A 57,671-nucleotide genomic window follows, 5' to 3' on the forward strand; every position below is an offset into this window, starting at 1 on the left:
GTACCTAAATCATAACCCGTTACGATAACTTCATCACCTGGGTTGAATGCAGGCGTGTCGGATTTTTCAACAACACCAGCTAAATCAATACCTGGAATCATAGGATATGATTGTACAATTTTAGAATTAGCGACTGTAGCTAAAGCATCTTTATAATTGATACCTGAGTATTTAACTTTAATCAATACTTCTCCTTCAGGTAAATCATCTATAGTTAAATTTTTAATTTGATTCGTTACTTTGCCGTCTTGTTCATCGACTACAAAGGCTTTAAATGTTTCAGTCATTGCCTTATGGCACTCCCTTTTATATGTAATTTTTATATGAACAATTAAAAAACACTAACCACTTTATCATGTAATTGAATATTACACAATATGGCTAAATATCAATGTTTTTAGGTAAGCGCTTTTATTTTAAAATTAATTTCTAAACAATATTATTTCAAACTATAACAAATATTTTGTTCCATTAATAGTAAAATAACATGGAAATATTATGATATTTCTTTATTGAAATGTACATTTTGATTTAATATATATAAAGAAAATAAAAAAGGGGATAGCACAATGGCATTTCAAATAGAAGCAGTTAAAGAATCAGAGTTAGATATATTAAGAGATATTAGTATCAAAACATTTAAAACAACGTTCGAGAATGGTGGATATTCTGAAGATGACTTTAATCAATATTTTGAGGAAGCATATAATATTGAGACATTAACACAAGAATTGAAAAATGAACACTCCTATACTTATTTTTATAAGGAAGATGGGGAAGTTACAGGTTACTTTAAATTAAATATTCTTGAAGCACAAACTGAAGATATGGGTGAAGAATATCTAGAAATACAACGTATTTACTTTTTACCTCATGCTCAAGGTGGCGGAAGAGGTAAAGATATTATTGAATTTGCTGAAAATAAAGCAAAAGAATTAAATAAAACAAAAATTTGGTTAGGTGTGTGGGAATATAATGAACCTGCATTAAAATTTTATACAAAGCATGGTTTAAAAGTGGTTGGAAGACATGAGTTTCAAACAGGTAGTGTAGTTGATTCAGATTTGGTAATGGAGAAAAAGTTGTAAAGCGTTTTCAAAATATAGTATAGTAAAAATACACTAATAATTTGATTTTACTAAGAACAATCTGGAAAGTTAATTTAATGTAATAGTTAGTTAAACTTTATTTAGTTTATATCATTTTTTTATAAAAATCGGAGAAATTTCCAATAAAAGCGTTTATTTATCTTTTTGTAAGTGAATAACGTTACTATACTCATCGAGATATGCATATTGAATGATGATTATTTACATATCTAGTATGAGTATGAAAACTATTAGGAGGTTTTTCAAAAAAATGAAGAAATTTTTAGCTGGTTTTCTTACTTTATCTTTAGCACTTGCAGCATGTTCAAATGGTAGTGACGAAGGTAGCAAAAAGGACGAAGGTTCTGAAAAGGCAAAAACTGAAGAGAAAGCAAAAGACAAAGCTAAAGACAAAACTGAAGAATCAAAAGATAGTTCAGATAGTAAATCAAGCGATGATAGTTCAAGTAGTTCAGATAGCTCGAATAGTAAATCAAGTGACAGTAGCTCAAGCAAATCGGATGATACATCAAGTAGCCAATCAAGTGATAGTGGTTCAAGCAATTCAAGTGATGATACTTCAAGTAGCCAATCAAATGACAGTGGTTCAAGTAATTCAAGTGATGGCTCATCAAGTAGTCAATCAAGTGACAACGGTTCAAGCAATTCAGGTGACAGTTCAACAAGTAGTCAATCAAGTGATAGTGGCTCAGGTGGTACTGAATCATAATTATAGAATTGTTTAATGAAGTAGTTGGGGCTTATTGGCTCTAACTACTTTATCTTCATCAAAGTGTAAAACAATAAAGTAAAGGTGGTCTTCAATCATGAAAAAACTATTAGCAGGTTTCTTAACTTTATCTCTAGCATTAGCTGCTTGTTCAAATGGCAGTGACGATGGCAGTAAAAAGGATGACAGCTCAAAGGATAAGCAATCAACAGACGATAAGTCAAAAGATTCTAAGAGTGATGACAAGAAGAGCAATGATAGCTCTGACAAAGACTCAAGTAAAGATTCTGACAAAGATTCTAGTAAAGATGGAAATAGTGACAGTGACAAAAATGGAGGCGCTTCTGATTCAGATAGTGCAAGTAATGATTCTGATAGTCAATCAGGGGACAATGCTTCAAACAATGATGATAATGCAAGTGAAAACAGCAATAGTAACAGTGCTGATACAAGTTCAAATGCGAATGGTGCTTCTTCAGCATCAACAGATCAAAATGGTGCTTCTTCAAATGGAGCAGCAAATAGTAATGCAAATGATTCAGCTGCATCAACAGCTAATTCTAATAATAGTGGATCACAATCACAGTATGTGGCGCCATATCAAGGACAGAATGCAGTACCAGTATCACAAAATATTGCTTCTGGAAATGTAGATTCACAGACAGCTTTACAAAGTTTACCGAATTTCCAAAATTCATTAGAGCAAGCAACTGCTGAAATTAATGCACAAAATGGACAAAACAATCCGTACAACGATTATAGTATTGAGGGTAGCGATGGTAATTACAGCTATATCTTTAGTTTCCAAAACCAAGCACAACCGGGAACGTACTCAATTGTAACAGTTGATCAACAAGGTGTAGTGAGAATTGTGGATCCTGCATACCAACAATAATTTGGAAGTAATAAAGTGTGAAACTTTATGTTCCCAATCATTAAAAAGATGGTTTCCTTTAATTAAAGGAAACCATCTTTTTGTATGACATAATATTTAATTATGATTTTTTAATCGCTTTCTGAATCAGGTGTGATAATGTTTCGAAAGCATGATTATCTTTGTTTACAAAGGCATTATTATGAATTTCGGTCATTTGATAACTAATTAAATCATTTAATAATGCCTTTGAATCGCTATAACGTACTGTTGCAAGTGAATGCATTACATCATCATACACACCACGTTCGTCAACATATTTTGCATGATTTGGCGTATATTGACAAACCACCTTATCAATTGTTAAAGCATCAAAGATGATGGATGAATAGTCCGTTAATACGATATCAGAAACAAGTAATAAATCCTGAATTTCAATATGACTAGGCGCTATGATTGCATTTTCTGGAACATAGTCAGATGTATCTTCAATATGTCCTTTGAAGACAACATTATATTTATTTAACAGACCATCACTAATCGGTAGTAAATCTGCATGATCTCCAATTGCTTTCCAAGTAGGAGCATAGAGTAACATAGGCTTTTCTGGATCTAATTTTAATTCTTTCTTAATAAATGATAAGTAAGGTTGATCACTTTGTTTATCAAGTAAATAGCGAACACGAGGGTAACCGCAATTTAATAAATTTGTTTGTTGCTGTGGGAAAGCTGTTTTAAAGTAGTCGATAATTTCCTCGCAATCACATACAAAGTAATCTTGTTGCAACCATTTGTTGTATTTTCGCGCACGATAATTATAAATATTTAAATTTTGATAGGGTTCTGGACTATCTAAAAATAACCTTTTGATTGGTGTACCGTGCCATAATTGTATGATTGTGCCGTTTGGTTTGAGGTCATCTGGAATATAACTCTCTAATATAACAACTTGGGCCGTTTCGATTAATGATTTTGTATTAGGATCATTTGGCTTAATAAAGTTAGGACCATTTACATCTTCTGTTACAAAATAAATCGGTAATTTATTAAAGTGCTTTGCAAAATGATTAAATAGATAGCGCGAATTACCTCTAAAGCCATAGTCAAAACCTAAAAAGACGATGTGATTTTGTAACTTTGAACGATCTTTTGTATAGATATAACTTTGGGCATGGTGCTTATTAATGGAATGTTGCTGAATTGGATTGAATATCCAATGTGGTAATTTAAAATTAAAAGAATTTAATAATTTATCGGTAAATCTCATATCCTCTGGTGCTAACGTAGCGTTCCCTTTGAAAGGTGCTTTATGCTCATGCAGATATGCTAATTTATTTAAATTGAAAGCTGTGGTGTTTAATGGTTCAAAATGATGCACAATTTCCCACACAGAATCACTTGTCTTAAATCCTTTTTTAAAATCAAATACGACATGACTATCAGTAGCCACATCTTCTTGTAGCAATGATAATAAGGCCAAATCAAATATTTTGGTAATAGTATACTGCTGCAATAGTTTTAAGCTCGTTTCAATATGAAATATTACATTTGGATAATGATTAATATTTTCTATCCAATCATTAAAATTTATCATTGATTTACCAAAATAATGGCAGTCATTTATATATTGTTGATTCACTGTATAGTCAGCAACAATTGTACAAGGCTTGAGTTCAACAGCTTTAAACATATTCTTATATAATTTAATATTTTTGTTTACGACTACAAAATGAGTGTAGCCTTCTTGTAATGACTTATTTAATTGTTGTTCTGATAAGTCCCACGTTTCAAGTTCAAATTGTTTTATCATGTTAAATCCCTCTGCATAAATGTTATTGAGCTTATTTTACCATGTAGCACAAATTAGATAAAATCATCCCCTTAAAAACAAGTAGAAAATAAGTGTTATGGAACAAAATATAAGATTATATGTTGATTTTTAAAGATGCTTTTGCATTGTCTAAAATAGTTGGTAAAAAACTATTTAAAAATTTAAAAAAACAGTTGTATTCATTGAAAGTCATGTTATAATAAACTTGTGAAAAAAATCACAAACAAAACTAAAACAACTGCTAGCTAAGTTTTAAACTATAGAGAAAGAAGAAGTGAGTCAAAATGTTTGTAGAAAGTTTTAACCCGTTTAATAACGTTATATTATCAAGTATTATAGCAGCAATTCCTATTGTCTTATTTTTATTATGTTTAACTGTTTTTAAAATGAAAGGTATTTACGCAGCGATTACTACAGTCATAGTGACATTAGTTATTGCAATTGGCTTATTTAAATTACCGATACCTATAGCATCAGGTGCAATGATTGAAGGTGTTTATCAAGGTATTATTCCGATCGGTTATATTGTTATCATGGCAGTATTACTTTATAAAATCACAAATGAGAGTGGGCAATTTAAGACAATTCAAGATAGTATTGCCAATATCTCTCAAGATCAACGTATACAAATCTTACTAATTGCCTTTGCATTTAATGGATTTTTAGAAGGCGCAGCTGGATTTGGTGTTCCAATTGCAATTTGTGCATTACTCTTAACACAACTCGGTTTCCAACCATTAAAAGCAGCAATGTTATGTTTAATTGCGAATGCTTCAGCAGGTGCATTCGGTGCGATTGGTATACCAGTACAAATCATTGATACATTGAATTTATCTGGAAACGTAACAAGTATGCAAGTTTCACAGATTTCTGTATTAACATTGGCTATTGTAAATATGTTTATTCCATTTTTATTAATCTGGATAGTAGATGGTTTTAAAGGTGTCAAAGAAACGTTACCAGCAATTTTAGTTGTTGGCATTAGCTATACAATTACGCAAGCAGCAATTACTGTGTTTATTGGACCAGAATTAGCAGACATTATTCCACCATTAGTTGCGATGGTTTCATTAGCGCTATTTTCTAAAAAATTCCAACCTAAACACATCTTTAGAATTCAAAGTGATGTGGCACCAACTATGCCAACGAAACATAGTGTTAAAGCGATTGCTTATGCATGGAGTCCATTCTATATTTTAACAATTATCGTTATGATTTGGAGTTCACCGCAATTTAAAGCATTATTCCTTCCTGGAGGTGCATTATCTTCACTTGTTGCCAATATTACAATTCCAGGCACATATAGTGATATAGCAAAGAAAAGTATTATTTTGCCATTTAACTTTATTGGCCAAACAGGTACTGCAATTTTACTAGTTATTATCATTACGGTTTTAATGTCTAAAAACGTGCACTTCAAAGATGCAATTCGCCTATTTAAAGTAACATTTTTAGAGTTGTGGTTATCTATTCTTACAATTTGTTTTATTTTAATAATATCTAAATTAATGACATATGCTGGATTAAGTATGGCTTTAGGAGAAAGTATTGCGAAGACAGGTGCGATGTTCCCATTATTATCACCAATACTTGGCTGGTTAGGTGTATTTATGACTGGTTCAGTTGTTAACAACAACTCACTCTTTGCACCAATTCAAGCTTCAGTAGCACAGAATATAGGAACAAACGGTGCGTTGTTAGTATCTGCAAATACAGTTGGTGGTGTTGCAGCTAAATTAATTTCACCACAATCCATTGCAATTGCGACAGCTTCTGTTAAAGAGGTAGGTAAAGAATCAGAATTATTGAAAATGACATTGAAATACAGTGTTGCGATGTTAATCTTTATCTGCGTATGGACATATATATTAAATTTATTCTTATAATGAAATGTAATACCACAAGTGATTGCTAACGTTTAATAAAACAAAAGCATTTATAAATGCAGATTAAGAAAATAAAATAAGACCAACGGAATGTTGTATTTTTGAAAATATACAAGACACTTCGCAAATTCAGTCGTATGGATGAGAATTTAACGAAGTGTCTTGTTTTGTTTTCAAGATTGAATTGATTGGATTAATGATTATGTCTTAAGAGATAAAACCTCATTCACTATAACATTCAAGGTATTAGCATGCTGTTAAAATATAGCATTGGTCACATGACTTACATTAAAGAACATAGTTGAATAAACGAATAGTGAAACAAGTATGATTCACTATTTTATTATAGTTTATAGCAAAAACGAACCTATGAAAATAACATTAATGGGAGTTGAGCATTTTTAAGAAATCGTTGTAGATAGCTTGTGGTGTATATTGTTCAACTGTCTTATGAGCATTTTTTAAAATAACGTGCTCTTTAAACTCTTGATTAATTAAACGACGTAATTTATTAGAAAGTGCTTCGATATTACCATGTTCGATTAAATAACCATTGATATTATTTTCAATAATTGAATCTGGACCAGTATTGCCATCAAAACTAACCACAATATTACTTTGATTCATTGCTTCTAAAATCACCATACCGAAACCTTCATTTCTAGAAGGGATAACAGTAATTTCACTCATAGCCAATTTATTATTTAGTTCTTGTGTTGACCCTTGTAACTTAATAATATCAGTCATAGCATATGTGTTTATTTGTTTCTGTAAACTACTGCGTTCTTGACCTTCTCCATATATAAAGACTTGATAGCCGAACTGTCGAATTGTATGTTGAATTGGATTGATACTATCGATAAGTAAATCAAATCCCTTTTCATATTCTAGACGACCTGCTGCAGTGATGATTTTTGATTTTGAAGTGTATAGCCTTGGTTCATCAATAATATTAGGAACAACGAATACTGGTGTTTGTAATCTTGATTGGTATTTTTCACGATCAATGGTTGTCAAAGTCGTAACTTTATCTAGGTTTTTGTAAGCAGATATAATTTCAAGTTGATATGGCTCAGGATGAGCATCAAAATTCATGTGTTCCATACCAATAGTCTCTATGTGTGTAGGAACATGTTGGGCTATTAAGATATTAAAACTAGCACGTGTACCTATGATGACGTCTGTATCAACATGCTTTAATGCGTGAATCATTTTTTTCTCAATATAATGTGAAAACTGATTTAGACCAGGTTCAAACTTTGATAATTCCTTCGGTTTAGTAAATGAGGTATATTTATTTATTCGATTGAAAATAATATCCCATAAATTTGATAGTCTAAGTTGATAATTAATTAAGGGTTTAATCTTAATCGACTCATGAAGTTGAAAATAAGGATAATCGTTCGATTTAAATACAGAAATGATTGTCACTTGGTGTCCTTTTTCAGCTAAAGTATTGGCCAATTGTGAAATAGACTTTACTGTACCACCCATTGCATAAACATTATGCATAAAAAAAGTGATTGATTTCATCAGAAAAACCCCCAAAAGTTACTTGTCATAAATTAAAATTAATTATAGCATGAATTACATTTTAAAATGAATTAAGTCGTAGTTGGAAATGAGATTTGTTTATTAGAGAAGGGATATATGTTGCATTTTTACACTTGGATAGGGTTAATGTTAAAAATTGAGATTATAATCAGTTTGAATTTCAACAAAAATTTCTGTGAATTTAAGTGGATTTAAATAGTGAAAAAGTGCATGATGACAGTGTTTAATGTATTTTTATTCATATTCTTTAGTTTACACTTATCAACAAAAATTGTGTAGAATTTCCGAAATCTCTTTTTTCATTCGACAATTACGTATATAATTAGAAGAGTATGGAAGAGAATATCGTATAGCGATGTTCTTTTTATTATATATAATAACGAAATGTGCTTTTTTATTTTTTATCTATAGAAAACGCTTTATTCAGCTAGTGGAAGTGTTTGTTTTCTAAGTTTTAGAAATAGATAACGTTCTATAATCATATATAAAAGGGGGACTGTGTTTGTTATGAGTACAATACATAGCAAAACAGATGTCATCTTAATTGGTGGCGGAATTATGAGTGCAACATTAGGAACTTTATTAAAAGAACTAGCACCTGAAAAAGAAATTAAGATGTTTGAAAGATTGTCTACACCAGCAGAAGAAAGCACAAATGCATGGAATAATGCGGGCACGGGTCATTCTGCGTTATGCGAATTGAACTATACAAAAGAAAACAAAGATGGATCTATAGATATTGAAAAAGCGATAAAAATAAATGAGCAATTCCAAATTTCAAAACAATTTTGGAGCCATCTCGTTAAAAAGGGTCAACTTGATCATCCAGAATCATTTATCAAACCGGTACCACATATGAGTTTTGTACAAGGTGTTAAGAATGTTGATTTCTTAAAAAGACGTGTTAAACAATTAAATAAAAATGTGTTGTTTAGCAATATGGAAATTACAGATAATAAAGAAAAAATTGCTGAATGGACACCACTTATCATGGAAGGTCGTACGTCACATGTTCCTATGGCAATTACATATGATAAAACAGGTACAGATGTAAACTTCAGTGCGTTGACTAAAAAATTATTCGATAATTTAGCTGATAAACAAGTTGAATTAAATTATAAACATCAAGTTGAAGATTTAAAGCAACGTAAAGATGGTGTATGGGAAGTTAAAGTGAAAGACTTAACTTCAAATGAAGTTAAAATATATGAAAGTGACTTTGTCTTTATAGGTGCAGGTGGAGCAAGTCTACCATTATTACAAAAAACAGGTATAAAAGAATCTAAACATGTCGGCGGCTTCCCTGTAAGTGGCTTATTCTTAGTTTGTAGAGATGAAGCGATTACTAAGAAACACTTAGCGAAGGTTTATGGTAAAGCTTCTGTTGGTGCGCCACCGATGTCAGTGCCACATTTAGATACACGTTATATTGATGGCAAGAGAACACTATTATTTGGCCCGTTTGCTGGTTTCTCACCTAAATTCTTAAAGACGGGTTCTAATATGGATTTAATTAAGTCTGTTAAACCAAATAATATTATTACAATGTTATCTGCGGGTGTGAAAGAAATTAATTTAACGAAATATTTAATTTCGCAATTAACGTTATCAAATGAAGAACGTATGGAAGATTTAAGAACGTTTGTACCAAATGCCAAAAGTGAAGATTGGGAAGTAGTTGTTGCTGGACAACGTGTTCAAGTGATTAAGGATACAGAATCTGGTAAGGGTACTTTACAATTTGGTACTGAAGTAATCACATCAGAAGATGGATCACTATCAGCATTATTAGGTGCATCGCCAGGTGCGTCTACTGCTGTAGATATAATGTTAGATTTATTGAAACGCTGTTATAAGGATGAATTTTCAAATTGGGAAGGTAAAATTAAAGAAATTATACCTTCATTTGGACAAAGATTATCAGAAAATGAAGCCTTATATCGACAAGTTAATGAAGAAATTAAGCAGAATTTAAAAATTGATTAATAACTATGAGTTTGTCACAGTGTTAATAACAACTGATGGCACTTGTATAGCTGATAAGTATATGAGTTTGGGAGATAAATCCTAGAAAAAACCAGTAAATGAGATATTCATTTACTGGTTTTTTTCGTTTACAATATTATGTTTTACTAACTCGCTATCTTTAGGTAAGGTGGCAACATATCAGATTTAATCTACAACAATTAAGGCTTGTTAAGTAGTTTCTTCTATAAATATTTGACCTAACTTAAATATTTATAGGAATACGCTCAAAATAAGAAAATTTGTAAGTTTGTATAACATAATTAATTTAATCTGTATGCCTTGTGTTATTACGAGGTAATGAGATGGTAAAACTAGTGCCAATTTGTGGCTTGCTGTCTACCTTAATTGTGCCATCATGCAATTCAATAATCGCTTTAGTTATTGCCATGCCTAGCCCATTACTATTATCATTACTACGTACTTTAAAGAAACGTTCGAATAGCCTTTCTTGTGTTTCTAGTGACATGCCTTCGCCTTCATCTGTAATAGAACAAATAATCTCATCTTGAGTTGATGTTAAATTAATTTCTATTACGCCATGTTGATGGGAATATTTAATCGCGTTAGTAATGATATTTTGAAATGCTTGATGTAACAAACGTTCATTTCCAATCAATGCAACTGTTGCTAATTCTGTCATAATCATTAATTCCTTTTGATTTGCGGAAAATTGCTCATGACGAATAATATTTTGTAATAAATCCTTTAACTGAATGGTGTCTGTAAAGGTTAAGTGCTCAGCATTATCCAACTCTGATAATAATAGTAGTGCTTTTGTTAGGTCGCTTAAACGTGTTGTAATTTGATGAATTTCATCAATATAGTGATTAGCAGTTTCATGGTCTTTACTATACTTTAATTGATCCAATAAATGATGGATATGTGTGAGGGGGGTCTTAATCTCATGGGAGACATTTTGCACAAAGTACTGTCTCATATCGTCGAGTTGCTTAAGTGACTGACGCATAGTTTCAAAACGATATTGTAGTGTTCCTAATTCATCATGCCTAGTAATTCGAATCGGTTTACTGAAATCGCCATTCATCAAATATTCAGTTGCTCTTTTGAGTTGTTGTACAGGTTTTATAATGGAATAAGTAGATGTGATGGTGAGAATAATTGATATAAATAGTAACAAACTAATTAATATAGCTAAAAATATTCTGAATTCACCAAACGTTTTACCAATATCAGGTCTCATAAAGACCGCTAAATGTTGTTTATGCGATTTGAATTGTACTCCGACAGTATTTTTAGTCGTGTTATCAAAAAATCCTGTCACAATTGGATTATATGGAAGATGTTTAATTCCATGATATGCCTTACCGTCTAAAACATCCTTAATTGCTTGTGTAGAAACATTATCTGTACGAAATCTTTCTCCATAAAAATGCTTCTCACCTGAAGACGAAACGGTCATAATTTGATAATTCATTTCTCCTAGGTGCTTAAAGTAAGGTTTCAAGTTACTCATATTGGCATCTTGTTGAAAACTTTTTGCATCTTTAAGTGTGCGCATAATTTTAGCATCGTTATTCGCTTTAAGCGTATTATGATAAATAATATTTGTTATGAAAAAACTGATAATAGCACTTAATAGCATGACGACAATCGTATAAATTGCAATTCTAATGTACAGTGATCTAAACATAATCTGTCACCTTATAACCTAAACCGCGAACAGTTTGAATTTTTACGGATGTTTGAAGTTTCTCTAAACGTTTTCTGAGTCTTTTAATATGGACATCCACCGTTCTTTCATCACCCGCATAGTCAAAACCCCATATTCGTTCAATTAAGTCATCCCTATGAAATACCTGTTTAGGGTGAGAAACCAACAGGAATAATAATTGAAATTCTTTATTAGGCAAATACATGGTTTTTGAATTTGCTGTAATTTCTAAATATGCTTGATTTAAAGTTAAATTGCCAAAAGTTAATTCATTTTGAGCATTGATATTATAACGCTTAAGTACCGCTTTAATTCTAAAGATTAATTCCTTAACTTCAAAGGGTTTCGTAACATAATCGTCAGTTCCGGTTAAATAAGCTTGTTCTTTATCACTCAAGGCATCACGTGCAGTGAGCATGATTACCGGTAATTGATAATCTTCCTTTAAATGCTGGCATAATTCAAATCCATTCATGCCATCCATCATAATATCAACAATAGCAATATCGACTTGATTATGCTCTAAATATTTTAGGGCAGATTCAGCATTTACATGGATTGCTGTATCTATACTTTCATTCTTAACATGTTTAGCTACATAATCTAAGATTTGTGTATCATCATCAACGATTAAACAAGTGGGCATCTTTTACGTCTCCTCCATTAGTTTATTGTAATTATAAACATAACTATAACTACTAAACAAATTTCCAAATATGCACATCAGTTCATATTGAGTTCATATAAGCGTTGTAACTTTATTAATATAACAACGAATAGGGAGTGAATTTTCAATATGAAACTTGCATGGAAAGAAATGAAATATTATAGATTTCGTTATATTTTAATTATGTTTATCATTTTGTTACTTGCAACAATGGTGTTATTTATCAGCGGACTTGCTCAAGGTTTAGCTAGAGAGAATGTGTCACTATTGGATAATATGAAAGCACAAAAATTTGTGATGGAGGACAATAAAAAACCACAATTAGAACAATCCAATATTCAACACCACAAACAACAAGAGATTGAACAAATCATTAATCAACAACCATTACAACTTGCCTCACAAACATTGAAATTAAATGATAATGAAGAGACAGTTACGATGATTAATTTGTTAGAACAAGACAAACCTCAATTAATTAAAGGTAGTTATCCAACGAAAAATAATGAGATAGCAATTAATGAAAAACTAAAGGCACAAGGTCTGACTATTGGTGATCAAGTGCAATTGAAATCAGGCACAAAGTTAAAAGTTACCGGTGAGATAAACGATACGATGTACGCACACAGCTCAGTTGTAGTGATTTCAAATCAAGGGTTCAACAAATTAAATACAAAGGCGAGTACGGTTTATCCATTAATAAATATATCTAAAAAAGATCAACAAGCATTGAAAAAAATATCTGGTATAGCTATTAATGATAAGGCAGATGTTAAAAATGCGATACCTAGTTATCAGGCAGAACAGTCACCATTAAATATGATGGTAATCAGTTTATTTGTTATTTCAGCAATTGTACTTACAGCTTTCTTCTATGTAATGACAATACAAAAGACCGCTGAGATAGGTATATTAAAAGCGATTGGTATAAGCACACGTCACCTCATCAATGCATTATTAGTACAGATTATTGGAACGACAATGGTTAGCACTATTGTTGCGATTGGGATTATTTTACTATTATCTACCATAATGCCAGTGACGATGCCATTTCATATTACATTATTAAATTTATTATTAGTATTTTCGGTATTTATTGTAGTTGCTGTGATAGGTGCATTATTATCTTTAATTAAATTATTTAACGTGGATCCAATAGAAGCTATAGGGGGAAGAGAATAGTGAGTTTAATAGTTAAAGAAGTTCATAAATCATTTGGTAATGGATCATCAGAAACGCGCGTTTTAAAGGGAGTTAATTTTACTGCAAAAAATGGACAATTTATTATATTAAATGGTTCTTCAGGTTCGGGAAAGACAACGTTACTAAATATATTAGGTGGATTATTAACGCAAAGTGCTGGTGAAATTATATACAATGACCATGCAATGTATAATGATTTGAAGAAGGCGAGTAGCATGCGTTTACATGATATAGGATTTATCTTTCAATCTTCACATTTGATACCTTATTTAACAGTGATAGATCAATTAGTCACTGTAGGGATAGAAGCGGGAATGTCTAAACGAGAAGCGAAGGATAGAGCACGACAACTATTAACACGTATTGGTTTGCAACATCGGTTAGACGCTTATCCTAATATGTTATCGGGTGGAGAGAAACAAAGGGTTGCAATTATGAGAGCGTTTATGAATCAACCGAAGTTAATTCTAGCTGATGAACCAACTGCTAGTTTAGATGCAAAACGTGCAACAGAAGTAGTTGAAATGATCGCTAATGAAGTTAAGACGCAAGGGTTAATTGGAATAATGATTACACATGATCGACGCTTATTTTCATATGCTGATCAGTTAATCGAATTAGATGAAGGCAAAGTGATTTCAAATTAATCAAAAATAGAGTGTTTGCGTTATTGTGAAATAAGTAAGAGGTTGAGACATCGTTATTCTAATGTAATAACGATGTCTCAACCTCATTTTTTTACCAAGTTGGAATATGCCATAAAGCCATGATGCAAATAAAGAATAATGAAGCAAAATAGATTGTTAAAATGAATTTATATTGATACATTAACGCTAAAAAGTCTCTGACTAAGGCGATTTCTAAGAAGTGATAGGGTGTATGACTACCTGCACCAGAGAGTTTTAAGTGGAATTTTTGTCCAAATCTCAGTGCACGTAATATATGGAATTGGCTCGTGATGCAAATGATAGACTTTGACCTATCTTGTATGTTGTTTAATAGTGCAGTTGTGTACTGAATATTTTCAAAGGTACTCGTAGATCGGTCTTCCATAATGATTTGAGATTTAGGTACACCATGATCAACTAGATATCTACTCATTGCTAAGGCTTCGGATATTGGCTCGTCTGGACCTTGGCCACCACTGACAATTATTGTTGCTGTTGGATGTTCATTAAAAATATCGAGCGCTTTATTGAGTCGTTCTCCTAACATTGGTGTAACACGTTCTGTGAAAATACCAGCTCCCAATATAAGTATTATATCAATTTCTTTGTTAACCGATACTCTTGAGAAACTTGATGTACATACGGCGTAACATAAAAATGCATAAATAGTACTAAAGGCAATAGCAGCTAGCCAATAAAAGATAGCATTAAACGCAATGGGTATTAAAGAGATATATGCACAAGCAGCAGCAAATAAACCAACTTTATAAATGATTTTTCCAAGACGCTGTAAAAATAAGCGACCTGCAGCAATATATCTTAAATTATTGTGTCTATAGCAAAGTGTCGCTATACCGATTGCCATAGCTATTAATAAAGCAATGGGGTATGTATGAGCGCCAATGTTAATTATTATAACGATAAATCCTAATATTACCTGGGTAATAAAAAAATTAAGACGAACGAATAGATTAATATTAAAAGTCATGCCAATGCATATGACAATAATCATAAAGGATAATAATATAGGGAGTATGTTCATGTGTCACCTCGTATTACAATTGTATATTTAATGTAAGTTATACCGCTTAAATTAGCAAATGTAATTATTATTTTAGACTGAATGTATGGAAAATTTGTAGAAATTAACGATTCTTATGAAAAGGTTTACAATATTAGTTATATAAATGTATATTTGAATAAATTAGAATAAGGTAATAACAGGGGATATAGAGGTGACGAAACATGGTAAAAGATATAAATAACCATATTGAATTTATGAAAGAATTTTTAAATGATATAAATACGTTATTAGCAAATCTATCTGTTAAAATACGTGAAGAATATCATGTCTCTAAAGAACAGGCATATGTCATTAGAATGTTAGAACATGAGAAGGCACTGTCTTTGACTGAAATAACTGAGAGACAAGGTGTAAATAAAGCTGCAGTAAGTCGCAGAATAAAGAAACTCATCAATGCTGGATTAGTACAATGGGATAAATCAGAAGAAAGTATGGATCAAAGAATGAAATATATCAAGCTTACGGAATTGGGAAAGCAATTTAACATTGAAAGTAAGCAAGTCATTAGTGATATTGTAGGCAATCTTTCCAGTGATCTGTCAGATGAACAAATAGAACAAGCACGTTATGTTTTAGAAATAATTGATCATAGAATAAAGCAAGTTAATATTGAGAATAACTTTTAGTGACGACAAATCTAATTTAGTTTACTTATGATATATTTTGTAGCAATTGAAGTTTAAGTGACGATTGACGCTTATTTATAAAGTGACAATCGTTTTATTATGTCAATTGATCACTTCTTTAAGACTAAATACGTATATCAATTTTTACCGATTAAATTTATAATAAAAAAGGATATCTATAGAAATTGCTTTTTAGCAATTACATTACAAATTACTAACAATCTATAGAATGATATAGTTTCACGTTGTGTTATGTTAAAATAACGAGATAGTGTAAAAAATTCAGGATTACAGAGGTGATAAAATGCAAAAATGTCCTGAGTGTGGGGGAAATATGCGAGATGGACAAAGAAAATGTCGTCATTGTGGCCATCGAATTAAAGGGCGAGCGAATGATAACGAAATGACGAGAGCAACTAAAGAAAGTAATTCTACATCTAATTTGAAAATACGTAAAATTATACCCTTTGGAATTGCATTTTTTATCATTGTTTTACTTATTATTATTTTCTTTTTGGTTAGGAATTTTAACTCTCCTGAGGCTCAATCTGAAATATTAATCAATGCAATTGAAAATAATGATACGCAAAAGCTTTCTACGTTATTAAGTTCACAAAATAATAGTGTTGATGAAAATGAAGCAACAGCATATATAAAATATATTAAAAAAGAAGTCGGTATGAAGCAATTTGTTAAAGACGTCAATAACAAGATTACTAAGCTTAATAAGAGTTCGACGAAAGAAGCGGGCTTCGTAACAGCTAAAAATGGTGAGAAGGTATTGCGAATTAGTAAAAATGGACGCCGCTATTTCTTGTTCGACAATATGAGCTTTACTGCACCAACGAAAGAGGCAATTGTTAAGCCGAAATACGATACTACATATAAATTTAAATCACAAGATAAACAAAAAACAGTAGTAGCTGATAAGAATAAGACCACTTCCTTAGGTAAGTTTATTCCAGGTGATTATGAACTTGATGCTAAAAAGGAAATGGAAAATGGACAATTCAGTGGTCAGTTGAAATTTAACTTTAACAATAGTAATAATGAAACAATTGACGTTACTGAAGACTTTAATGAAGCATATATTCAAGTAGAATTGAACGGAGCTAGTAACATTGATAAAAATACAGTTAAAGTCAAAATAAATGATAAGACCTATAAATACAAAAAGGATAAATCATATGGTCCATATCCAAAAACACAAGAAGTTACGATTTCTGCAGAGGGACAAGCTAAAAAGAAAACATTTAAGTCATCTGCAACAACTGTAAAAACAGATAATCTTCGTGATAATACCCATGTTTCATTGAATTTTGATGAAGATGAAATTGATAAATATGTAAAGAAAAAAGAGAAAGAAGAAAACAGTTTTAGAAATAAGGTTGTTAATTTTTTCGGTAAATATACAACTGCACTCAACAGTGCAAGTAGTCAAAATGATTTCAGCGTAATATCAGATTACTTAAAGAAGAATTCAGCAAACTATAAAGAAACTAAAAAAGATATAGCATCTCAAAATGCTTTATATATTCAACAACCTCAGATTACAGATATCGTACGTGTTGGAAAAACATTTTATGTGACGGGTCAAACCTTCAAGGCGAATGGTGAATATGGTAATGTTAACTACGAATTAGAAGGTAGTAAAGATGCTGATGATTTAAAGGTAGTAAATTATAGTGAATCATAGTTGAAAACATACTCAGAATAGTGGTGAAGTTGTCTATAACAATAGATGACTTCGCTACTATTTTTTATATTACAAGTATAGAACAAAGTGAATAATTATATACAATCAACTGAAATGAAAACTTTTTTGAATATATTGTAGTAAGGTATTTAAAAAGTCATGCGCTAAAGATATAATTAATAGCAATTAACTGTTGAACGGAAATTTGAACTACAACAGTACGACAAAATAATATACTTCAAATAGGCTGTAGAAACATTGGCAGCCTAAATTTATTTATAGGAGCGTTTAAATGGATAAAACACAAGAAACTCAAAAGCAATCTTTATTGTTTATTATCATACTTGGTGCTTTAACAGCCATTGGTGCATTATCTATTGATATGTTCTTACCAGGTTTGCCTCAAATTCAGTCAGACTTTAATACGACAACTTCAAATGCACAGCTGACACTTTCATTCTTTATGATAGGTTTAGCTTTAGGGAATTTATTTGTTGGACCGATTTCCGATGCTATTGGTAGAAAACTACCATTAATGATAGCAATGCTACTTTTTACATTAGCCAGTATTGGTATTATCTTTATTGATAATATTTGGATAATGGTCAGTTTACGATTTGTTCAAGGATTTTGTGGAGGAGCAGCGGCAGTCATTTCACGAGCAATCTCTAGTGATTTGTATAGTGGAAAACAACTTACTAAATTCTTAGCATTACTCATGCTAGTTAACGGTGTCGCACCAGTCATTGCCCCTGCATTAGGTGGGGTGATCCTATCATTTGCCTCTTGGAGAATGGTGTTTGTCATCCTTACACTATTTGGTATATCTATGTTGGCGGGCACTGTATTTAAAGTAACTGAATCATTACCAATAGACCGTAGAGACAGCCCGCATTTATTAAGTATTTTTAAGAACTTTAAAGACTTACTTGTTACTCCGCGTTTCGTCTTACCTATGTTGATTCAAGGCGTGACCTTTATTATGCTATTTAGTTACATATCAGCTTCGCCATTCCTAACACAAAAGATTTATGGATTATCAGCCCAACAATTTAGTATTATGTTTGCTTGTGTTGGAATTAGTTTAATTATTTCTAGCCAGGCTACAGGAAAATTAGTAGATTATATTGAACGTTTAGTACTACTGAGAATATTGACTATAGTACAACTGATAGGTGTGGCATGGGTATCCATTACACTATCAATGCATTTGAGTATCTGGTTATTATTTATAGGATTTATTATTCTTGTTGCACCTGTTACCGGTGTGGCTACTTTAGGATTTTCAATTGCAATGGAGGAACGTACAGGCGGTAATGGTAGTGCTTCTAGTCTATTAGGTTTAGTGCAATCATTATTAGGTGGTATTGTCACGCCATTAGTAGGTTTATTTGGAGAAGCAAACTTCATTCCATATGTCAGTATAATTATCATATCTGGTATATTATTGATTATTTTACAAATTTTGAATTATTTTGTATTTAAAGCAAAGCAACCGCAATAATAATTAAGAAACCGAGCATTGTATTCAGATACAGTACTCGGTTCTTTTGTGTTGTTTTGTACTTATAAACCATTCAATACGCTCCTATATAAACTAATTATATAGAAGCATATTATCACATCTTATGAGTTTAAATTTGAGTTGCTGTAATTTATACAACCTCTTTAGTCACACGATGTTTGTTTATGATTATCGCCTTAGTTTAATGGCATTAGCCAACAGGATTTGTGCAAGTTCGTCGGGTGATTCTTTACAATCCTCTCTAATCCAATAATAAATAAGTCCGATTTGTCCACCTACTGCATAGATAACAAATTGCTTTTTATTTAAAACATTTGTGTAATTATCCAGTAACTTTGTATAGGTTTCCTTTGTTTCGTGGACATAATCTGAAAATAAATCTCGATTAGGATGAGTGACTAATATGGCATGAAAGAAACCATAGTGTCTCTGAATGTAAGTTAAAATAACTTTGAAGAATTTATATAATTTATAGTGGTCAATTTCAACATCTTTAAAGCTATCGTAGAATGCGTTTAATAATTTAGTGTATTTGTCTAAATGATATGTTTGAATGGTTGACATTAAATCATATTTATCTTGGAAATAATCATAAAAGGTTGTTCGATTAATGCCACTATATGCACAAATCATCTTGATGGTTATATTTTCAAATGGTTGCTCTTCTAAGAGGATAATCATATTTTTTATTATTTTATATTTTGCGTTTCGTTTCATGTTTCCTCCCTCTAAAAAGAACAAAAAATGACCTACCCAACACATTTAAAATAACTGTTGGTGTTTTTTTGATTTTCATGTCTCTATAATATATAAAGTGAATTTTAAAAGCAAATAGGAGGAAAGAGTAATGAAGAAAATGGTATTAATCAATGTCATTACCATTGTAGTTCTTGTAATTTTAGGAGTAGTAGGTTTCCATTTTTATAATCAAGCTACAAGTTATGTAAGTACAGATAATGCCAAAGTTGATGGCGAACAAATTAAAGTTTCTGCCCCAGCTTCTGGTGAAATTAAATCTTTCGACGTGAAAAACGACGAAAAAGTAGATAAAGGTGACAAAGTCGCTAAAATCGCAGTTAAAGGTGATGATGGACAAGCTCAAACAATGTCTATTAAAATGCCTCAAAACGGTACAATCGTAAAAACGGATGCTATGGAAGGTTCTATGGTTCAAGCAGGTTCTCCAATAGCATATGCTTATAATTTAGATGATTCTTACATTACTGCCAATGTTGATGAAAAAGATATTGCAGATGTTGAAGAAGGTAAAGATGTTGATGTAAAACTTGACGGTGAAGATGCGAAACTTAAAGGTAAAGTTGAAGAAGTCGGTAAAGCAACAGCTTCTAGCTTCTCATTAATGCCTTCATCAAATAGTGATGGTAACTATACAAAAGTTTCTCAAGTAGTACCTGTGAAAATTTCACTTGATTCAAAACCATCTAAAAATGTTGTTCCAGGAATGAACGCTGAAGTCAAAATTCATAAAAACTAAGGGGGGTCTATAAATGACAATGGCCTTCATTATTATTTACGTAGTCATAGCGCTCATTCTTGTTGCTTTGATTAATTTAGTTGTTGTAAAAAACAGCAAAAGAAAGTCAAAACGACAATTGGAACAAACTAAGCATAGTAAGCATGCTTCAAATGAAAGTTATCAATCTAAATTTAAAGTGAATGACGACCATGATTCTAAAGAATCAAATGTAGCATCATCTTATAAACAAGATGTAGAAGATGATCAAGATAAGGTTGAAGCAAATCCAGCTCAATCTATAGCATCGACTGAAGATAACAGACAAACAACAACAGATTCAGACCATGAGCAAATTAACCCTAATTCAGAAGAAGCCCAAGTAAATGAACAGTTAAAACAAAAACATAGTTCATTTATGTTCGGTAAAGGGACATCTCAAGGTAAAGTATTAATCGCAATGATATTTGGTATGTTTATTGCGATCTTAAACCAAACACTGTTAAACGTTGCATTACCAAAAATCAATACAGATTTTAATATTTCTGCGAATACTGGTCAGTGGCTAATGACAGGGTTTATGTTAGTGAATGGTATTTTAATACCAATCAGTGCGTTTTTATTTAATAAATATTCTTATAGAAAATTATTCTTAGTTTCTATGACATTATTTACAATAGGTTCTCTAGTTTGTGGACTATCAGGTTCGTTTACAATGATGATGATCGGACGTGTCTTACAAGCAATTGGTGCTGGTGTCTTAATGCCACTTGGTACTAATGTATTTATGACAATCTTCCCACCAGAAAGACGTGGGGCAGCAATGGGTATGTTAGGTATAGCGATGATATTAGCACCAGCAATTGGTCCTACATTATCAGGTTATATCGTTGAAAACTATCACTGGAACGTAATGTTCTATGGTATGTTTATTATTGGTTTGGTATCACTTGCAATCGCATATATTTGGTTTAGAGTGTACCAAGTTACTACAAATCCAAAAGCTGATATACCAGGTATTATATTTAGTACGATTGGTTTTGGTGCATTGTTATACGGCTTCAGTGAAGCAGGTAATGATTCATGGAGTTCACCAGTAGTTGTTATTTCATTAATCGCAGGTGTTGTATTTATTGCAGCATTTGTAATTCGAGAAGTAACTATGCGTGTGCCAATGCTTGATATGGCAGTATTAAAATATTCAGGCTTCACGCTTACTACAGTAATCAATATGATTGTTACGATGAGTTTATTTGGTGGTATGATCCTATTGCCATTATATTTACAAAACTTAAGAGGATTTACGCCAGTACAATCAGGTTTATTATTACTACCAGGTGCATTAATTATGGGTGTTATGGGACCTATCGCCGGTAGATTACTTGATACAATTGGTATTAAACCGTTAGCATTAGTAGGTACAGCAATTATGACCTATGCTACATGGGAGTTAACAAAATTAAACATGAATACGACTTATGGTCATTTAATGTTAATTTATATTGTTCGTTCATTTGGTATGAGTTTTATCATGATGCCAATTATGACAGCAGGTATGAACTCATTACCACAGCGTTTAATCGCACATGGTAACGCGTTAACAAATACGTTAAGACAATTAGCAGGTTCAATTGGAACAGCATTGTTAGTAACGGTAATGTCTACTCAGACAACACAACATATCGCTTCATACAGTCAAGCATTAGATAAAACAAATCCATTTATTAAAGATAGACTACAAGAAATGTCACAAGCATTAGGTGGAGAACAAATGGCAACACAAAGTGTGTTAGAATTTGTTCAAAAATTAGCCTCTATTAATGGTGTTAACAGTGCCTTCTTAATCGCAACAGGATTAAGTGCGTTAGCATTTGTCTTGAGTTTATTCTTAAAAGGTAAATCTCATTATATGTCAAATGAAGAATAAGTATTAAAAAAACAGGAAGACTCATTATTTGAATAGCATTTCTCAAATGTTTTCACGCGCTAAGTGTGAACATTGAGTTTTGCATTTTCATAATGAATACTTCCTGTTTTTTTATTATATTAAAATTTAGTTTGTCTATTTCTGAAGAATAGGCTAATAATTAATAATGCGATACTACATGTTAATAAGATGAATGCGTTATGAATAGCAACTGCCTCAGTTAATATTTGTTCTGGGCTAAGGTTAATGTAGTGTTGGCTCATTGAGTCGGAAATACTTTTGGCAATGTTCTCAATTAAAAATGAGAAACCAAATGTGATGACAAACATGATTGCTAAAATAAATAAATTCAACATTTTTAATGCAGTACGGTTAAATATCAATGTAAAGATCGTTAAGATTAAGCTCAAAATACATGCACTAAAAAATACATAAAATACGAGTATTAAGCTATCAATGTGTGATTGGAGATTATCGATATTTTCAATATTGATATTTAAGTTACCCATGTGATTCATTGTGTTTTGTAAGTTCGTTATTTGATGGAATGTGATCGGCTCGTTAACGAAAGTTAAATTTAATATGGGCTCTTTAAACATACTGTAGCCTGTAATTGCTACTAATATTAGCACGATAACTTGAATCACGATATTAATCCACGATTTCTTCTTTCGGCTACGACGTGTGCCTCTGTACATAGGTTCGCTTGTTAATGTATGTTCAAAATCTTCGAATTGACGGTTGGTTTCTGCCATGAGTGTACTCCTTTCTAAATAGTTGCAATGGTACTATTTTGTGATTTTAATGATAGTTTTGTTATAATGTGAAGTAATTGATATATTTTAAAATTTGGGATAGTATACTTAAAATATAAAATCGTTTAGATATAATATTAATTGCTTATTCACACTATGCGATGGCTGAAATTAAATGTCATTGAATTAATTTTACCATAACATTTATTTGATATTCCAAATAATATGAAATTTTTCATGGGTTTGCGTAATAAACTGAGATTGGATGGATTAAACATGAAATCTAGATTAACAACGAAATTCATAAATAAATATTTATTACCGTTTCGCTCAATCATTTTTGAAAATGATACGGATTTCGAGCGCTTTTTGAAAAATAGAGAACAGCAAAATCAAAAGAAGCATAAGCAACCAGAAACATTGAATGTAAAATCTGATTTAGATAAACAGCAATTAGGGGATATGCAACTATTTAGATTTAGATTTCGTCATAGTCACCAGAAAAAAATACTTTATATTCACGGTGGGTATAATGTGTTGCAACCTTCTGCATTTCACTGGCGTTTCATGGATAAGCTTGCTTTAAGTACGCTTAATGAAGTGGTATTACCTATCTACCCCAAAGCGCCGGAATATCACATTGATGACACATATAAGGCCATACAACAAGTTTATGACCAATTGTTAACAGAATGTAGCAATGAGGATATTGTCTTGATGGGTGATGGTACAGGTGGGGCATTGGCATTAGGTTTTGTACAACAGCTAGTAGCTGAAGGTCAACCGCTGCCTAACAAAATATATCTCTTTTCTCCATTATTAGATGCGACATTTAGTAATGAGGACATCACTGAGGAACTTGAGCGTAAAGATGTCATTGTAAACAAGCAAGGTGTGCAACGTATTTTAAGTGAATGGTCTGAGCAGACGCCATTAGATAACCAACGTGTATCTCCATTGAATGGGTCACTTGAACACTTACCACCGATATATATGTTTGGCGGCACGAGAGAAATATATTTACCTGATATGACTAAATTGGCGCATTTACTGGAAGACAACCAACGACCTATTCATTTTTATGAATATAAACGAATGGTTAATGCCTTCCCATTATTACCAATTAGAGAGTCACATAAAGTTGTAAAGCAAATTGTGAATACAATAAATCAATAATATATGTGATAAGTAAACCTTACTGATTAACTATAGATGAAAACAAGATCACACAATTTATTATCCTAATTTATGAAAACGAAGTAATTTCAAAATCTGATTAAAAAAGATTATCAATAATCAAACAAAAAGACAGGCAATGACATGATATATGTCTGCCTGCCTTTTTAATTATTATAAATTAATTGATGAAATTAGACTTCCTTATCATTATGAATCGTTGTTCTAATAGTATGGATGACATGTATTTGACCCTTAAGTTGATAATATTGAGCAATAAAGTGTTCAAAGTCATCAGTAGGTTCGCTAAGTCTGTCGAACTTTGATAGTAAATCTTGATACTCAGTTGAATAATTGGTTGCATAAGTTTCATAATGCGCTAAAAATGTATCAGTATCACTATAAGTATTGAGCAGTGTATCAATGGCGTCGAGCGCTTTCTTTTGTCCTTGGTAGTATGCAATATCGAAACCGCGTTGAATTAATTTACTGTCTGGTCCATTGATGACCAGTGCTTTATTTTGATTCAGTTCGCTCAATTCATATTTAGTTGTATCAAGTAAATCATAAAGTTGCATTTGTACTTTTTCATGCATAGATTGTGTCATATATTGAACTCCTTAGTTTGGAATGTTGATGCGGTGACCTAATTGCTTTGGCCATTTCATGTTGGGTTGTTGATTGTAAACATCTGTTATTTGAGTTGTGAATTGCATTGGGAAAGGCGCTGTACGATTGGTTTGTCTATCGATTCCTAGCATCATTGCTTCATTTGTTGCTACAGTTGTCCCATCAGCGTTTGTCATAATTGAAAAGAAATGTAGTCTTTTAGCATCGAAATTATAAAGATAGATAGTTATCGTAAACGTACTAGGATATTTTAATTCTGCCAAATATGACGTATGTTCTTCAACTGTAAACAACGTGTAGTTGAGTTGCTCACGTTCCTCTAGTGATAATCCATGTTGATAGTTAAATTGATTAATTGCTTCACTAAATACAATATTATAATTTGCATCATGTACGTGCCCGTTATGGTCAATCATATCCTCAGTTACTTTAGCATTATAAGTAAATGGTATGTTCATTCTAAAAACTCCTTGAAGATTCTTAATACTACAAAATAATTACTTTTAGTTTACTAAATTTATTATTAACTTACACGTATTGTATTTCATGATAAAATAAAGAAAATACTTTGAGGTGTGACGATATGAGTATGACGATTAAATATCAAACTGCTAAACAAAGGTTACAACAAGTCGATCAAATTGAAACGATACCCAAAGATGCTACATTAATTTGGTGTGATTTTACTGAACCTACTGCGGCAGACAATGAAATCCTACAGTCTTATTTTAACTTTAATAAACTAGAAATAGATGATACAGTTAATGGGACACCGCGTGCGAAGTACAAAGCTTATGACACATACCAATATATCGTGTTTCATAGTGTGACACATGATAATACGATTAAAGCACTTAACTTATTCATTAAAGATAATATGCTCATTACGTATCATCATAAACCCTTTGCTATTTTGTCTGATGTTGAACAGTTAATAACTGAACATTTTCAACCAGATTTAGATACATCGGATTTAGTATTACATATTTTAGACAAGATGGTCGATAGTTACTTTAAACCAATAACTGAAATAGAAGATAAGGTTTATGCATTTGAAGACCATCAAGTTGATGAAAGTACAAATAAAACAGTCATGGATAAGGTTTATAAGATTAGATCTCAAATCATTCAAATAAAGCGTATTATTTATCCAATGAGAGAGCTTGTCGATGATTTAAAGGAGAGCCACATTTTACTTGTAGATAATGAAAATCATATGTATATTCAACATATAGATGATCATTTAATTAAACAAGTTAACATATTGAAGATAGCGCAAGAGATGACTAATGAAATTAGAGATAATTATTCATCCTACACTTCTTACAAGATGAACAGTGTGATGCAAGTGTTGACCTTGGTGTCGGTAATATTTTTACCCTTAACTTTAGTAACTGGTATATATGGGATGAACTTTACGAATATGCCTGAATTAAAATGGCATTATGGTTACTACATGGTTCTATGCTTGATGTTATTTATCAGTATTGCTTGTATTATATATTTTAAAAGGAAGAAATGGTTTTAACTGGGAAATCAATAACGGAACTGTGTTTCCGATGAATAGATAACTGACAATAAGGATTAAGAGTAGGAGTAAAATTAATGAGCGATTTAAAAAGAGAACAACGAAAAAATGAGCATGTTGAAATAGCGATGGCACAACAAGATGCTTCAATTTCAGATTTTGATGAAATGAGGTTTGTCCATCATTCGATTCCAAATATTGATGTCGCTGATGTGAACTTGCAAAGTGAATTACAGGATTTCACAATGAAACAACCGATTTACATCAATGCGATGACAGGTGGCAGTGAATGGACTAAAAATATAAATGAAAAATTGGCAATTATTGCTAGAGAAACTGGAATGGCAATGGCAGTAGGTTCGACTCATGCTGCTTTGAGAAATGCAAAGATGAGTTCTTCATTTAGTGTAGTTAGAGATGCCAATCCAGAAGGTATGATATTTAGTAATGTTGGTGCAGATGTTCCTGTAGACAAAGCTGAAGAAGCTGTGAAATTACTAGATGCTCAAGCATTACAAGTACATGTGAATTCACCGCAAGAATTAGTTATGCCAGAAGGGAACAGGGTATTCTCTACATGGATGGAGAATTTAGCACAAATCATACAACGTGTTAAAGTTCCTGTTATTGTAAAAGAAGTTGGATTTGGCATGAGTAAAGAGATGATAAAGGCGTTAAATGAAATCGGCGTACGTTATATTGACGTAAGTGGCAGAGGCGGCACAAACTTTGTTGATATTGAGAATGAACGTCGCGAATATAAAGATATGGACTACCTTGGGCAATGGGGTCAAACTACCGTAGAATCATTGTTAGAATCTACTGCGTTCCAACAAGACATGAACTTCTTTGCTAGTGGTGGTGTGAGAACACCATTAGATGCTGTGAAATGTTTAGCACTTGGTGCACGAGCAGTAGGTATGTCGCGTCCATTTTTAAATCAAGTTGAGAATAATGGGATAACAGCCACACTAGACTATGCAGAACAATTCACTGACCATATGAAGAAAATAATGACAATGTTAAATGCCCAATCTATAGACGAATTAAAGCAAGCACAAATTGTTTATGGTCCAAGGCTACATGCTTGGATTGAACAAAGAAATTTAGATATTAAATAAATCAATTGCAATAATAATTTAAACAAGCGCTTAAATGTCTTTTGTCAAAGTCATCTAAGCGCTTGTTATTTACTTTCAGTTCATGATATGTCTCTCAATGATAAGTTCGATGTTTGGAGATAATCATATGTACGAAGCATCATATTGTGTTTCATACGTCATGTTACATACGCCATGTTAAATCTGGATTGTCCATCTCGGATTTCTTCATTCTTGAAACATATGGGTTTCCTTTGACGGTAAATCTTAATGGTTTAGTTGTCCATTCTCCTTTGTTAGGAATACCAATACGTGCACTTTCTTCAATGCGTTGAGGATATTTACGATTTTTAGTATCGATGAGTAAACGTCCTTCATTCAAACGAGAACCATCCAAATATCGTGGAATGTTAAAAGCTTTTGTCCATTTACCAGGACCATTCGTTATTTCAAAACCTGTTTTGCCTCGACGTTTTGCCATGATTTCGATACCTTCTTCAGGTTCGACAGCTCTAATTAATACACCTTCAGGAATACCTTCTTGCTGTGTAACAAAATTTATTAATAAATGCGTATGCATGACATGTGCATAGATTGTACCACCATTTTTATACAAAGATTCAACTTTTGGAGTACGTTTACCTTTATATCCATGGGCAGCTTGATCTTTTGTGCCTACATAAGCTTCAGTTTCTACAATATATCCCGTTAATATTTGTTGTTCATCATGAAAAATAATGCGCACGCCGAGTAAATCACGAGCGATTGTAATGGTGTCCCTATGTATAAAATCCATGAAAACTTTACCTCCATTGTTTGTTACTTATAAAATAATTTTAAAACTAGTATATATAAAAAATTATGTTATCAAAAACAAAATATTTTGATACACTATATATTGTAAGGGTACTTGTTTAGTAAGTATAAATGTATCAAAGATTTGCTCTTAAACAAAGCCCTAAGGGAGATTATATTTTAATAGGAGGGAGTAGCATATGGAGAGAAAAATTGGTTTTGGTCAAGCGCTTAAACTGTTTTGGAAACAGTATGTAAATTTTAAAGGTAGAGCGCGCCGCAGTGAATATTGGTTTATGGCGTTATGGCATCTGATATTCATGGTTCCCGTATTTATATTATACATTATTGGATTAGTTATTATGGTTTCTGGTTTTTCTGTGGAATCAGATGGCGTGGGTGCTTTCGGTTTAATCTTAATGATTATTATGGGGATTATATTATTCGTATATGCTTTAGCAACGTTAATTCCTAATTATGCATTATACATACGTCGTTTCCATGATACTGGTAGATCGATGTTAATACCACTTATATTTTTAGGTGTATATATAGTCACTTATTCAATTATAATAGCATTTAATTTTACTGATCCTTATTATGAAAAAGCGTCTACAATTATTATCGCGATTTTAATTTATTTATTATATCTAGGTATGGGTATTTATAATCTCGTTATTTGTTGTTTAGATAGCGAAAGAAAAACGAATAAATATGGACAAAGCCATAAATATAGTAGTTTTTATCAAACTAAGCAAAATAAAAACAACAGCAACGCACCTGCGGATGATGACATTGTAGTTGAATCATCAAATTCTGAGCAGCGTTTTAAACATTTAAGTGAGCGAGAAGATAAATAATCGTAGCTTGAAATGAATAGAATAATGTGAATTTTAATAAAATATTAACTGTCGAACTGGATTTAACCGTTTCGACAGTTTTTTTGTTAGAACTTTGTCCTTGAAATAAAGTTTTGTTAGCAGATTTTTATTAGAGATTAAAACTGAGGTGCACACTTTGCGTGAGAAATTGCTACAACGAATTGTTTTTGGATTGTGCGAGTCACACAGAAATTAGCAACTTTACAACTTTAAAATAGCTCATATTTTTTGAGTCACTTAGTCATTCAATTTCATTTATGTCTAAACCTTAAATATAACTATAGGATGGATAGGATTTACCTAATAAATCATGGAGTGATTGATATCGTTTAAATAAACGTTCGTATTGTTCTACCTTTTCTGGATCAGGCTGTTTGCTATAGTAAATAGGTTGTTTCATTGCGACGACAGTATTCTCTAAGGAATCATATGCACCACCGACAAATGCGCCTAACATTGCTGCACCTAATGCAGTAGCGTTGCTAGCGTCGATGACAACAATAGGTTTATTTAACACATTAGCGTATATATCAATTAATAACTCACTTTTCATAGGAATTCCACCAGCTGCATAGACAGTATGAATGTCGATTTGATTGTTTTCAAATTGTTGCATGATCATTTTCGTACCAAATGCTGTTGCTTCAATATAAGCTCTATGAATCATTTCATAAGGAGTAGTTAATGTAAGCCCGATTACACTACCGGTTAAGTGGCTATCACTTAAGATACTACGATTTCCATTATGCCAATCCAATACTGTAACATGTTGTTTTGTTATATCAATTTTTGATGCGAGTATTTCAAGTTGTTCTAATACGCTTATATCTTGGGCTTGTGCTTCATCTACAATTTCCTTTGGTGCTAAATTTGCTGAGTAGTTAAATAAGTCACCTACTGCAGGTTGACCAGCTTCATATGCGTACATACCTGGAATAATAGCATCTTTTACTGAACCGGTAATTGCAGGTATGGGTACTTGTTTAGTATCTAATACTAAATGACATGTGCTTGTGCCTATAACTGAAGTGAATGCGCCTTCTTCAATAGCGCCCACGCCAAGTACACCTGAATGTGCGTCAATGATAAAGGGAGAAACTTGGACGTTACTTGCTAAGTCCCATAGTTGTTGGAATGCTGATGTGAGACAACCGGCACTTTCGCCAATGTTAATTACAGGTGCTTCACATTTTTCTTTAATTATTGTTGGCAACTCGCTATCAACTGCTTTAAAAAAGTTGTAGTTAAAGCCATCTTGTTCATTATAAAATCCTTTAAATCCAATGCCACAATTTGATCTTGTATTGTTACCAGTTAACAAACTAACAAGGTAATCTCCTGCTTCCATAATATAGCTTGCACGTTCTAGTATTTCTGGTGCGTGTTTTTTTACTTCTAATATCTTTGGTATCATCCATTCGCTATTTACATTATGCCCATAATACTGTATCCAAGATGGATCATGTTGTTCACTTACTTCCTTCATTAGTGTAGCTTCGTCTTGCGCGCCATGATGTTTCCATAGTTTGACATATGCATGTGGATTATCTTTTAAATCGTTATGGTTATGTAAAGGCTCAAACTGATCATCCAAGAAAACGATTGTACAGCTTGTGAAATCAATGCCGATACCAATGACCTCATCTCGATTGACTTGACTTTCCTCTAGTACATGTTTTACGCCATGTTTAAGAATGTCGACATAATCATCTGCATGCTGTAAAAAATAATGATGAGGAAGCTCTTGTCCATTTAGTGTTTCAGAAATTGTACCGTGACTGTATGTTTTAATATAGCTTGAAACAATATTACCATTTGTAGTATCCACTAAAAATACGCGTCCAGATGAAGTACCATAGTCGATGCCTATACTGTATGTCATAATTGAACTACCTCCTACGCTATAATTAGAAAACTATTTAAGCTAATGATAGCGATTACAATTACTGATGTAAAGTAGAGCAAACTAATGTATGATGACAGGTTATATAATTCAGATTAATACAATAGTAGGTTCTATAGATAATACAACTATTAATTTAATATGTATTTTAAATAATGTCGTGGTATGATCGTGTTATACATAATGAGGAGAGGGGATGAATACATGTTAACGATAAACCATGTAACAAAGAAATATAAAGACTTTGTTGCAGTAAATGATATTTCGTTGTCGTTAGATGAAGGAAAGATGCTAGGCTTTCTAGGGCGTAATGGTGCAGGAAAGACGACAACATTTCGAATGATTTTGGGATTGACGCCAGTTACAGAGGGCCAGATATTGTATAATAATCAAATTATTGATAAAAATTTATATGACCGAATTGGATATTTACCTGAAGAAAGAGGACTTCATCCAAAGATGAAGGTCGAAGATGAATTACGTTATTTGGCGAGTTTAAAAGGCATGAAAAATAAAGCGATTAATAAAGAAATTGATTATTGGCTCGATAGATTCGATATTGAACAAAATAGGGAAAAGAAAATTGAATCATTATCAAAAGGTAATCAACAAAAAATTCAATTATTAGCAAGTATGTTACACAGACCAGAATTATTAATATTAGATGAACCGTTTAGTGGTTTGGATCCAGTGAATGTGGAATTGTTAAAATCTGCTGTTAATGACTTAAATAAAGATGGTACGACAATTATTTATAGCTCACATCGAATGGAACATGTTGAGGAATTATGTGATGATGTTTGCATTTTAAATAAAGGAGAATTAGTAGTTTCAGGACCAATAGATCAAGTAAAATCAAATCATGGTAATAAAAAGGTGATTATTGAAACTGATAAAGCATTAGATGATTTACAGAATATTAACGGTGTACTAGATTGTAATAGGACGAAGCGAAATATTGAGTTAACGATCAATGATGAAGCTACTGCTGAAGTGATTTATCAGCAAGTTATTCAACACGGATACGTACGACGTTTTCAAGTTGTAGAGCCATCATTGAATGAGATATTTATTGATAAAGTAGGTGATTTAAATGGATAAATTTTGGTCAACAATTAAAATAACTTATAAAAATAAAGTAACAACGAAATCATTTCAAATTTTTACAATAATAGTTATCGTATTGATTCTTGCAGCAGCAAATATAAATAAAATTATTGATTTGTTTGATCATGGTAGCGATAAAGTAGGAATTGTTACAGATAACAAGCAAATTTATAAACTTATTGATCAGCAAAGTAAACAACTAGATGATGATGCACAGTATGTAAAGGTTACTGAACAAACTGCAAAATCTGAAATAAAAAAAGATAAGTTAGACAAAGCTTATGTCATCACAATTTCAGATGATCAAAAAATTAAAGGTAAGATTATGAGTAAAGACAGTGTGTCTACAGATGATAAACAACAACTGTCAGCCGTGTTATTTACAATACAAACACAATTAACAGCAGCAAATCTTAATTTGTCAGCAAATGAATTAAAGCAACTACAAGCTCAAAGTAAGGTGACTTCCGAAGTTGTTGATAATACCAATGCACAATCTGATTTAACTGAGGCTCAAAAAGGATTCAACATGATTATCGTATATGCTGGTGTAATGTTGATGTTCTTTATCGTTATTAATTACGCAGGGCAAGTTGCTATGGAAATTGCTACAGAAAAGACATCACGTGTTATTGAAATGATAATTACCAGTGTGTCTCCTGTAACGCATATTTTAGCGAAGATTTTTGGAGTAATCGCAGTAGCATTAACACAAATTGCGATATTCTTCATAGTTGGTTTAATTAGTTTCTTCGTATTTGATATAAGAAAAATGTTAAAAGGCTTTAAAATTGAACCAAATGATTTAACGGCACAACTAATTACAGTAGGTATCATTTCGTTATTATTAGGTATATTGTCATATATTATATTAGCAGCAATTCTGGGTTCGATTACGGCAAGAATCGAAGATATAAACCAAGCGTTAATGCCAATGACATTACTGAGTATGATAGGGTTTTATATTGCACTATTTAGTGTTATGAATCCAGATACTTTATTAGTTAAAATAGCTAGCTTTATTCCATTGATTTCTCCTTTTGTGATGTTTGTGAGGGCAGCGACACCTGAAGTTGCCTTGTGGGAAATCATTGTGAGTATTATTTTATCTGTAGTGACGATTATCATTTTATTATGGATTGCAGTACGTAGTTATAAAGACACTATTTTAAGCTTTGATAAAGGTTTTATACAGGCATTTAAACGAATTGCTAATAAGAGATAAACTAGAATAGTTAGGAAGTATAAGGCTATCTTACAAATTATAAATATTGAGATAGCCTTTTGTATGCGATTAAGGTTATAGAAAGACTAAAAGTAGATAATCAGTTATATGTAAAACTTATTAAATAACTATGAAATTGGAATTTATATAGAGATGATTTCATAAAAATTATAAAATTAGAAAAAACTATAACATTTTTTGTTATAGTTTGTTAGAATTTACGATTAGTATAGATAAATATATGAACAAATTGTTACAATGTATTTAAGTAATCAATATAAGGAGAGTACCAAACAATCACTCAATTGTAGTTGAAAGTATAAATAACTTAGTATTAGCGATTCGAAAGGGAATGTGAATCTGAGTGATGTGCATTAAAGTATTCATGGGACTATTATGTAATATTATTTCAATTGAAGTACAACAATTAAGTGGAATTTGTCGAAACTTGTTTTAGTGAAGCAGTTAATTGCCTACGTACACACTATACCCCATAGTATGAGTGTCGTTGAAGGCTACATTTGTAATTGATGTTTTTATTCATGATAAAGCCAAAGTAGTTAATAGTATCTTTGGTTTGAAAGGGAGTAATTGATGATGTTTGCAAAAGTAGAAAGCCAAAGTAATGGAATTGATTTAATCAAAATAGATAATGAAGAAACTAAAATTGTATTTACAAATTATGGTGCACGCATTGTCTCATGGAAATTTGATGATAATAATATCGTGTTAGGCAATGTTGTCGAAGCTGATGAATTTTATCAGGAAAATCCATTCAACTTCGGTGCAACTATTGGCCGATATGGTGGAAGAATTGCCGATGCAACCTTTGAATTGGATGGTAAGACTTATCACTTAGACAAAAATAACAATAACCATAATATACATGGTGGTCCAAAGGGATTAGATACACAATTTTTCGATTATGAAGTAATAGAGCAAGTAGGGCAAATTAAGATTGTCTTTACTACAACAATAAAATCGGAAAACGATCATTTTCCTGGAGATATTGATTTAGAAATCATACATACTTATGACATTGACCATAAATGGACGATTGAGTACAAAGCAACAGCTACAGAAAAAACATTGTTTAATCCAATGAACCATGTATATTTTAATTTAAATAGAGATAATAATGTGATTGATAATCATTGTATTAGTAGTTCTAAGTTAGATATGTATCTATTAGATGAAGAAAATATTGTTGCAAGTTTAGAACCAGTAGATTTGATACATAAATTTGGCTCTGAAAGTATTCAATTTAAAGATATCTTTAATAGTGAAGATGGTGTGATTCAAGAACAAATGTCTCGCTACGGTGGCATCGATCATCCATTTGACATTGGAAATAATGAAATGACTGTCGAGAATAAACATTTTCTATTGAAAGTTCAGACAGATATGCCTAATGTAGTTATATTTACTTTCAATGATACAACAAGTTGGGAAAGTGACTTTAATATTTATAAAGCACATTCTGGATTCACACTTGAAACACAATGTATACCAAACGATATAAATTTATTAGGCGAAGAAGCGCCATCAATTATAGAAGCGGGACAACCTTATTATTCTAAAACATCTTATAAGATTTTTGAAAAAGGAAAAGAACAATAGATTACAATAATTAAATATTTTTAAAGCATAAAACCACCAATCCATAAGCTTATTGCTCAGGTATTGGTGGTTTTTAATATTATTGTTATTATTTTGTTGCTTTTGCTTCTGCTCTTGATAGGAACTTTTCAAGTTTTGCTTTCCGCTTTTCAGTTAAGTATGGATTGTTAATTGCGTATTTTAAACGTGTGATGTTAAATTTATCGTTGTAATAAATATCATTTAATTCATGAACTGATAGGGCAGTTTCTGGCTCTGCTGTTTTAATAAGTTTTAAATTGGATGTTTCATGTACAAAGCCTTCTTGAATCACACGAAAGTAAAATCCAGTCTTACAAGATTGTGACATTCTTTTAGCTAAATCTTTAATTTGATACTTTTCTTGTATTTTCCAACAAGGTTCTCGTATTTCGGAAACTTCAAGTATGGCTTCACCTAGCTGATATTGATTTCCGAAATAAACATCTTGCTCATCTAAATCTATAGCGGTTAGATTTTCTCCGAACATTGCATAGTTAGGTAATTCTGAGAGGTCATCTGCCCAAAGTCTGTAATTTTTCTTGCTATAAAGACAAACAGCTTTATCTGGACCGCCGTGATCTTTATACTCTTGTTCATCTTCGACAAACCCAGTTTTAGTTAAATACATTTCCCCTTTGAATTTAACTTTATCTAGTGCTGAACGCATTGGTCTTTTCTTACTATATGGTAAGTCTTGAACTTTACCAGTAGCAATCGCATTTAAGGCATATATCATTTGTGCCACTCCCCCGAATATATGATTAATTACTATAATTTTAAAGCAATCGCATTATAATGAAAAGTAAAGGTTTATATATCTTGAATTTTATTTTTTAACTAGGTATTTTTAATAAACTCATGTACAATAAAAATAAAAGTACTGTGAGTAGAGGGGAAGCATTATGGATAAGAAACAGCTGAAAATAAGTACATTTAATGATGCATTAGACCAGATTAAAGACGGTATGATACTAGGCATAGGTTCAGGCTCAACAATTGAGTTACTTGTCCCAAAAATAGCAGAAAAGCTTGAGCGAGAACAAATTAATATTACGGGAGTGTGTACATCTAATAAGACTGCATTTATTGCTAAGGAATTAGGGATGCATGTGGTAGATGTTAACGATGTTGAACATATTGATTTAGCAATTGACGGGGCTGACGAGGTCGATCCTAATTTGAATCTTATAAAGGGTGGCGGTGGTGCACTCTTTAGAGAAAAGGTTATTGATGCCATGGCAAAAAGATTTGTTGTCCTTGTAGATGATTCTAAGCTAGTTTCATACTTAGGAGAAACTTTCAAACTTCCTGTTGAGGTGGATAAATTCAATTGGTTGTTAATAGCTAAGGAAATAGAGCGTAGTAAGGGTGTAACGGCAATTAGACGTATGGTTGACGATGTTCCTTTTATTACAGATAATGGCAATTACATATTAGACTTAGTATTGAATAAGGATATTGAACCGTTTGCAATGCATGAATATTTGATTCATTTAATTGGTGTATTGGAAACTGGATATTTCTTGGATGTAACAGATCAAGTTATTGTGGGGACCCCTTCAGGTGTTCAAGTGAAAAATAAATAGTTTCTAATTTATGGTAATGATTTGCATTAAGTAAATAAGAGGCAGGCTTCAATTATTTGAGGACTGCCTTTTTTTTATTTGATAATTGTGTAATTTGTATTATGTATTATAAATTATATTGCTCGCTTACCTAGGGGGCTGGGTCGAGCCTTGGTCTCGACACGCATCCTGCTCCCTCAGGTGTCTTGCAAATAATACAGTGAAATTATAAGCAGTAAATTATCAAGTCAACGATTTTAATATAATTTAATTTCCAAACACACGCCAGTATACTAGGTGAAAGGAGATATTCTATTTATCTTTCTAATTCGTATTGCTCGCTTACCTAATATGATGAAGAAGAAATGATATAACACATACGCTGACTTCTTACACTACGTTCAATAGTTCTTCTGGTATTTACTTCTAAGATAAAAAATAAGACACATACGCATAATATAATAGAAACTACTATATTAACGATGTGTCTTATATATTGAATGTAATATGGTTTAAACACGAGAAACTTAATGTTTAACGTCTATGTCCACGTTTGCTTTTTAAATTGAAGCTAGAGCGTTCGTTATGAGTGCTTTCTTCATCAGTAGAATCATCAGTAGATGATGTTTCAGACGATTGTTCATCTTGGGCAATTGAAGCTTGTGCTTCACTTACAGCAGATGATTTACGATCTGATTTATAACGCGCACTTTGCTTTAGTTCACCATCATGTTGTTCATCATCATGATTTGCTCTCTCAGTTGTTGTTTCAACAGCACTCTGTGTCTTACTTTGTTGCGTCTCTGTTGTACTTTCAGGATAAACGATTTCATCAGCATCTTTAGTTGACTGTATTTCAGGTTGTTCTGTTTGTTGTGATTCATCCTCTGGTAAAGTGTTGTGAGTAACCTGTTGGTGTGTAGCGCTTTGCTCTGAATTATCAGATTTAATATGATCAGTTTGAGTATCATTTGTTTGCTTGTCAGTTAGCTCGGTATTTTGTTGAGTACCATTTTGAGTATCATTTGTTAAGGCACTATCTTTGTTGTGTGATTGTTGACTATGACTAGCAGTCGCTACTGTAGCTGTATTATCAAGTGATTGCGTATTGTCAGTAGTGTTGTTATTATCTGAATGTTCATTTACATGATCGAGATAATTATTATCGTCTACTTCATCTAAATTACGTTTTGTAAAGAAGTAGAAGAAGATGCGAATAATGTAACTTAAGATGATATAAACTACTGCAACAGCTGCTGTAGAAAAGGCGATTACCTTCATAGAAAATACATAGCCTAATTCTTCATTGAATAAAAATACTAAACCAAATGACATTGCTGCATGGAATAATGTTGCAATATAGATTGTGCGTCCTTTTGTAGAGCGGATTAATTCACCAATAATCATTGAAAATGCAAACGAATATAATAAATTATAAAGTGTATATTCAAATGAAAATGCGATATTAATATTCCATATTGCATACATGATACCAACTAAAATAGATGCGAAAAATGTACTGATTTTAGTTTCAACTATATGTTGTAAATAAGAACGGAAACCAAATTCAACAAAGAACGCCATTAATAATTGACCGATAATCACAGAAAATATTGACACTGACAAATCTTCTGATTGTAATAAGACAAAGCTATCGGCAAAGACATTGAAACTGACCATGGCAATGATAAAGATAGCTAATGGTAATATCAATGCTAATATCAAACGTTCAATTACCTTAAGGCTTAGTGAAAACTTCAAGCCACCTAGTTGTGCACGTTTATGTTTAAACACTGCTATACAGATGATTGCTGCAATAAAAGGTGCGAGCACACTCATTTCAAAGACAAAAGTTTTGAATGGAATTTTACTTTGAAAATCTTTAAGTATAATCGGTAATGCAAAGGCAATGACGTAAAATATAAAAATGCTCATTGCCCATTGAAAACCAGGTATACGTTTTGTATTCATTATGTAACCTCCAGTAGGGTTTCAATTAATTCATTTGTAGTTAATTATACATATTTATCCTAAAGAAATAAATTAAATTCAAGTAAATATCATTGAAATGTAATACTCGGAATGATTAGAAAATGCATTTTTAAATAATGTTAGACTTTAAAATTTAAATAATTAAGAAGTGGGTAAATTATAATTATAAATTGAATTGTGATTAATGTAAGCGTATACTTTAATTGTTCATAGCGATTCAAAAGGAGGAGAACTATGTATAAGTTAGCACAACGTGAATTATGGAAAGGTAGAATTGACAGTGAACAAGATTCTGCTCAATTTAGGCATTTTCAAACAATCCATTTTGGAGATATTAACGAAGCTCCTAGTGGTTCACGTCAGGGCATAGGTATACTAGGCTATGCAGTGGACAAAGGTGTCGAGCTGAATAAGGGGAGAATTGGTGCCAAAGAGGGGCCAAATGCTATAAAGCAAGCATTTGCCAATCTACCAGTTCAAAATACAACACCGATATTTGACTACGGAAATGTCGAGCATAATCATGAAAAACTTGAAGAAACGCAACAAGAATTTGCACATTATGTAGCGAATTCTATTCAACGACACCAACAGACATTTTTATTAGGTGGTGGGCATGATATAGCTTATGCACAATATCTAGGCACGCGACAAGCATACCCTGATGAATCAATTGGTGTCATTAATATTGATACACATTTTGATACACGTAAAGAATCGGGTTCAACTTCTGGTACAAGTTTTAGACAAATTCTTGAACAAGACGATAATGCTGATTATTTAGTGTTAGGTATTCAACAAGGTGGAAATACACAAGGGTTATTTGATTACGCAGAAGAAAAGGACATCAGTTATGTATATTCTGAAGAACTTTTACATCAAATTTCTCCTCCAATCAAAGATAAAATTGAGAGGTTTGTCCATGATCATGATGTTATAATGTTTACGATTTGTATGGATGTCATTGATAGTGCATTTGCACCAGGAGTGAGCGCTAATGGTGTACTCGGATTGTTTCCACATATTGTCTTAGAACTCTCAAAGCGCATTGTTTCTAATGATAAAGTATCGACGATTAGTATTGCAGAAACGAATCCGAAATATGATATTGATAATAGAACTGCAAAATTATCAGCAAACTTTTTACACCACTTTATTGTGTAATGTCCCAGTAATTTATACATTGGTTTATAAGAGAAAGTACTCGTTCCGAGTGCTTTCTTTTTTGTAAATAATTGATGTATATCGTACGTCCTAGGTTGGGTTTAATATGAATGACGTCTAAATCTCGTGTGTTAAAGGATTGGAAATATACTTGAGGTATAACTGCGTATCCGAGTCCTTTGTGTACAAAATTTGCTGCCGCTTCAAAGCGATCAACTTCCATGATGACATTAGGTCTAATATTCATACGATTAAAGTAATCATCTAAATGTTTGCGCACTTGAGATCCTTTAGTTGGTAATATCAACGGTAAATCTTCTATTTCAATGGCCTTTATATCTGGAAAGGCATTTTTAGGTGTAATGAGAACATAAGATTCTTTATATAAAGGAATTGATTTTATCGCTTCGTGATTGATAATTTCATTTGTTAGTCCAATATGATTTTCAAAATTTAATAATTGATCAATTGTTTTTGATTGATCGTGTACCTCAGAAACCAAATAAGTTTGATCAGTAAATTGCTTTCTATGAATGGAAATGACTTGTGAAATCCATTGGTTTGAAGACTCTAGAATAGATAGCTTTATTTTAGGTGCATGACTCGTATTTAAATCATACATTTTTTCAATTGTTTGATGATAATGGTGAATTAAACCTTGTGCATAGTTGTAAAATTGAATGCCTTTTTCAGTGATTTTTATTTCCTTGGTTGTACGAATGAATAAGTCGTAGCCTAAATCTGCTTCCATCTTTTTTATGGTCGCAGTCAGTGAAGGTTGGCTAATATGTAAAAAATTAGCTGCTTTAGTAAAACTATTATATTTAACGACAGCAACAAAATATTCTAACTGTATTATTTTCATACTTATCCTCCAAAGTAATAACTACCATTTATAACTTAAAACTATAAATAGGTAGTTTATTTATATTTGTAGTCTATATATTATCATAATATACTAAATTATATAACAAGTATGATAATTAAAAATGCAACGATGAAATATGATTTGATTTTAGGGGTAATTGTGCAATATTGCATATATTAATGAAAAATTATAATAAAACAAAGGAGTAGTGAACTATGCGAAAAATCGAAGCTAAAAAAGGTTTAGATATAGAGTGTAAAGGATGGGAACAAGAAGCTGTATTACGAATGTTGTATAACAACTTAGATCCTGAAGTAGCTGAGCGACCAGAAGATTTAGTTGTTTATGGTGGTATTGGTAAAGCTGCTAGAAACTGGGAAGCATTTGAAGCTATTGAAAATACTTTACGTGATTTAGAAGCTGATGAGACTATGTTAGTTCAATCAGGTAAACCTGTTGCTGTATTTAAAACACATGAAGAAGCACCTCGCGTATTATTATCAAATTCAGTATTAGTTCCAGAATGGGCTAATTGGGATCACTTTAATGAATTAGATAAAAAAGGCTTGATGATGTATGGGCAAATGACAGCAGGTAGCTGGATTTACATTGGTTCACAAGGTATTGTTCAAGGAACATATGAGACATTTGGTGAATTAGCTAATCAACATTTTGATGGTAAATTGTCTGGCACAGTTACATTAACGGCTGGATTAGGCGGTATGGGTGGTGCGCAACCACTTGCTGTTACGATGAATGGTGGAGTCGTAATTGGCGTAGATGTAGATGAAACGCGAATTGATAAACGTATTGAAACACGTTATTGCGACGTAAAAACACATAGCTTAGATGAAGCTTTAGAATTAGCAGCTGAAGCACGCGATGCAGGTAAACCACTTTCAATTGGACTAGTGGGTAATGCAGTTGATACGCATAAAGCAATTTTAGATAAAGGCTTTAAAATTGATATCATTACTGACCAAACAAGTGCACATGATCCTTTAAATGGATATGTACCACAAGGTTACTCTTTAGAAGAGGCAAAGGCATTAAGAGAAAAAGATCCTAAAGAATATGTAGAAAAATCTGAAGCTTCAATGAAAGAACACGTATCATTAATGTTAGCTTTCCAACAAAAAGGTGCAGTTGCGTTTGATTATGGTAATAATATTCGCCAAGTTGCATATAATAATGGCTTGGAAAATGCATTTGATTTCCCTGGATTCGTACCAGCATATATTAGACCGCTATTCTGTGAAGGTAAAGGACCATTCCGTTTTGCGGCATTAAGTGGTGATCCAAAAGACATTGAACGTGCAGATGAAGAAATGAGAAAATTATTCCCAGATAACGAAAAGTTAATTAGATGGTTAGATTTGGCAGAGGAAAAAATTGCGTTCCAAGGTTTACCATCAAGAATTGCTTGGTTAGGATATGAAGAAAGAGCGAAGATGGGCTTAGCATTAAATAGACTTGTTCGTGAAGGTGAAATTTCAGCACCAATCGTTATTGGTCGTGACCATTTAGATTCTGGTTCAGTTGCGAGTCCAAACCGTGAAACAGAAGGGATGCAAGATGGTTCAGATGCTGTAGGTGACTGGGCAGTATTAAATGCCTTAATCAATACAGCAGCTGGTGGTTCTTGGATTTCATTCCACCATGGTGGTGGTGTAGGTATGGGTTACTCTTTACATGCTGGTATGGTAGTTGTAGCAGATGGTTCAGAACGAGCTGATAAACGATTAGGACGTGTATTAACTACAGATCCGGGTATGGGAGTAGTGAGACATGCTGATGCAGGTTATCAATCAGCAATTGATGTTGCAAATGAAAAAGGCATCAAAATTCCAATGATTAATGGTAAAGGAGCGAAATAATGAACGATTTAATTATCCAAAATATAAAACAGTTAATTTTACCGAAATCTACGGATAGACCTTTAAAAGGAGCAGAATTAAATGAATTAGAAATCATTGAAAATGGTACAGTCGTTATCAATGATGGGAAGGTCGTTTATTCTGGTTCACATACAGATGAATATGAAGCTAATGAAACAATAGATGCCACTGGTAAAGTAGTATCACCAGCATTAGTAGAAGCACATACGCATTTAGTTCACGGCGGTTCGAGAGAACACGAGATGTCATTAAAACGACAAGGTGTTTCTTATTTAGAAATTTTAGAGCAAGGTGGCGGAATCTTATCAACAGTTGAAGCTACACGCAATGCCACAGAAGATGAATTATTTGAAAAAGCTGAGAAAAATCTATTAACAATGATTCAACATGGTGTGTTAGCTGTCGAAAGTAAAAGTGGTTACGGTTTAGATAAGGAAAATGAATTAAAGCAATTAAAAGTTTCAAATCGACTTGCTGAGAAATATAACTTAGATATGAAACACACATTCCTTGGACCACATGCGGTACCTAAAGATGCTGAATCAAATCAAGCATTCTTACAAGAAATGATTGACTTATTACCGGAAGTTAAAAGTTATGCAGACTTCGCAGATATATTCTGTGAAACAGGCGTATTTACCGTAGAAGAATCTAAAAAATATATGCAAGCAGCTAAAGAGCAAGGCTTTGCTGTGAAGATTCATGCCGATGAAATAGATCCATTAGGTGGTTTAGAATTAGCAATTGATGAAGGTGCGATTTCTGCAGATCACCTTGTGGCATCTAGTGAAGAAGGCAAAGCTAAATTAAGAGATAGTGATACAGTAGCGGTATTATTACCAGGAACTACTTTCTATTTAGATAAAGAACAATATGCAGATGCGCGCGGTATGATTGATAATAATGGAGCAATTGCAATTGCTACTGATTTTAATCCTGGTAGTTGTGTAACGAATAACTTACAGTTAGTTATGTCTATCGCAGCATTAAAATTAAAATTATCACCAAATGAAATTTGGAATGCTGTTACAGTAAACGCAGCAAAAGCAATTGATGTTGATGCTGGTACAATTAATAAAGGTGATAAAGCAAATATTGTTGTTTGGGATGCACCAAACCATGAATATATTCCGTATCATTATGGCGTAAACCATGCTCAAAAAGTTATTAAAGATGGCAAGGTCATTGTAGATAATTCATTTGAATTATAATACGTTAAGGCAGCTCAGATATTCATTTCACAATGTTTCAGTTTGTTAGGTTGTCAAATTTGAAAGCATCTTTGAATCATGAATTTTATAATGAAATAAATATGTGAATTAATGGGACGACGAAATCTGTTTGGAAGATAAATAGATTCACGTCTCATTTTTGTTTTTTGAGATTTTTAAAATATTTAATACATTATTAATGTAACGGAAAAAATTACAAATCGGAGTTTATTAAATATTTTGACAATTATGATAATATGGATGCAAGGGGGATAGGAGGTGCGCAACGTATGGAAAAAAATACTTATCTCACACAATGAACGAATAATTTAAAGCATAATGTATTGGTTGGTATACTATTAGCATTATCATTAATACCTGGTGCAATTGCTTTTTCTTTTATTGCAGGTGTGAGTCCTTCTATTGGATTAATGAGTACAGGTATTATTATGATTGTCATAAGTATTGTCGGCAATCGTTCATTAATGATATCAGCTCCAAGCAGTGGTGTTTCACTGATAGTTGCCCCTTTGGTTTCGGATTCCGGGTTAGTCGGTCTAATTATGGCAACGTTTATCATGGGACTAACTCAAATTATATTTGGTTTATGTCGATTGAATCGTCTTATTGATATCGTACCTCAAGGTGTTGTAATTGGCTTTATGAATGCGTTAGGTATAATATTATTATCATCTCAATTAGAGCATATTTTTCCATCTACAATAACAACATATGGTATCGTAGTTGTTTCGTTTGTGATGATTTGGGGGTTACCCAAAATTACAAATCAAATTCCATCCCCTTTGATAACGATAGTGGTAATGTCTATCGTTACTTGGCTATTCCAATTAAATAGTGAATTAGTGAAAGATATCTCTATGGTTCAACTCGATTTCAATTTATTTATTATGTTTGATCATATAATGAATCGCCAATTATGGTTGACTGCATTGGTTTATGGTATTGCGATGGCTATAGTTGCAACAATTCAAAACGCACTTACCGAGCAAGTGTTAGATCAACTTACGAAAGTTGAAAGTGATGTAAGCAAGGAATCTATAGGTCAAGGGATTGCTAATATTATCACGAGTTTCTTAGGTGGATATGGTGGAAGTGCACTTGTAGGTCAATCGCGATTCAATGTTGCTATGGGTGGCACTTCTAGAGTATCTTCATTAATTACTGGAAGCTTTTTATTGCTCAGTATCTATCTGTTTGGTTCTTTATTGATTCAAATCCCTATGGCAGTCTTAGCAACTGTACTGATAACTATTGCATTTAGCACATTTGATAGAAGAACGATTGCATATATAAAGCAAGCGCCAGTGGTGCATGGAAGCACAGTTTGCTTAACAATATGTATTATTTTAGTTACGAACAATTTAGCAATGGGAGTAATTGTAGTAACGCTTTGTTACTATTTAATAAAGAATGTAATAAATAAAGAAGGGACGTGACATAACATGCCACAATATGAAGATTATATAAATTGGAGAAGAACGTTTCATCAGTATCCTGAATTATCAGAGTATGAATATGAAACGACGAAAAGGTTGCGTCGTATATTAGAATCATATGATATAACAATTTTAGATTTACCATTAGAAACGGGTTTAGTCGCGGAAATCGGTCAAGGAGATTCATTTGTAGCAGTAAGAACAGACATTGATGCTTTACCAATTAATGAACAAGTAGAAAATGAATTTGCTTCTACAAATGAAGGCGTAATGCATGCATGTGGTCATGATATACATATGGCAAGTATCTTGGCCGTAGCAACACGTTTGAAGGAAGTAGAGTCAGATTTAAATGGAAGAGTAAGGTTTATTTTCCAACCAGCAGAAGAATTAGGTTATGGAGCGTTTTACATTACAGATACCAAAGCGATTGATGGTGCTAAAGCAGTGTTAGGTTATCATAACTACCCTACATTAGATATTGGCGAGTTTGCAGTGAAATCTGGTGTCATCACATCATCAGTGGATCGTTTTGAATATAAGATAAAGGGAACAGGTGCGCATGCAGCAAAGCCTGAGCAAGGAAATGATCCAGTCATTGTATTAGGTCAATTGATAAACAGTGTGCAATCTATTGTCAGTCGTAATATGTCAGCATTTGATAATGCTGTCGTAACAATTGGTGAGGTTTCAAGCGGTAATACTTGGAATGTTATTGCTGATCATGCGTATGTACAAGGTACGGTAAGAAGCTTTGACGAAGATAAAAGAAATGAAATTGAACAACGATTAAAAGCAATTGGCGATGGATTAGCCAAAGCCTTTAATGTTGAAATAGAAACAATCTACCACCGTCTCCCTGGTGCTGTCGTTAATGATGAAAAATTGACAAATGACGCCATTACCGTTGCAAAAGAAGTAGGTTACAACGTAAGTATTATGGACGAACCGTTAACAATTGGCGAGGATTTTTCTGGATTCTCTCAACAATACCCAAGCGTATTTGTCTTTATTGGCTCAAACAGTGAATATGATTTACATCATCCGAAGTATGATCCGGATGAGCGTATTTTAGAAAAGGTACCAGATTATTTTGTTACTTTTGTACAAAAGCTATTAAATGAAGTTTAATTATAATTAGTGCTATTTTGTATTAATCAGAAACATATTGGGTATTGAATATATAAGTAAAATGTATTAAGGAGTGTTTACTTATGTCTGCTCAAGATCCTAGAAAGAAATTTTCAAACAAAGATTTTCCAAAGCAAGAACAACCTGTTCCTGGACTACAACAACAATTAGACCCTCAACCAGATTGTGGAGAATCATCATATACAGGCCATCATAGATTAGAAGGTTATAAAATGTTAGTAACTGGTGGTGATTCTGCAATAGGTCGTGCTGCTGCAATTGCGTATGCAAAAGAAGGTGCGGATGTTGCAATTAATTACCTCCCTGATGAACAAGTCGATGCTGAAGAAGTGAAACAGGTAATTGAAGCTGCTGGCAGTAAAGCAGTGCTTATACCGGGTGATATTCGAAATGAACAATTTAACTATGACTTGGTTGCACAGGCACATCAAGAATTAGGTGGACTGGACAATGTGACGTTAGTCGCTGGTCATCAGCAATATCGAGAAAGTATCAAAGGCTTTGATACAGCTTCCTTTACAGAAACCTTTGAAACGAATGTTTATCCTATATTTTGGACAGTACAAAAGGCGATAGATTATTTAAAACCCGGAGCAACGATTACATTGACATCTTCTGTTCAAGGTTATAATCCAAGTCCAATATTGCATGATTATGCTGCAACCAAAGCGGCAATCATTTCATTGACCAAAAGTTTATCTGAAGAATTAGGTGAACAAGGTATACGTGTTAATTGTGTTGCCCCTGGTCCATTCTGGTCACCGTTACAAATCTCAGGAGGACAACCTCAATCGAAGATACCGACCTTTGGTCAAAAGTCAGTACTAGGACGTGCAGGTCAACCTGTTGAGTTGGCAGGTGTATATGTCCATCTCGCAGCTGAAGAATCTAGCTATACAACTGGTCAAGTGTATGGTGTTACAGGCGGAACCCAAATAGATTAAACAACAAAAAGTTAGAAAATCTGGAAGTTGATTTTCTAACTTTTTATTTATGAGGAGTAGAACAAATGAAAAAATTCGAAGCAGCAAAGTTAACAAAGCAACAAAACTATAAGTTATTGAGTGGTAGTGTTATCCCAAGACCCATTGCATTTGTAACATCACAAGATGAGAAAGGCATGCTCAATGCAGCCCCTTTTAGTTTCTTTAATGTGGTCAATAGTGCGCCACCGATGATTATGCTATCAACAACTCGAACTGCAGGCAAAAGGAAGGATACTTCCTTAAATATCGAAGCAACTGAAGCATTTGTTGTGCATATAACAGATGAAGATACTGTAGAACAAATTAATCGTACAGCAGCTCCAATTGCAAGGTCATTGAATGAATTAGAACGAACAGACTTAACATGCGTTGATTCTGATGTCGTATCTGTACCTGGGATTGAACAAGCTAAGATACGCTTAGAGTGTAAATTAGATAGAATTATTCCCTTAGGTGATAAACAAGAGGGATCTGATTTAATTATTGGAGAAGTAGTGATGTTTCATATTGATGATACAGTTTATATAGAACCGCATAAGATTGATTCTAAAGCATTAGGAGCTGTGAGTCGTTTAGCTGGAAATAATTATGCGAATCTTGGACAATCATTCATCATTGAACGTCCAACAGAATAGTAATGCACATGTTAAATCATCAAACTCTGTACTCGTTTATTAAAGGAATAAGTTTGACAAAGTTCAGATTAAATATTAATATTTAGCAGTATTTGACGTTAACATTCAAGAATTCTTGTAGTAAAAAAATAAAACATACTTATCAAGAGAAGTGGAGGGACTGGCCCTATGATACTTCGGCAACATGTAAAAGCGTGTGCCAAATCCAGTAGCAACTATTGCTAGAAGATAAGGAGCTTAAATTAACTCTTTTCTTCAAATGAATGAAAAGAGTTTTTAATTTTTATAAGATATTAAACCGTTAAATCATAATTGATATCAAAGGAAGTAGGTTGAATATGAAAGAGCAGTATAAAGGCAATGCATGGGCATTGATTCCTTTAATCGTCTTTGTGGCGATGTTTCTAGGTGTTGGTATAGCAACGGGTGATTTTACGACAATGCCATTAAACGTTGCAATTATTGTGGCCTCTATCATTGGCTTGTTATTAAATAGAAAAGAATCGTTTCAACAGAAAGTTGAAATATTCACGAAAGGTGCAGGACACTCTAACATTGTGTTAATGATGTTGATTTTCCTATTGGCTGGTGCCTTTTCACAAACAACGGAAGATATGGGTGGTGTAAAATCCACTGTTAATTTAGGTTTATCAATTATTCCAGAAAATTTAATCATAGTAGGCTTATTTATTATTTGTATGTTTGTGTCTGTTTCTATGGGGACATCTGTAGGAACAGTTGCTGCAATCGCACCTGTAGGCTTCGGATTGAGTCAAGCAACAGATGTATCAGCTGCGATTACAATGGCTACAGTTGTAGGTGGTGCGATGTTTGGTGATAATCTATCGATGATTTCTGATACGACAATTGCCGCAGTACGCACACAAAAGACAAAAATGAGTGACAAATTTAAAGTAAATATAAAAATAGTACTTCCTGGGGCAATACTGACTATTATTGCACTATGGTTTTTAACAAATGGTGCACATATCGATGCGACTAAAAATTATGATTATAATATAATTAAAGTTATACCATATTTATTGGTACTTATACTGGCATTAGTAGGAATTAATGTAATCATTGTCTTAATTGGTGGTACTTTACTATCTGCGATTATAGGATTGGTTGATCATTCATTTGGCTGGAAAGGGCTATTAAGTTCAATATCAAAAGGTATTGTCGGCATGGAAGATATTGCAATTATTGCATTGTTAATTGGTGGTTTAGTTGCGTTGATTCAACATAATGGAGGCATTACGTGGTTATTAAATTTTGTGCGTAATAGAGTTAAATCGAAACGTGGAGCAGAACTGGGTATTGCCGGATTGGTAAGTGCTGCAGATATTGCTACTGCGAATAATACGATTTCTATACTTATGGCCGGTCCGTTAGCTAAAGACATCGCTGATGAATACGATGTCGATCCTCGAAAGTCGGCAAGTATTTTAGATATGTTTGCTAGTTGTTTCCAAGGGCTTTTACCATATAGTCCACAAGTTATAGCAGCTGCTGGTGTTGCATCCATATCACCATTTGATTTAGTTCCATACGCTATTTATCCTGCGTTATTAGGTGTCTGTGGTTTAGTAGCAATATTCTTTAGATTACCGAGATTAGATAAGAAAAAGCGTAAAGCATAGCTAGATTGTTAGATTCACATGCTAATGTTTAATTGTATATTTTAAATTAATGTATAATAAACAATAACGTTATTTACTAACTTTAAATTCTGTAAATAGATGTAATGAAAATAAAAATACTAAGTAAGTGTAATAAATATTTAGATTTATATTTGTTTAACTTAATCGAAATAAAAGGATTATTGTTTAGAACTTACCTAGAATGAGTTAAAATATACTTAAGAGTGAAAGTAGGTGAACAATCGTGGCAAGATATAATATTGAAAATGAAAATGTTGAGATACAACTTGAACGATTATTTAAAGTCGAGCCTGAATTATTATATCAAGCGTGGACAGATCAACGTTTTTTAAAGCAATGGTTTATGACATCTGAGCGAACGAATAAAACAATACAGGTTGATGCGAATCAGAATGGAACGTATAAAATTGTCGACGTTAGAAAAGGTAAGGAAAATATAGTCCAAGGAAGCTTTATCACATTAACACCTTACGAATATATTGTAATGACAATAGGCATGCCTGAACTGAGTGATTCTGAAGATACTATAGAAGTAGAAATATTTGAACGCGAACCAGGCATCACACAAATGGTATTTACGTATAATGCTGTAGTACCAAGAGAAAGAAGATTTACAACATTAGAATATAAACAAAAGAAAAAAGAGTATCATGATTCTACTGCCCATGGCTTTGAAATGTTATTTGATAAGTTACAAATCGCATTAGAAGATTTTGAAGCAGAAATGTAATTAATCTTAGTAGGTTACAGTGCTTTATTAAAATATATAGGAGAGTCATTACTCATTTTCTAAATAAGATGTCTAGAGATTTAAAACTCTGACTAATAAATTAAGGTGATTTCTATTGCAATAATAATAGAAATCACCTTTTTTATTTGAAAGGAAAAAAGCATATCATGATAAAAGTATAAACAACCGAATAGTTATTAGTAATATATGCGAGATTGTGTGCGAGACTCCTAAGGGAACAGGACAAGCTGAAGACTACAGGCTGAAGCTGTCCCCTAGGAAAGGGAGCAAAACAATCTTTTAAAAAAATACCAACCCGTAAGACGCATTCAATCTTGGGTTGGCATGCCATTTTTAGATTAGCTTAAATCTGAATCTGTAATTCACCATTTTCAATTCTCTCATTATATTTACGTAATAATGTCTCGAAAAAGATATGATAACTAATAAAACTAGAATAATCAGTGCCATCTTGAAGGAAAAAAGTATTACTAGACACGTAAATATTATAATTTGCCTTTTGAGCTAACGAGTTATCTTTTAAATTTGTAATAGAAATAAAGTAATGATGACGCAAACGTAGCAAATTCGTAATACCTTCTAACTGTTTAGATTCTCCAGATAATGAAATAATAAAGAACAAGTCTTTCGACGTTGTTTTATTTAAAATCATCTTGAATTCATGGGGATCATGCAAAACAATAATATTCTTATGCACTGTAAGTAAGATACGCTGCGCTTCTTGTGCGACATTCATTTGGGCTAATCCAGTACCATAGAGATAGATAGTATCAGCTTGATTTATTTTATTAGTTACGAGTTTAAAATCAATGCGATCTAAATAATTAAAGGTATTTGTAATTTCTTGTTTGAAATTGTCAATAGAGTCTGTCGTTAATGCATGAGTTTGTTCACTTTCGAATTTTAAGTAAGACTTAAAGTCACTATACCCATCAAAGCCTAATTTTCTAGCAAAACGATGTATCGTCGCATTGGAAGCATGTGTTGCTTGCGCTAATTCTTGAATCTTCATTGATTTACATGCTTCGATATGAGTATTAATATATTGTGCGATATGTAGATCATTGTCATTCAACTTATTAAAGTTGCTATTTATACGTTCATCTAAAAAAATAGTATCACCCCATTTTTTGAAAATATTTTCGTGTTATGAAAATATAATCTGATTATATAAAATTATTCGATTTATCGTCAAACTATTGTTTATATGTAAGCGGTTACTATATGATGTAAGAAAGTTAAATATTGAAAGGTATGCAAGTCAAGATAAAAAGTAACAATAGATTTTATTTTGACGGTAGGAGGGATGTAAATGAATGCAATAAAACGATTTGGTAGTGCTATGATTGTGCCTGTATTGATGTTTGCATTTTTTGGTATAGTCTTAGGTTTTGCTACTTTATTTAAAAATCCGGCTATTATGGGAAGTATTGCTAAGGATGGAACAACATGGTTTAAAATTTGGTCCGTAATTGAAGCGGGTGGTTGGACTATTTTCAATCACATGGAAATTGTTTTTGTAGTAGGTTTGCCACTCTCTTTAGCTAAAAAAGCACCTGGGCATGCAGCACTTGCAGCATTAATGGGTTATTTAATGTTTAATACATTTATAAATGCAATTTTAACGCAATGGCCACATACATTTGGTGCCAACTTAGAAAAAGGTGTTGAAAATGTTACTGGTCTAAAAGCTATTGCAGGTATTGAAACATTAGATACAAATATTCTAGGTGGTATTATCATTTCAAGTATTATTACCTGGATACATAATAGATATTACAGTAAGAGGCTACCAGAAATGCTAGGTGTGTTCCAAGGATTGACTTTTGTTGTTACAATATCATTCTTTGTTATGTTACCTGTAGCATTAATCACTTGTATTGTATGGCCAACAGTTCAAAATGGTATTTCATCATTACAAGGATTTATTATTGGTTCAGGATATATAGGCGTATGGCTCTACCATTTCTTAGAAAGAGTATTAATTCCTACTGGGTTACACCACTTTATTTATGCACCTATCGAAGTAGGTCCAGTCGTAGTGAATCATGGATTGAAAGCAGAATGGTTTGAACATGTAAATGACTTTGCTAGAAGCTCGAAACCATTAAAAGAACAATTCCCATATGGATTTATGCTTCAAGGGAATGGTAAGGTCTTTGGTGCAATTGGTATTGCGTTAGCAATGTATTCAACGACACCTAAAGAAAATAAGAAAAAGATTGCAGCATTGTTAATTCCAGCAACATTAACTGCTGTAGTTGTAGGTATTACTGAACCATTAGAATTTACGTTCTTATTTATTGCACCATACTTATTTGTACTACATGCTATTTTATCTGCAACTATGGATACTTTAATGTATGGATTTGGTTTAGTTGGTAACTTTGGTGGAGGTTTGATTGATTTCTTTGCAACAAACTGGATTCCACTTGCACAAAATCATTGGTTAACTTATGTTATTCAAATTATTATTGGGCTTGCGTTTACTGGTATTTACTTCGTCCTATTCAGATTTTTAATTTTGAAATTCGATATACCTTTACCAGGTCGTAAAAAAGAGTCTGATGACATTAAATTGTATAGCAAGAAAGATTATAAGAGTAAAAATGAAGATAAAGGCTCACAACCTGTTGCAGGAAACGAATATGAAGAAAAAGCGTTGTATTACTTAGAAGGTTTAGGTGGTAAAGAAAATATTAAAGACGTAACGAACTGTACAACACGTCTAAGATTAACAGTTGAAGATATAGATAAAGTCGAAGATAGTGATTACTTTACACATAATCAAATGGCACATGGATTAGTGAAAAGTGGGAAAAACGTACAAGTTGTTGTTGGAATGTCAGTACCTCAAGTACGTGAAGCATTCGAAAATATTGTGAATAATTAATTTGAGCAAATAGATAAATCATAGTATAGCGCTATAGAACAGAAAGAGCGATGATAGTTAGCAAGAACTAATAACTATCATCGCTCTTTGTATGTTGAAACAAAGCATAGAGAACACACGAGAGTAGCACTGACTAGGTCGCACATATCCAAATTTATTTATAACGATATTCAACTTAGTTATAAATAATGTTCTAAAATTTAAAAATCCTCTCTATCAAATTTAGAGAGGTAAGTAATAAAGATTTAGTTTTAACAATCAATTTAAGATATACGTGCTTTATGGACAACACGCTGCTGTGCTACAGCACATAAAATATCTATATTATGAGTTGCGATTTTATTAATTAATCTTGAAAAGACTGCTGCAGAACAATTTACATTAACTTTATTTTTGTTAAAAGTGTATGAGATGTCTTCGGTATTATTTATCATATTAATAATGTCGATAATTTTATCTTTAATAAAAGCATCACGTAACCCATCTATTGTTAACACGAAACGCTTTGAAGATAATAATAAACGATCAGAATCAATTAATTTATCTGAGTATGAAGATTCTAAAATTTGATATATATCAAAATTATGGAAGCTTAAAAAGCTAATCACATAAGGCAATTGTTGTTTTGGTAAGTTAATCTTTAAAGCATATAGATGCTTTTCCTTATAAATTGAAAACTTGAATGAATTACAAAACTTTATTTGTTTACAAACTTTGGCTAAATCTTTTCGTGTCTTACGTTTATTAAGTCCACCAATATTCAACACAAATGTTTCTGTTTTATCTAAAAACATATAATACCTCCACATCTATATAAAAATGAACCTGAATATAATACATAATATTCAATTGTAGTTTAATTTTCACCAGTTTTAATTTCTATTAAATTGTACCACTCTTTTTTGTTATATTCACTAGGTCTTAAGAACGAAGTTCAATAAAAGTTGATTACAAGGGTGTTAAGCACTATTAACAAATATTAGAATATTTCGAAAATTATATTGTTCAGACTATGAAAGTATGATACATTTTTCTTTATTACTACATAGAGGAAGTGTTCAAAATGATATCAAAGGTAAGTAGATTCGCGACAAACACATTCTTAGTATGGATGTTGATTGCAGCTATTATTGGGTTCATATTCCCAAATCAACTTGCTACAATAAGCGGCTTTGTCCCATATCTATTGGGTATTGTAATGCTAGGTATGGGTTTAACTATAGATCCGAAAGATTTTAAAATTGTCTTTCAACAACCAAGATCGGTTATTATTGGTGTGATTTTGCAGTTTACAATCATGCCAACGACTGCGTTTCTCATTGCTAAATTATTTAATTTACCTGCAGAAGTAGCAATTGGAGTTATATTAGTAGGTTGTTGTCCAGGTGGCACATCTAGTAACGTAATGAGTTATTTAGCGAATGCCAATGTCGCATTATCGGTAGCTATTACAAGTGTATCGACAATTCTTGCTCCGATTATGACACCAGCTTTAATTTATCTATTCGCACATCAATGGTTACAAGTATCATTTATGAGTATGTTTTGGTTGGTAATTCAAGTTATCTTAATTCCAATAATTATTGGTTTTGTGTTGCAAAAGCTATTCAAAAACTTTGCTGCCAAGACGTCAACTGCACTTCCAATTGTTTCGGTTGTAGCCATTTCATTGATTTTGGCATCGGTTGTTGGAGGTAGTAAGTCACAAATTTTACAAACAGGTCTGTTAATATTTGCAGTTGTTATTCTACATAACGTTGTAGGTTATACTTTGGGCTATACTTTAGCTAAAGTATTTAAACTTGAACGTGCAGATAAAAAGGCCGTGTCGATTGAAGTAGGGATGCAAAATTCAGGTTTAGCAGTTTCCTTAGCTACGGTTCATTTTAGCCCATTAGCAGCTGTGCCTGGTGCAGTCTTTAGTTTAGTACACAATATTACTGGTCCAATATTGGCGAAATATTGGCATAAACGATAATAAAAATATGAGTGCTCGAGCCTATTACTCCAACTTAAATTGCTGGGTAATAGGCTTTTTTAGATAGGTATAACCATGTATGCATATATTATGATGTTGTTGTAATTTGTTGCGAAATGGTTTGAGCGCGTTTTTTAGATAAATATGCTAAGATAGCAGTAATTTCATTGAAAGAATCAGCAGCAGACTTGAGTGATTAAAATAACATAATGAAAGTTAAATAGGAGGTATGTGTGATGTATAGAGCAGTCGTATTTGATTTCGATGGTACAATCATTGACACTGAGCAACATCTGTTTCAAATTATTAATAATCATTTAACAGGTAATGGTTTAGATCCTATTTCTGTGGACTATTATCGTCAATCGATTGGTGGCGCCGCTACAGAATTACATAACTATTTAGAAGCGCAACTTGGACTTGAAAAAAAGTCAGCCATATATCAAGAACATAACGAAACAAGTGTGAATTTGCCAATCAATAAAGAGGTAGAAGCGTTGATGAAATATTGTAAACAGCGTCATATACCAATGGCAATTGCTACAAGTAGTTATAGAAAGGATATTGAACCTACCTTTAAACGTTTAGGATTAGAGCAATATATGGACATTATTGTTGGACGTGAAGATGTCGACGAAGTAAAGCCTAATCCAGAATTGTATTTAACAGCGGTTCAACAATTAAATTATAATCCAGTTAATTGTTTAGCAATAGAGGATTCGGTTAATGGTGCGACAGCGGCAATTAATGCGGGTTTAGACGTTATAATTAATACTAATCGTATGACTGAACTTCAGCCGTTTCAAACTCTTAATTTTACTGCTAAAGATGTTACAGCAAATGAAATTATTGAACACTATTTTGAACAGCGTGGGAGTAAATAATAATGAATGCATATTTACTATTATTTTTCTTAGGAGGGCCACTTGTATTAGCAATTGGCAACTTAATATTAGGTCCGATATTCAATCGTAAGATCCCATTTGCCATTCATTTACGTTCGTTTATCATAGCAACATTGCTTTATTTAATTGGGGCAACTATCTTATATTTTTTACTATTACAAGATAAGCTTTAATAAAAAAGATGTTTATAGTTTAAGTCTAGCTAGTGACTCATACTGTAAACATCTTTTTGTTATATTATTTAGTAAATTGGAATATTAAAGTAACTATCACTAACACGAGTAAGATAGCATCTATACCGACCATAATTGCAAAGCGTGGATTCTTTTCACCATTAGCTTTACTTTTTTTAACAGCTTTTAAATTTGGAATTAAACTGACGATTAATAATATTAATATGATGATTCCTAAGACAAGACTCACTTTTTATCACTGCTCGCTTTCTTTTTTTCAATATATTCCCAAAGATATCCTGCAAGAACACCAATGATAATACCTATAATAATACCAACTTTTATGGCTGAAAATAAGGCGCTTACTAAAATAGCAATTAATAAAGTAATCGGTATCGTAATGCCGAATTTATATTTTCGTTCTGGAGAATTAACAATTGAAAATAATACAAAATATAGTACACCAAATACGACTGCAGCCAAAAGCGATTTTAAAAATACTGACATAAATGCGTGATGTGAACCACTAAAATAATTTAACAGAAAAAATAAAATGCCGAAAACGACTGCATAACTAAGCGTTCGTTTAATTGAGTTTGAAGCCATAATGTACTCCTTTTTATTTGAAAGATTACAAAAAGTATAGCATATATTATGGTTGAATAAGAACTCATGACAATTTAACGATTAATTGTCGAATTGATGATGATCATTTAGATAAGCATAGAACAATCCAATGATTAAACCGCCTCCAATGTAGTTGCCTATCGCAGCGCATACTACATTAACTATAACTGGAATCGTTTCTATTATTGAACTCTGATAGATAAAGCCTGCAGCAAATAGTACAGAATTATATACGACATGTTCGTATCCCATAAAGGCAAATATCGAAACACCAAACATCATTACAAACATTTTTGCTAAGACGTCATCTATTTGCATTGCAATAACTAAAGAGATATTGATAAAGAAATTGGCAAAGATCCCCTTGATCAATATTGCAAACCAACTTGCTGTTAGTGTCTTGTGTTCAATTATTGCATCGAGATGTATCATCATATCAGGTGTCATGACATCAGAAGCACGCATCAGTAAGAAGAGG

53 protein-coding genes and 1 riboswitch (2 of these 54 running past the window's edge) are annotated in these 57,671 nt (G+C 32.4%); of the genes, 33 read left to right on the top strand and 20 right to left on the bottom strand.

All coding sequences use genetic code 11. The features are described 5' to 3' along the window. Positions 1–287 carry the 5' portion of an acrylyl-CoA reductase family protein gene (locus SH09_RS08930; RefSeq protein WP_042739310.1) on the bottom strand. It extends 703 nt beyond the left edge of the window, so 287 of the gene's 990 nt are visible here — the first part of the coding sequence; the start codon lies at positions 285–287; the stop codon falls past the left edge of the window. A 282-nt stretch (positions 288–569) separates the two neighbouring features. Here SH09_RS08930 and SH09_RS08935 point away from each other — a divergent pair, with 282 nt between their 5' ends. The 3 genes from SH09_RS08935 to SH09_RS08945 all read left to right on the top strand — a co-directional run bounded on the left by SH09_RS08935 (position 570) and on the right by SH09_RS08945 (position 2,713). Further along, positions 570–1,088 carry a GNAT family N-acetyltransferase gene (locus SH09_RS08935; RefSeq protein WP_042739311.1) on the top strand — a complete coding sequence of 173 codons (519 nt, stop codon included), beginning with the start codon at positions 570–572 and terminating at the stop codon, positions 1,086–1,088. Positions 1,089–1,359: 271 nt separating this feature from the next. Beyond that, the gene (locus SH09_RS08940; RefSeq protein ID WP_052495426.1) at positions 1,360–1,818 is read left to right on the top strand and encodes a hypothetical protein; all 459 of its coding nucleotides are present in this window, start codon (positions 1,360–1,362) and stop codon (positions 1,816–1,818) included. Positions 1,819–1,915: 97 nt separating this feature from the next. Next, positions 1,916–2,713, top strand: a complete 798-nt coding sequence (locus SH09_RS08945) for a hypothetical protein (RefSeq protein WP_042739312.1) — start codon at positions 1,916–1,918, stop codon at positions 2,711–2,713. Positions 2,714–2,813: 100 nt separating this feature from the next. Here the strand turns inward: SH09_RS08945 and SH09_RS08950 are convergent, their stop codons facing one another. Beyond that, entirely contained in the window at positions 2,814–4,502 is a 1,689-nt protein-coding gene (locus SH09_RS08950; protein ID WP_042739313.1) for a CDP-glycerol glycerophosphotransferase family protein, read from the bottom strand. A 305-nt stretch (positions 4,503–4,807) separates the two neighbouring features. Between SH09_RS08950 and SH09_RS08955 the strand changes: the two genes are divergently transcribed. Continuing rightward, positions 4,808–6,409: an L-lactate permease gene (locus SH09_RS08955; RefSeq protein WP_042739314.1), complete on the top strand. Its 1,602-nt coding sequence runs from the start codon at positions 4,808–4,810 to the stop codon at positions 6,407–6,409. A gap of 381 nt (positions 6,410–6,790) precedes the next feature. On the opposite strand, the gene SH09_RS08960 is transcribed toward SH09_RS08955, so the two are convergent. Next, positions 6,791–7,942, bottom strand: coding sequence for a glycosyltransferase family 4 protein (locus SH09_RS08960; RefSeq protein ID WP_042739315.1), 1,152 nt, complete (start codon positions 7,940–7,942; stop codon positions 6,791–6,793). 528 nt (positions 7,943–8,470) lie between these two features. Here SH09_RS08960 and mqo point away from each other — a divergent pair. Further along, positions 8,471–9,949, top strand: coding sequence for a malate dehydrogenase (quinone) (mqo, locus tag SH09_RS08965; protein ID WP_042739316.1), 1,479 nt, complete (start codon positions 8,471–8,473; stop codon positions 9,947–9,949). A 307-nt stretch (positions 9,950–10,256) separates the two neighbouring features. Here the strand turns inward: mqo and SH09_RS08970 are convergent, their stop codons facing one another. Together SH09_RS08970 and SH09_RS08975 are read right to left on the bottom strand one after the other, a co-directional pair. Beyond that, on the bottom strand, positions 10,257–11,642 hold the full coding sequence (locus tag SH09_RS08970; protein WP_042739317.1) for a sensor histidine kinase: 1,386 nt from the start codon (positions 11,640–11,642) through the stop codon (positions 10,257–10,259). Continuing rightward, entirely contained in the window at positions 11,635–12,309 is a 675-nt protein-coding gene (locus SH09_RS08975; RefSeq protein ID WP_042739318.1) for a response regulator transcription factor, read from the bottom strand. Before SH09_RS08975 ends, SH09_RS08970 begins: the two co-directional genes overlap by 8 nt. A gap of 150 nt (positions 12,310–12,459) precedes the next feature. Here SH09_RS08975 and SH09_RS08980 point away from each other — a divergent pair, with 150 nt between their 5' ends. Both SH09_RS08980 and SH09_RS08985 read left to right on the top strand, forming a co-directional pair. Further along, positions 12,460–13,512 carry an ABC transporter permease gene (locus SH09_RS08980; protein ID WP_042739319.1) on the top strand — a complete coding sequence of 351 codons (1,053 nt, stop codon included), beginning with the start codon at positions 12,460–12,462 and terminating at the stop codon, positions 13,510–13,512. Beyond that, positions 13,512–14,180 (top strand): ABC transporter ATP-binding protein, encoded by a 669-nt coding sequence (locus SH09_RS08985; protein ID WP_042739320.1) that lies wholly within the window; start codon positions 13,512–13,514, stop codon positions 14,178–14,180. The genes SH09_RS08980 and SH09_RS08985 overlap by 1 nt, the downstream gene beginning before the upstream one ends. A 91-nt stretch (positions 14,181–14,271) precedes the next feature. Here the strand turns inward: SH09_RS08985 and SH09_RS08990 are convergent, their stop codons facing one another. Next, entirely contained in the window at positions 14,272–15,066 is a 795-nt protein-coding gene (locus SH09_RS08990; RefSeq protein WP_235307490.1) for a YdcF family protein, read from the bottom strand. Between the two features lie 380 nt (positions 15,067–15,446). Between SH09_RS08990 and SH09_RS08995 the strand changes: the two genes are divergently transcribed. From SH09_RS08995 to SH09_RS09005, 3 genes are all read left to right on the top strand, one after another. Further along, the gene (locus tag SH09_RS08995; RefSeq protein ID WP_042739321.1) at positions 15,447–15,911 is read left to right on the top strand and encodes a MarR family winged helix-turn-helix transcriptional regulator; all 465 of its coding nucleotides are present in this window, start codon (positions 15,447–15,449) and stop codon (positions 15,909–15,911) included. Between the two features lie 304 nt (positions 15,912–16,215). After that, positions 16,216–17,607, top strand: a complete 1,392-nt coding sequence (locus SH09_RS09000) for a TcaA NTF2-like domain-containing protein (RefSeq protein WP_042739322.1) — start codon at positions 16,216–16,218, stop codon at positions 17,605–17,607. Between the two features lie 292 nt (positions 17,608–17,899). Beyond that, positions 17,900–19,111, top strand: coding sequence for a multidrug effflux MFS transporter (locus tag SH09_RS09005; protein ID WP_042739323.1), 1,212 nt, complete (start codon positions 17,900–17,902; stop codon positions 19,109–19,111). Between the two features lie 189 nt (positions 19,112–19,300). Here SH09_RS09005 and SH09_RS09010 read toward each other — a convergent pair whose 3' ends face one another. Beyond that, on the bottom strand, positions 19,301–19,849 hold the full coding sequence (locus SH09_RS09010) for a TetR/AcrR family transcriptional regulator (protein WP_042739324.1): 549 nt from the start codon (positions 19,847–19,849) through the stop codon (positions 19,301–19,303). Between the two features lie 130 nt (positions 19,850–19,979). Between SH09_RS09010 and SH09_RS09015 the strand changes: the two genes are divergently transcribed. Then, positions 19,980–20,627, top strand: a complete 648-nt coding sequence (locus SH09_RS09015) for an HlyD family secretion protein (RefSeq protein WP_042739325.1) — start codon at positions 19,980–19,982, stop codon at positions 20,625–20,627. A gap of 13 nt (positions 20,628–20,640) precedes the next feature. Then, complete coding sequence (locus SH09_RS09020; RefSeq protein ID WP_042739326.1) at positions 20,641–22,533, top strand: DHA2 family efflux MFS transporter permease subunit; 1,893 nt, start codon at positions 20,641–20,643, stop codon at positions 22,531–22,533. A gap of 119 nt (positions 22,534–22,652) precedes the next feature. Here the strand turns inward: SH09_RS09020 and SH09_RS09025 are convergent, their stop codons facing one another. After that, positions 22,653–23,288: a membrane protein gene (locus SH09_RS09025; protein ID WP_042739327.1), complete on the bottom strand. Its 636-nt coding sequence runs from the start codon at positions 23,286–23,288 to the stop codon at positions 22,653–22,655. A 276-nt stretch (positions 23,289–23,564) separates the two neighbouring features. Between SH09_RS09025 and SH09_RS09030 the strand changes: the two genes are divergently transcribed. Continuing rightward, complete coding sequence (locus tag SH09_RS09030; RefSeq protein ID WP_042739328.1) at positions 23,565–24,464, top strand: alpha/beta hydrolase fold domain-containing protein; 900 nt, start codon at positions 23,565–23,567, stop codon at positions 24,462–24,464. A 194-nt stretch (positions 24,465–24,658) separates the two neighbouring features. On the opposite strand, the gene SH09_RS09035 is transcribed toward SH09_RS09030, so the two are convergent. Together SH09_RS09035 and SH09_RS09040 are read right to left on the bottom strand one after the other, a co-directional pair. After that, positions 24,659–25,072 carry a hypothetical protein gene (locus SH09_RS09035; protein ID WP_042739329.1) on the bottom strand — a complete coding sequence of 138 codons (414 nt, stop codon included), beginning with the start codon at positions 25,070–25,072 and terminating at the stop codon, positions 24,659–24,661. A 12-nt stretch (positions 25,073–25,084) separates the two neighbouring features. Then, entirely contained in the window at positions 25,085–25,552 is a 468-nt protein-coding gene (locus SH09_RS09040; protein ID WP_042739330.1) for a thioesterase family protein, read from the bottom strand. 125 nt (positions 25,553–25,677) lie between these two features. Between SH09_RS09040 and corA the strand changes: the two genes are divergently transcribed. Then, on the top strand, positions 25,678–26,622 hold the full coding sequence (gene corA / locus SH09_RS09045) for a magnesium/cobalt transporter CorA (protein WP_042739331.1): 945 nt from the start codon (positions 25,678–25,680) through the stop codon (positions 26,620–26,622). Positions 26,623–26,699: 77 nt separating this feature from the next. Further along, positions 26,700–27,743: a type 2 isopentenyl-diphosphate Delta-isomerase gene (gene fni, locus SH09_RS09050; protein WP_042739332.1), complete on the top strand. Its 1,044-nt coding sequence runs from the start codon at positions 26,700–26,702 to the stop codon at positions 27,741–27,743. Positions 27,744–27,906: 163 nt separating this feature from the next. Here the strand turns inward: fni and SH09_RS09055 are convergent, their stop codons facing one another. Next, positions 27,907–28,518 carry a DNA-3-methyladenine glycosylase gene (locus SH09_RS09055; RefSeq protein ID WP_042739333.1) on the bottom strand — a complete coding sequence of 204 codons (612 nt, stop codon included), beginning with the start codon at positions 28,516–28,518 and terminating at the stop codon, positions 27,907–27,909. A 199-nt stretch (positions 28,519–28,717) separates the two neighbouring features. On the opposite strand from SH09_RS09055, the gene SH09_RS09060 reads away from it, so the two are divergent. Further along, on the top strand, positions 28,718–29,377 hold the full coding sequence (locus tag SH09_RS09060; protein WP_042739334.1) for a DUF805 domain-containing protein: 660 nt from the start codon (positions 28,718–28,720) through the stop codon (positions 29,375–29,377). 289 nt (positions 29,378–29,666) lie between these two features. On the opposite strand, the gene SH09_RS09065 is transcribed toward SH09_RS09060, so the two are convergent. Then, positions 29,667–31,280: a ribulokinase gene (locus SH09_RS09065; RefSeq protein WP_042739335.1), complete on the bottom strand. Its 1,614-nt coding sequence runs from the start codon at positions 31,278–31,280 to the stop codon at positions 29,667–29,669. Between the two features lie 225 nt (positions 31,281–31,505). Here SH09_RS09065 and SH09_RS09070 point away from each other — a divergent pair, with 225 nt between their 5' ends. From SH09_RS09070 to SH09_RS09080, 3 genes are all read left to right on the top strand, one after another. Further along, the gene (locus SH09_RS09070) at positions 31,506–32,402 is read left to right on the top strand and encodes an ABC transporter ATP-binding protein (protein WP_042739336.1); all 897 of its coding nucleotides are present in this window, start codon (positions 31,506–31,508) and stop codon (positions 32,400–32,402) included. Further along, on the top strand, positions 32,395–33,633 hold the full coding sequence (locus tag SH09_RS09075; protein WP_042739337.1) for an ABC transporter permease: 1,239 nt from the start codon (positions 32,395–32,397) through the stop codon (positions 33,631–33,633). The genes SH09_RS09070 and SH09_RS09075 overlap by 8 nt, the downstream gene beginning before the upstream one ends. 597 nt (positions 33,634–34,230) lie before the next feature. Then, positions 34,231–35,253, top strand: coding sequence for an aldose epimerase family protein (locus tag SH09_RS09080; RefSeq protein ID WP_042739338.1), 1,023 nt, complete (start codon positions 34,231–34,233; stop codon positions 35,251–35,253). Between the two features lie 88 nt (positions 35,254–35,341). Here the strand turns inward: SH09_RS09080 and SH09_RS09085 are convergent, their stop codons facing one another. Continuing rightward, a complete protein-coding gene (locus SH09_RS09085) occupies positions 35,342–36,010 on the bottom strand; it encodes an MOSC domain-containing protein (protein WP_042739339.1) in 669 nt (222 codons plus the stop codon). Between the two features lie 163 nt (positions 36,011–36,173). Here SH09_RS09085 and SH09_RS09090 point away from each other — a divergent pair, with 163 nt between their 5' ends. Further along, positions 36,174–36,860 (top strand): ribose 5-phosphate isomerase A, encoded by a 687-nt coding sequence (locus SH09_RS09090; protein WP_042739340.1) that lies wholly within the window; start codon positions 36,174–36,176, stop codon positions 36,858–36,860. Between the two features lie 513 nt (positions 36,861–37,373). Here SH09_RS09090 and sdpC read toward each other — a convergent pair. Then, entirely contained in the window at positions 37,374–38,810 is a 1,437-nt protein-coding gene (sdpC, locus tag SH09_RS09095; protein ID WP_042739341.1) for a peptidoglycan release complex CPBP-like subunit SdpC, read from the bottom strand. A gap of 255 nt (positions 38,811–39,065) precedes the next feature. Here sdpC and hutG point away from each other — a divergent pair, with 255 nt between their 5' ends. After that, entirely contained in the window at positions 39,066–39,995 is a 930-nt protein-coding gene (gene hutG / locus SH09_RS09100; protein ID WP_042739342.1) for a formimidoylglutamase, read from the top strand. Here hutG and SH09_RS09105 read toward each other — a convergent pair. Further along, positions 39,985–40,860, bottom strand: a complete 876-nt coding sequence (locus SH09_RS09105) for a LysR family transcriptional regulator (RefSeq protein ID WP_042739343.1) — start codon at positions 40,858–40,860, stop codon at positions 39,985–39,987. The two genes, hutG and SH09_RS09105, sit on opposite strands and share 11 nt — an antisense overlap. Before the next feature lie 218 nt (positions 40,861–41,078). On the opposite strand from SH09_RS09105, the gene hutU reads away from it, so the two are divergent. The 8 genes from hutU (at position 41,079) to SH09_RS09145 (ending at position 50,596) form a co-directional block, all read left to right on the top strand. Then, on the top strand, positions 41,079–42,740 hold the full coding sequence (gene hutU / locus SH09_RS09110) for a urocanate hydratase (protein WP_042739344.1): 1,662 nt from the start codon (positions 41,079–41,081) through the stop codon (positions 42,738–42,740). Continuing rightward, positions 42,740–43,972: an imidazolonepropionase gene (gene hutI / locus SH09_RS09115; RefSeq protein WP_042739345.1), complete on the top strand. Its 1,233-nt coding sequence runs from the start codon at positions 42,740–42,742 to the stop codon at positions 43,970–43,972. Before hutU ends, hutI begins: the two co-directional genes overlap by 1 nt. A 344-nt stretch (positions 43,973–44,316) precedes the next feature. Beyond that, on the top strand, positions 44,317–45,429 hold the full coding sequence (locus SH09_RS09120; RefSeq protein ID WP_042739346.1) for a SulP family inorganic anion transporter: 1,113 nt from the start codon (positions 44,317–44,319) through the stop codon (positions 45,427–45,429). 6 nt (positions 45,430–45,435) lie between these two features. After that, on the top strand, positions 45,436–46,560 hold the full coding sequence (locus tag SH09_RS09125) for an amidohydrolase (protein ID WP_042739347.1): 1,125 nt from the start codon (positions 45,436–45,438) through the stop codon (positions 46,558–46,560). Positions 46,561–46,643: 83 nt separating this feature from the next. After that, on the top strand, positions 46,644–47,525 hold the full coding sequence (locus SH09_RS09130; RefSeq protein ID WP_042739348.1) for an SDR family oxidoreductase: 882 nt from the start codon (positions 46,644–46,646) through the stop codon (positions 47,523–47,525). A gap of 65 nt (positions 47,526–47,590) precedes the next feature. Continuing rightward, complete coding sequence (locus tag SH09_RS09135; protein WP_042739349.1) at positions 47,591–48,202, top strand: flavin reductase family protein; 612 nt, start codon at positions 47,591–47,593, stop codon at positions 48,200–48,202. 136 nt (positions 48,203–48,338) lie between these two features. After that, positions 48,339–48,437: riboswitch (SAM riboswitch) on the top strand. Between the two features lie 103 nt (positions 48,438–48,540). After that, on the top strand, positions 48,541–49,845 hold the full coding sequence (locus SH09_RS09140) for a Na+/H+ antiporter NhaC family protein (protein ID WP_042739350.1): 1,305 nt from the start codon (positions 48,541–48,543) through the stop codon (positions 49,843–49,845). Between the two features lie 244 nt (positions 49,846–50,089). After that, positions 50,090–50,596, top strand: coding sequence for an SRPBCC family protein (locus SH09_RS09145; protein ID WP_042739351.1), 507 nt, complete (start codon positions 50,090–50,092; stop codon positions 50,594–50,596). 364 nt (positions 50,597–50,960) lie between these two features. On the opposite strand, the gene SH09_RS09150 is transcribed toward SH09_RS09145, so the two are convergent. Further along, the gene (locus SH09_RS09150) at positions 50,961–51,731 is read right to left on the bottom strand and encodes a MurR/RpiR family transcriptional regulator (protein WP_042739352.1); all 771 of its coding nucleotides are present in this window, start codon (positions 51,729–51,731) and stop codon (positions 50,961–50,963) included. A gap of 198 nt (positions 51,732–51,929) precedes the next feature. Here SH09_RS09150 and SH09_RS09155 point away from each other — a divergent pair, with 198 nt between their 5' ends. Further along, the gene (locus SH09_RS09155; protein ID WP_042739353.1) at positions 51,930–53,510 is read left to right on the top strand and encodes an alpha-glucoside-specific PTS transporter subunit IIBC; all 1,581 of its coding nucleotides are present in this window, start codon (positions 51,930–51,932) and stop codon (positions 53,508–53,510) included. A gap of 263 nt (positions 53,511–53,773) precedes the next feature. On the opposite strand, the gene SH09_RS09160 is transcribed toward SH09_RS09155, so the two are convergent. Next, the gene (locus SH09_RS09160; RefSeq protein ID WP_042739354.1) at positions 53,774–54,304 is read right to left on the bottom strand and encodes a hypothetical protein; all 531 of its coding nucleotides are present in this window, start codon (positions 54,302–54,304) and stop codon (positions 53,774–53,776) included. A 269-nt stretch (positions 54,305–54,573) separates the two neighbouring features. Between SH09_RS09160 and SH09_RS09165 the strand changes: the two genes are divergently transcribed. The 3 genes from SH09_RS09165 to SH09_RS09175 all read left to right on the top strand — a co-directional run bounded on the left by SH09_RS09165 (position 54,574) and on the right by SH09_RS09175 (position 56,566). Next, positions 54,574–55,488 (top strand): bile acid:sodium symporter family protein, encoded by a 915-nt coding sequence (locus SH09_RS09165; RefSeq protein ID WP_042739355.1) that lies wholly within the window; start codon positions 54,574–54,576, stop codon positions 55,486–55,488. 236 nt (positions 55,489–55,724) lie between these two features. Next, positions 55,725–56,372: an HAD family hydrolase gene (locus tag SH09_RS09170; protein ID WP_042739356.1), complete on the top strand. Its 648-nt coding sequence runs from the start codon at positions 55,725–55,727 to the stop codon at positions 56,370–56,372. Between the two features lie 2 nt (positions 56,373–56,374). After that, on the top strand, positions 56,375–56,566 hold the full coding sequence (locus tag SH09_RS09175) for a hypothetical protein (RefSeq protein WP_042739357.1): 192 nt from the start codon (positions 56,375–56,377) through the stop codon (positions 56,564–56,566). A 64-nt stretch (positions 56,567–56,630) separates the two neighbouring features. On the opposite strand, the gene SH09_RS09180 is transcribed toward SH09_RS09175, so the two are convergent. The 3 genes from SH09_RS09180 to SH09_RS09190 form a co-directional block, all read right to left on the bottom strand. After that, a complete protein-coding gene (locus tag SH09_RS09180; protein ID WP_042739358.1) occupies positions 56,631–56,816 on the bottom strand; it encodes a hypothetical protein in 186 nt (61 codons plus the stop codon). After that, complete coding sequence (locus SH09_RS09185) at positions 56,813–57,172, bottom strand: hypothetical protein (protein ID WP_042739359.1); 360 nt, start codon at positions 57,170–57,172, stop codon at positions 56,813–56,815. The genes SH09_RS09180 and SH09_RS09185 overlap by 4 nt, the downstream gene beginning before the upstream one ends. An 81-nt stretch (positions 57,173–57,253) precedes the next feature. Continuing rightward, a protein-coding gene (locus tag SH09_RS09190) for a formate/nitrite transporter family protein (protein ID WP_042739360.1) crosses the window boundary here: on the bottom strand, positions 57,254–57,671 show its 3' portion. It continues 401 nt past the right edge of the window; 418 of the gene's 819 nt are visible here — the last part of the coding sequence; the start codon falls outside the window, past its right edge — the gene reads right to left on this strand; its stop codon occupies positions 57,254–57,256.

Origin of the sequence: Staphylococcus gallinarum (assembly GCF_000875895.1) — a bacterium.
Classification (GTDB): Bacteria; Bacillota; Bacilli; order Staphylococcales; family Staphylococcaceae; genus Staphylococcus; species Staphylococcus gallinarum.

Bases quoted from the DNA above. Each gene is read 5' to 3' on its own strand.
- SH09_RS08935 (WP_042739311.1), top strand. From the start codon at position 570: ATGGCATTTCAAATAGAAGCAGTTAAAGAATCAGAGTTAGATATATTA.
- SH09_RS08940 (WP_052495426.1), top strand. From the start codon at position 1,360: ATGAAGAAATTTTTAGCTGGTTTTCTTACTTTATCTTTAGCACTTGCA.
- SH09_RS08945 (WP_042739312.1), top strand. From the start codon at position 1,916: ATGAAAAAACTATTAGCAGGTTTCTTAACTTTATCTCTAGCATTAGCT.
- SH09_RS08950 (WP_042739313.1), bottom strand. From the start codon at position 4,502: ATGATAAAACAATTTGAACTTGAAACGTGGGACTTATCAGAACAACAA.
- SH09_RS08955 (WP_042739314.1), top strand. From the start codon at position 4,808: ATGTTTGTAGAAAGTTTTAACCCGTTTAATAACGTTATATTATCAAGT.
- SH09_RS08960 (WP_042739315.1), bottom strand. From the start codon at position 7,942: ATGAAATCAATCACTTTTTTTATGCATAATGTTTATGCAATGGGTGGT.
- mqo (WP_042739316.1), top strand. From the start codon at position 8,471: ATGAGTACAATACATAGCAAAACAGATGTCATCTTAATTGGTGGCGGA.
- SH09_RS08970 (WP_042739317.1), bottom strand. From the start codon at position 11,642: ATGTTTAGATCACTGTACATTAGAATTGCAATTTATACGATTGTCGTC.
- SH09_RS08975 (WP_042739318.1), bottom strand. From the start codon at position 12,309: ATGCCCACTTGTTTAATCGTTGATGATGATACACAAATCTTAGATTAT.
- SH09_RS08980 (WP_042739319.1), top strand. From the start codon at position 12,460: ATGAAACTTGCATGGAAAGAAATGAAATATTATAGATTTCGTTATATT.
- SH09_RS08990 (WP_235307490.1), bottom strand. From the start codon at position 15,066: ATGGCAATCGGTATAGCGACACTTTGCTATAGACACAATAATTTAAGA.
- SH09_RS08995 (WP_042739321.1), top strand. From the start codon at position 15,447: ATGGTAAAAGATATAAATAACCATATTGAATTTATGAAAGAATTTTTA.
- SH09_RS09000 (WP_042739322.1), top strand. From the start codon at position 16,216: ATGCAAAAATGTCCTGAGTGTGGGGGAAATATGCGAGATGGACAAAGA.
- SH09_RS09005 (WP_042739323.1), top strand. From the start codon at position 17,900: ATGGATAAAACACAAGAAACTCAAAAGCAATCTTTATTGTTTATTATC.
- SH09_RS09010 (WP_042739324.1), bottom strand. From the start codon at position 19,849: ATGAAACGAAACGCAAAATATAAAATAATAAAAAATATGATTATCCTC.
- SH09_RS09015 (WP_042739325.1), top strand. From the start codon at position 19,980: ATGAAGAAAATGGTATTAATCAATGTCATTACCATTGTAGTTCTTGTA.
- SH09_RS09020 (WP_042739326.1), top strand. From the start codon at position 20,641: ATGACAATGGCCTTCATTATTATTTACGTAGTCATAGCGCTCATTCTT.
- SH09_RS09025 (WP_042739327.1), bottom strand. From the start codon at position 23,288: ATGGCAGAAACCAACCGTCAATTCGAAGATTTTGAACATACATTAACA.
- SH09_RS09030 (WP_042739328.1), top strand. From the start codon at position 23,565: ATGAAATCTAGATTAACAACGAAATTCATAAATAAATATTTATTACCG.
- SH09_RS09035 (WP_042739329.1), bottom strand. From the start codon at position 25,072: ATGACACAATCTATGCATGAAAAAGTACAAATGCAACTTTATGATTTA.
- SH09_RS09040 (WP_042739330.1), bottom strand. From the start codon at position 25,552: ATGAACATACCATTTACTTATAATGCTAAAGTAACTGAGGATATGATT.
- corA (WP_042739331.1), top strand. From the start codon at position 25,678: ATGAGTATGACGATTAAATATCAAACTGCTAAACAAAGGTTACAACAA.
- fni (WP_042739332.1), top strand. From the start codon at position 26,700: ATGAGCGATTTAAAAAGAGAACAACGAAAAAATGAGCATGTTGAAATA.
- SH09_RS09055 (WP_042739333.1), bottom strand. From the start codon at position 28,518: ATGGATTTTATACATAGGGACACCATTACAATCGCTCGTGATTTACTC.
- SH09_RS09060 (WP_042739334.1), top strand. From the start codon at position 28,718: ATGGAGAGAAAAATTGGTTTTGGTCAAGCGCTTAAACTGTTTTGGAAA.
- SH09_RS09065 (WP_042739335.1), bottom strand. From the start codon at position 31,280: ATGACATACAGTATAGGCATCGACTATGGTACTTCATCTGGACGCGTA.
- SH09_RS09070 (WP_042739336.1), top strand. From the start codon at position 31,506: ATGTTAACGATAAACCATGTAACAAAGAAATATAAAGACTTTGTTGCA.
- SH09_RS09075 (WP_042739337.1), top strand. From the start codon at position 32,395: ATGGATAAATTTTGGTCAACAATTAAAATAACTTATAAAAATAAAGTA.
- SH09_RS09080 (WP_042739338.1), top strand. From the start codon at position 34,231: ATGTTTGCAAAAGTAGAAAGCCAAAGTAATGGAATTGATTTAATCAAA.
- SH09_RS09085 (WP_042739339.1), bottom strand. From the start codon at position 36,010: ATGATATATGCCTTAAATGCGATTGCTACTGGTAAAGTTCAAGACTTA.
- sdpC (WP_042739341.1), bottom strand. From the start codon at position 38,810: ATGAATACAAAACGTATACCTGGTTTTCAATGGGCAATGAGCATTTTT.
- hutG (WP_042739342.1), top strand. From the start codon at position 39,066: ATGTATAAGTTAGCACAACGTGAATTATGGAAAGGTAGAATTGACAGT.
- SH09_RS09105 (WP_042739343.1), bottom strand. From the start codon at position 40,860: ATGAAAATAATACAGTTAGAATATTTTGTTGCTGTCGTTAAATATAAT.
- hutU (WP_042739344.1), top strand. From the start codon at position 41,079: ATGCGAAAAATCGAAGCTAAAAAAGGTTTAGATATAGAGTGTAAAGGA.
- hutI (WP_042739345.1), top strand. From the start codon at position 42,740: ATGAACGATTTAATTATCCAAAATATAAAACAGTTAATTTTACCGAAA.
- SH09_RS09125 (WP_042739347.1), top strand. From the start codon at position 45,436: ATGCCACAATATGAAGATTATATAAATTGGAGAAGAACGTTTCATCAG.
- SH09_RS09130 (WP_042739348.1), top strand. From the start codon at position 46,644: ATGTCTGCTCAAGATCCTAGAAAGAAATTTTCAAACAAAGATTTTCCA.
- SH09_RS09135 (WP_042739349.1), top strand. From the start codon at position 47,591: ATGAAAAAATTCGAAGCAGCAAAGTTAACAAAGCAACAAAACTATAAG.
- SH09_RS09140 (WP_042739350.1), top strand. From the start codon at position 48,541: ATGAAAGAGCAGTATAAAGGCAATGCATGGGCATTGATTCCTTTAATC.
- SH09_RS09155 (WP_042739353.1), top strand. From the start codon at position 51,930: ATGAATGCAATAAAACGATTTGGTAGTGCTATGATTGTGCCTGTATTG.
- SH09_RS09160 (WP_042739354.1), bottom strand. From the start codon at position 54,304: ATGTTTTTAGATAAAACAGAAACATTTGTGTTGAATATTGGTGGACTT.
- SH09_RS09165 (WP_042739355.1), top strand. From the start codon at position 54,574: ATGATATCAAAGGTAAGTAGATTCGCGACAAACACATTCTTAGTATGG.
- SH09_RS09170 (WP_042739356.1), top strand. From the start codon at position 55,725: ATGTATAGAGCAGTCGTATTTGATTTCGATGGTACAATCATTGACACT.
- SH09_RS09175 (WP_042739357.1), top strand. From the start codon at position 56,375: ATGAATGCATATTTACTATTATTTTTCTTAGGAGGGCCACTTGTATTA.
- SH09_RS09185 (WP_042739359.1), bottom strand. From the start codon at position 57,172: ATGGCTTCAAACTCAATTAAACGAACGCTTAGTTATGCAGTCGTTTTC.